A 57,671-nucleotide genomic window follows, 5' to 3' on the forward strand; every position below is an offset into this window, starting at 1 on the left:
GTTTTTCGCACGGGGTGTATCCCAGTAACCGTTTCCGCCCTTTGATTTGTATATGTAGTGTTGACGACTACAGCCTCATTTAGAATGGATGCGACGGATGCCACCCGCTTATTTTCATTCCTGGGGGTGACAAGGCCTCTGTCTTGTCATGCCTGTTTTTCGCATACATTTTGACCACGGGTCAACGCCCAGCCTATTGTGTTCGGTTTTCCGCATACATTCAGCCCGCATCCCATAGAAAAAGGTGCCCTGGAATTCCAGGGCACCTTTCTTTGCATTCATGGCAAGGCCGTCTAATTAGGGCGAGAACGCAAAAATACCGATGATTTCATCACCGGTACGAGAAGTTTATTTTACAGTACATATACAAAAAAACATACGTTTTCCTTGCGTTAACTATAAAATTAATATAGCACAGAAATGTCAACATAACAAGCATTTTTATGGAAAATGAAGAAAATAAATGATTCCCCCCCTGTCAGCCGGGCAGCAAGGATCAAGAAGGCCTCCGACGCGGCTGTCCCCCTCTCCTCCCCTAATGATATGATCTTCTGCGCGAAGGAGGCGACTGATATGCAAATCAGACTGAGAGATATCCGCAAAAGCTTCAAGGTGTACAAACGGCCCGAAGGAAAGTGGGGGCTACTGAGAGGAGCGTTTATGCGGAATGTTACCCGGGTGGACGCGCTCGGCGGCATCAGCTTTGATATTGAAGAGGGTGAACTGGTAGGTTATATTGGCCCGAACGGCGCCGGCAAATCCACCTCCGTCAAGATAATGAGCGGCATCCTGACACCCGACAGCGGAGAATGCACCATCTTGGGCAAGATTCCATGGAAGCACCGCGTAGAGCATGTATCCAAGATCGGCGTTGTGTTTGGCCAGCGCTCACAGTTATGGTGGGATGTTCCGGTGGCAGACTCTTTTGATGTACTAAAGGATATTTATGCGATCCCCCCAGGAGACTACCGCTTAAGACTATCCGAGTTATCGGCAACACTTGGTGTGGAAGCGCTCTTAAGGACCCCGGTGAGACAGCTTTCGCTCGGGCAGCGGATGCGCTGTGAGCTGGTAGCTGCGCTGCTGCACCGGCCGAAGCTTCTCTTTCTGGATGAGCCAACCATCGGACTCGATGCGGTATCCAAGCTGGCTTTGCGCAATTTTCTAAAGGAAGAGAACCGTAAGTACGGGATTACGATGCTGCTGACCACACACGATATGGACGATATTGAGGCATTATGCCAGCGGGTCATGGTGATCGGGCACGGACAACTGCTCTATGACGGGCAGCTATCAGGTCTGCAGCAGAAATATGCGCCGGAGGTCGTCATGAAAGTGAACACGGATGCGATGATTGCGGCTATGTACAATGACTTGGCTTTGGGTTAAGCCCATCAGCCCATCAGGAGGTGCACAATGAACTTTAGAAATACATGCCGGGCCTGCAGCTCCCTCTTCCGAATCCGCATGGCTGAAGGGCTCCAGTACCGGGTGTCCGCCATATCAGGCACGATGGTCAGTGTGTTCTGGGCGCTTATAGAATGTGTGCTGTTCACCGTGTTCTATACATACAGCGACAATGGCTCCTGGAACAATAACGGACTCAGCCTTCCTCAGGCCATATCCTATGTTTGGCTGGCCCAGGGTCTGTTTGTACTCCAGAGTATGAACATCGACAGCGAAATTATGGGAAAAATCAACAACGGCGACGTCGGTATTGAGCTGTGCCGGCCCATGAACCTGTACACCCACTGGTTTGTTAAAAGCTCGGCCGGCAAGCTCGGCACCAGTTGGATGAGGGGGCTGGCTACCATAATGGCCGGGCTCCTGATGCCTGCCGGATATGCCCTAGGTGGACCCGCCTCCCTGCCTGCACTATTCTATTTCCTGCTGTCGGTGGTTATGGCGTTTGTGCTGTGCTCGGCCTTCGCTATGTTTGTGACTGCGATCCGGCTGAATATCACTTGGGGGGATGGACCGACCTATATGCTTCTTCTGCTAAGCGGCATACTGTCCGGAACCTATCTTCCCCTGCGTCTCTGGCCTGATTTCATGCAGACCTTCCTGTACCTGCAGCCGTTTGGCGGATTCGCCGACATCCCTCTGCAGCTATATATAGGCAGCGTGGCTCCTGCTGCCGCATTGCCCGGCATCGGCTTACAGCTCCTCTGGAGCCTTATCTTTATCGCGGCGGGCCGGATGATCATGAAGCGCAGACTGCATAACATTATCGTCCAGGGAGGGTGAGAATAACGAATGCTTGCTGAAGGTAAAATTTATTGCAAATACTTGCGGATGCATCTGCTGTCCGGCATGGAATATAAGGGCTGGTGGCTGATGCTGATTCAGGTGCTCACCGTGGTAGTCACTGATCCCATCGCCACCGTCTTGTTGTTCTCCCGCTTTGGTAATGTGGGCGAATGGACCGTGGCCCATATCATTCTGGTCTACTCACTGGCGGTAGCCTCCTTCGGACTTGCCGAGAGTCTATGCCGCGGCTTTGATTATTTCCCTTGGCATCTGCTGCGCTCCGGCGATTTCGACCGGCTGCTGCTCCGTCCACGGTCCCTGTTCGTGCAGGTTGCCGCCTCCAGATTCCATCTGCACCGGCTGGTCCGGCCGTTTACAGGGATCTGTGCGGCGGGCTGGGCGCTGGGACAGCTCGGCGTTCCCCTGACGCCCGGAAGGCTCGGCATTCTGGCGATGGCGCTGGCCGGAGGCTGTCTGATGTACTGCGGAGTGTTCGTGCTAACCTCAGGGCTAGCTTTTTTCACTATCAAAGGGCTGGACTGGATCTTTCTGCTGACCAATGCCAGCTACCAGATTACCCGCTGCCCGGAGCCCTATATGCCGCGGATGCTAAAATCAGTGTTCAGCTTCGTGCTCCCCATGCTGTTCATCAGCTTCTATCCGGCCGCCACCGTCTGCGGCTGGGATTACCCCCGGTGGCTGGGCTTCCTCTCGCTCCCCTCCGGAGCTGCCTTCCTCGGAGTGTCTCTGCTGGTCTGGCGCATAGGCGTGAGGCATTACAAAAGCACGGGGAGCTGACAATGCAAAAAAAGCACCCCAAAGTTATCCGAGGCCACTGAAAACTAACTTTTCATAGACAAAGTAAAAAACGCATCAAAAAGACGACGCTATTCGGTTTCTCCGAATGGATGTCGTCTTTTTTACCTATTTCTTCAACTTTGGTTACTCCATGAGTTTCAATATTCGTTTTAAATATCTATGCTCGGCGTAGCCAAGAGCATGTTCCAGGCAGGCTTCAACCACGGCTACGGCGACGAGGACCTCTACGCTGTGGTCAAATCCTACGAAGACTGGATCGGCCGGAAGATCGGCGGCTCTGGGGATAAGGAATAGATGCTATACTAGATTGCATGATTGCCCAGGCACAGCCGGATTTATCGGCTGTGCCTTTGTGTTGCAGTAGCGCACTGGTGCAGGATTACAGAGTACCCTCAGCAGCCTCAGGCTGCTCTTCTTCTGGTAATCCGCTATCGGTTGCCGGGATTGAATTCTCTGCCTTCTCAGGCCATGTAATCGTTACTTTACGTCCGTCTATCCACCAGTCCCCGCCCGGAGCAGAAGCCCGCAGCCAGGTCCCATATCTTCCCGATATCGCCATAGTCTGCGGATCGATGAAGGTCACTTTCGGTGAGTAAGCATCCGGATATTGATAAGCCGGTATACGATTGCTCCAGCTGGCATTCGCCGAGATTTGCTCAATTACAGCGAGCTTTCCGGGAGATGGATGAATCCATCCCAGGCCCTCCGCTGCCTGAACCTGATACCAGTCACCCTTCCGGGCAATAACATGAAGCTTTTGCGGTAGAATACGTGCACCTCCAGCCGAAGCCCCTATATTCGCGTACAGTTCTGTTTCAGCCAGCAGATCCATGGATTCTTGAAGATATTGTGCCTTCTGCTTAGCCAGCCATAACGAATAGGATTGTCCGGCAGAATATAAGCCAACCGCTTTATTCTCGGACCAGATGCCATTGAACTGTTTCAAGGGAACGCTGCCTTCCCCCGCATAGCTTGCAATCTCAATGGTGAACCCCGGACGGCGGTACTCCTGGATGAACCAATCCTTATATCCGCCACCCGAAGGATTCTTCTCGGGAGCTACCAGAGAATAACCGGTCAGACCGGCAAGGGATCTGGCTATCGTCTTGTCCCGGTTCAGACTGCTATTAATCGTATTGAAATGCCAAAATATAATCTCCCCGGAGCTATGATAGGAAATAGTCACCTCCGGATCAATCCGCTCTGTGAAATTCATCATCATCTGCACTTCCGCAGCCTCTCCCGGCTTCTTCCCCTTATAATTCTGATACCACGGGTATGAGCTGGCATTCTTTATGCCCTTCCAGTTCGCCGGATATTGACGGTTTAGGTCAAGGCCTTGCATGTTCGCCTTCCAACGGTTGAAATTGCTGCTGTTTCCGTTATATTGACGCAGCATTTGAGCCACATCTGCTGACAGTCCTGCTGTACCCTGCTGGGACAGGGTAACTCCATCCGGATTGACCATCGGCACGAACCAGATGCTGACTTCATCCAGTAAACGGCGTACGTTATAACCGCCTATCGTCTCATTGTTATCATAGGCCTGGGCGTACGAATCTATCATTTTCATCAAAAGACTGCTGGTCATCCATTCTCTGGCATGGTGAGAACCGTTAAGGAACAGCGCCGATTCTCCCCGCCCCAGCTTCACTGCCCATAGCTGCCGCCCATAAGCAGTCACTCCCAACGATTCGGATGATACCAGATCAGGGTATCGCGTCACTAGACTCTCAATATCCCTTTGCATAACAGTATAGGAATAGACCTGATTTGGATTCACTATATTTGCCGATGCATAGGTCATTCCTGCAGGTACAAATAACAGCCCTAATAGTATTAAACAGCCGAACCATAACAACGTAAGCTTATGTATTTCCTTGCAAAAGCTTGACTTTCCCAACCTCTCATCTCCTCTATCATTCCTAGCAGAATGTGCCAGTTCCCCAAATGGATAGTGGAAGTATATGAGAATATACCTATTTCGTCAATAATAGATTAAATAGCTTCATCTTTTGTCGAATTGTGTATTTGTGCTCCCGCGTCTTAAGGAATGATGGTCTGTCTACAAAAAAATCCCCCGGCAGCCGAAGCTGCCAGGGGATTCCTGCGTTCCAATTCTTTATTTTATACAATCGGGTAAGAACAGCAATAATCAGTTAATACGAATACTTCCAGGGCAAATTTGGAGTTGCCGGGAACATGGAAGGTCTCCGCTCCGTCAATGTCCTTCCACACTTCAGTGCCGGGAAGCAGCACCTTGAGCTTGCCGGAGAGAATCTCCATCGTCTCAGGGCCCTCTGTGCCGAATTCGTATACGCCAGGCAGCATAATGCCGAGTGTCACCTTAGTGCCGTCTTCCAGAGTAACTGTACGGCTGGTCACTTTTCCGTCGTAATAAATATTGGCTGCTTTTTGAATTGTCGCGTTGGTGAACTGACTCATCTGCTTATTCTCCCCTTTGTTCAAATATAAGAATTTATAGGTTTCACACTATAAATTATCCTTCTATTTCTCGCTGAAACGGTACCGTCCTTTAGAAAGGACGGCAAAGCCGTTTCAACTTGTTAGATCCGTCTATTATAGCAGCGCTTTTACACGGCTGACTACATTTTCTACAGTGAAGCCATATTCTCTGATTACAGTGTCGCCAGGGGCGGAAGCGCCGAAGGTAGTGATTCCCAGAATGTCGCCCTGATCGCCTGTATAACGTTCCCAGCCGAAGGATTGCGCCATTTCGATGGCCAGGCGGGCCTTCACTTCAGGCAGGATAACGGAATCGCGGTATGCCTTATCCTGCTTCTCGAACAGATCCCAGCTCGGCAAGCTGATTACACGAACATCAATGCCTTCTTCGGCAAGCGCAGCCTGAGCCTTAACCGCCAGCTGTACTTCAGAGCCTGTAGCAATGATCTGTGCCTGCGGAGTGCCGTTCTTGGAATCAGATACCACATATCCGCCGCGTTTGATGTTATCGCGCACACCGTCTACGGTTCCAGCCAGGATCGGCAGGTTCTGACGGGTCAGTACCAGTGCTACCGGATTAGCGGTGTTCTCCATAGCGTATGCCCAAGCTGCTGAGGTTTCGTTGGCGTCAGCCGGACGAATGACCGTAAGACCTGGAATGATACGCAGGGAAGCAAGCTGTTCAATCGGCTCATGGGTAGGACCGTCTTCACCGACAGCAATACTGTCATGAGTAAGCACATAGGTTACCGGCAGCTTCATAATGGAAGCCAGACGGACAGCCGGACGCAGGTAATCTGTGAATACGAAGAACGTACCGCCGAATACCTTAAGACCGCTGTGCAGTGCAATACCATTCATAGCTGCGGCCATACCGAATTCACGTACGCCGAAGTAGATATTACGGCCGTCATAGGATTCGGAGGTGAACTGGGACAGACCGTTCAAGTGCGTCATGGTCGAGCTCTCCAGATCGGCAGAACCCCCAACCAACTGCGGGATACCGCCAGTCAGTCCGTTCAGTGCATTACCGGAAGCCACACGGGTAGATACAGCTTTGTCTTCTGCTTTGTAGAAGGGCAGATTAGCATCCCAGCCTGCAGGAAGCTCACCGTTCAGTGCAGTTTCGAGCTGTGCAGCAAGCTCAGGGTATGCTTTTTTGTAGGCTGCAAATTTATCGTCCCATGCCTTGTTGGCGGCGATTCCTTTGGCCTTCACTTCAGCAAAGCTGGCGCGGACTTCATCCGGTACATAGAAATCTTCTTCATATACCCATTTGTAGTACGCCTTCGTCAGCTTCGTTTCATCAGCACCCAGCGGGGAGCCATGAGTCCCGCCGTGGCCGCCTTTACCTTGCTTGTTCGGGCTGCCGTAGCCGATGACAGTCTTCACTTCGATCAGTGTCGGTTTGCTGCTGTCTGCCTGAGCCTCTTCAAGAGCCTTAGCCAGTGCAGGAAGATCGTTACCGTCTTCTACGCGCAGAACCTGCCAGCCGTAAGCTTCGAACCGCTTGGCAACATTCTCGGAGAATGCAAGGTTCAGCTTGCCGTCGAGGGAGATATCATTCGAATCGTACATTACAATCAGCTTGCCCAGCTTCAGGTGTCCGGCAAGTGAAGCAGACTCGGAAGAGATCCCTTCCATCAAATCGCCGTCGCCGCAGATGGCGTACGTATAATGGTCAATTACGTTATGTTCATCTTTATTGTAAGTGGCACCCAGCTGAGCTTCAGCCATTGCCATACCTACAGCCATACCGATACCTTGTCCAAGCGGACCGGTTGTCGCATCTACACCGGCAGTGTGGCCAACTTCCGGATGTCCCGGAGTTAAACTGCCCCATTGGCGGAACTGCTTCAATTCTTCCATAGGCAGATCATAGCCGCTTAGGTGCAGCAAACTGTAGAGGAGCATGGAGCCATGTCCGGCAGACAACACGAAACGGTCACGGTTGACCCAAGTCGGGTGGTCCGGGTTATGATTCATCGTCTTGGCGAACAATTGGTACCCCATAGGTGCGGAGCCCATCGGCATACCCGGATGTCCGGAGTTTGCCTTTTCAATGGCATCAATGGCAAGTGTACGGATTGTAGTGATGGCCAGGTTGTCCACCGTTGAGTTTTCTTCTTTATGAATGGCTTGATCTTTTGCTTGTTCAGTCATTACAATAATCCTCCTCGAATCAAGAATGTCATTTTGACTATTATTGTATCACGGAAGTGGAAGCATTTCCAATTGTTTTTGCTGTAGCTTATGTTTAGCGGCTTCTGCCGGGTCTATACACTCCTAAGCCAGATTTACGGCGCTCTTGAAGATGCACGACAGGAATGCAGAGACTTAGCCTTAAGTCTAGTTACTAATTAAGACTAAAGTTTGTTTTACAAAGCGGGTTTATACAGTAAGATGGAAGTACCTCAGCGGAATTTTATCCGAATTATCCATAATTTCCAGAAGGAAGGAAGTCGGAAGATGACTACAAACAGAGATATTTATATTGTGCTGACCGGAACAGGCACGGCCTTCAGCGGAATTATTAAATGGTTCACCAAAGCGGAGCTGAATCATGCCTCGATTGCTTTTGACAGTGAGCTCCGCGAGGTCTACAGCTTCGGCCGGAAAAAAGTGTACAACCCTTTTATCGCCGGACTGATCCATGAGAACTTCATCCATCCGTTCTATAACAGTGCAGACTGTGCCATCTACCAGCTTAGAGTCAGTGAAGAAGAATACAACACGATGTATAACCATGTCCAGGGTATGATGCAGAATCAGGAGCGTTATAAATATCACCTGCTCGGTCTGGTCGGTGTGCTGCTGAACATCCGGATTGACCGTGATAACGCCTATTTCTGTTCCCAGTTCGTCGCCTCTGTATTGGAGGAAACTACCGTTCATCCGGTAGCCAAGCCCTCCTGCTTCGTGACCCCGGAGGATTTCGCTTTATCTCTATGCGCTCACAAAATATTCAGCGGCAAACTCTCCTACTATATGCACCGGAGTCATTCTGCGGCCCTGCTAGGTTCCAGTCTACATAACCCCCAAGCTACTAATCCGCCAGATTTTGCAGTCCCAAGGCTGCTGCTGCATGAAGAACGGACCGAGGGAATCGTCTGAACGATCACCCTCCGCCCGCTTAATGCCTAGTAAAACATAAAATTATGGCAGAAGTATAAGGCACAAGGATTGCAACCCGCGTTATTTTACACGATGGCTCTGATAATATTCTGTCCAATCTCCGAGAATCGTTACCGCCACTGTATCCACCTTGGTCTGATACTCATTGGTTGCGGTGAAGGTAAAAGTAACCGGACCATCCGGCAGCTGTTCGAACGATGGGTCAGCCAGCTCACCTGTCCACATGGTCTTATCGCTCCCGGTCGGGCTCAGCGCAGCCGTGTATCCTCCGGTCATTGTGACTTGCACGGTATCCGGCAGTCCGGTAGCTGATCCCTGCAGCACGAATTTCTCGCCAGCCCAATAGACACTATACCCCCGCGGACTTTCAGGCGAGCCGCTCTGCTTAATATTGTATGCCTGACGGTTGCCATTCCACTCCTCCGTATGACGGACAGCCCCCTTAATGCTAAGCAGGTTAACCATCATGAATTTCTTAGGGGAGACCTTACTCCATTCAAAGCCGTCATAGGCTTCTACTTCCACACCATACCTCATGTTCTCCACGAGTCTGCCAGCCGGCACCTGCCACTGCTTGTTGCTGGAATACTGTTCTCCCGAGCCGATAATCTGACCACTCGTCAGATCAATGATGCGAACCTTGAAGCGTTGCTGCGAATCTCCGTCTTCATCTTGATAATCCCATTTAATAACTGGCGTAAGGGTGCTTACAATGGTTGGGCTGGTGTACACCGTACTCGCCGGGTAAGTGATGTTCACCACAGGGAGCCGGTTTACTACCGTAATATTTTGAATAAGCTCCCGGTACAGCCCCAATGAATCTGTGACAACCTGCCGCAGGGCGAAGGTTCCGTTAGAAGTGAACTGCTTGGTGAAATTGCTTTGTGTGTTAAAGAGCGCCTCTGTTCCACCTGCCGGCTTCAGGAAATACTGATGGCTTATGGCGTCCCCCTTCGGAATATCCGCGTCCGTTGCTGTGCTTTGGATGTTTAGAACATCCGTCCGGTAAATCGGTACCTTCGCCGCATCTTTTCCGGTATCCGTAATGAGGGTGAATCCCGGCTTAGGCGGATTGTCGATAATGAAGGCTTTTTCGTTGGAGATTTCAGACCACTTCCGTTTGGAGAATGTCCGTCCCTGAACGGTATAGAGCAGGAATCGGTCCAGCGATTGATCCGGCAATTGATACTGGCGTACTGAGCCCGAACTGTCGGCGTTCTCTACCGTTTTGGCTAGCAGCCCGTCCTTCGTAAAGAACTCCAGCCGGTAGCTCTCCTGCGGATCGTTCTCCGGGTCGGAGTAGGTCCACTTGATCAGCGGATCTCCTTCTTTTTCCGCATCGATAATCGTAGGGTTGTTAACCGTCCCTGCAGGATACGTAAGGGTCATGCCAGGAGCCATGTTTTCTTTAACCGTTACCTTAAGTGTAGCTATGTTCGACTTGTCTCCAATCTGGTCTACAGCCCAATGCTCCAGCGTATAGGTTCCTAGTTCATCAAAGGTAAGAAAGATACTCGGAGTCTGGAAAAGTGTGATCTTATGATCGCTTCCCGTTACCCGCCAGTAATACTTCAAGCTGCTCTGATCGGCTATATCTTCATCCACATCAGAGGAAGTGAAGGTATGGGTATCGTATTGATTGACCGCTGCCGGACCGTTGATTGCCGCTGTAGGAACATGGTTTTTGACGCTGAACATCTGGGTGGCATAGGAATACAGATATCCATCCGTTGCGTTCAGTCTCATTTCCCAGCCGTCAGAGATGGCTTTTTGAGCAGAAATCCCATAATCATTGAGTACGTCCTGCACCCTGAATACCTGATTCCGGTTGCTCCCCCGCCAGTAATAAGGATCATTGTTAAGCTTGGTATACCAGCCATACTGCAAATTATCTCCGTCTTCATCCGGATCGGGCGTCAAATTATTCAAGCTGATGACCGTATCCCGGTAGACCTCACTTGGCATCGTAAAGCTGGCCGCAGGCGGATGATTAATGACCTGCACGGTTTGGCTGTACACATTCGACCAGAGCCCGCGGTTATCGTGAACCTGCAGATTAAGCTGGTAAGAGCCCACGCCGAAGGCCGCGATGTTTGGGGGTACCGTTGCACCGCCCGAATGACTCCACACCTTCTGCCAGCCGTCTTTTATAACCGTCCAGGAATACAGATCAAGCGGATCATTATCCGGGTCAAAGGACTTATCAATAATAGTGGTTGCCTTGCGGTATGAGACATGGGTTGGACTCACTGTGAACAAGGCGACCGGCGGTAGGTTGGCTGCACTGCCCACACTCTGCTGCATCCAGTCACTCCAAACCCCGAGGCCGTTAGGACCATCGATGTCCCGGACACGCAGCCGGATCTCATGGGCTTTGCCCGATGGAAGCTGTGCAGGTGGCTGTCCCTCCGTCCACACTTCATCCCCGGCTTTACGCCATTGCCACTGCCAGGTCACCAGCCCCTTGGTAGGACTGGACATATGGTCCAGATCATAAGAGCTGTCTGTGAGATGCAGCGTGCCGCCTATCAGCTTCGCTGAGAATAAGGCAACCGGCTTCCGGTGGATCATGAACGTCATGCTGGATAAGTTGTCGCGGCTCCACATACGGTAATTGTCAAACCGGTCATCACCCTTCGGATTATCCTTCGCTTGAAAGGTAGCCGTGTAAGCGCCGCTGAAGGGAAATGACGGATACTTGCTTTCCCGCCACAATCCGCTGTCCCAGATCATCCCCATGGAGTTGTCAAAAATAGCAGGGTCCTGATCATACCGGTACCGCTCTGCAAATTTGCCGTCATTCTCATAATCGGTATAGGAGGTACTGATATCAATCGGACTATTAATAAGGAAGAAGGCTTTGTTCCTCAGCCGGTTGGTCACACTAAAGGAAGTTGAGGCTTCCGCCTTCAGGTTGAACGGATCGACGACCTTCACATTGACGTTGTACCACCCCGGCGGGATTCCCTCATTTAAGACATCGATGGGAATGGTGAAATTTTTCGCAGATCCTGTATTTGCTATGGTGATCTTCTTGTAGAACACGTTCGGGATCTCGGCTATGACATCGACGGTATCGTTATCCGGGTCTTGTATGTATCCTTCCAGGTTGTACGTGCTTAACCCGGTATCGTTGATCACCGTTTGGTTCGGTTGGGAGGTCAGGGTGAGATTCGGTTTTTTATTGATGTTTAAGGGGAATACCCGGTAATCCTTGATGCTATAACCTTTGTAATACTCATTATCCCAGTCGTTGAACGGGTTATGCTTGATAAAGTAAAATTCATGTACTTCCGTTTCAATACCAATAGCTGTTGGCTTCATCCCCCCAGAATTCTCTTTAAAGTACGGGGAAATGCCCGGATAACACTGATAATCATACCCTTGCTCAGATCTACAAGTGGATTCATAAGTTAAATCTGGAAATCTATTTAAGGTATACGACGGAGAAGTATCACCGTTGGCCCCCACTGGTCCTGTGGAATAACCTGAATTTACACTCGACCGAACCCAATCCTGATTATTATAAAAGATATGGAATTTCAACGAAACTTGATTCGCGTAGCCGTGAGGTTTTCCGTTATATGCGGTTGGCTCCAGCGCATTTCGTTGACTTGTCCATCTACCATTTAAATAATTAGGTGAAACATTCACTTCCACATCGCCTGTTACCTGATTCCATCTGACATTCGTAAATTCATAGGCAGGGATATCCAATTGCATAGCGATCCCCCCCCCACCATCACTTTGCGCCTCTAAATGCACGGCAGGAACCTCAACATCATTAAACTCGATCACTTCCCCAGCCGCTGCTGCCCGTTCCGTCATCATTCCCGTCAACGACAATGTGATGATTAGGATTAGGATCTTAATCCGCATAATCAATGATCTCATATTTCGTCACTCCTTCCCCTACCATGACCAGTCCACGACTGGAGCGCGGTTATAAACCTCAATCACTCGTTCCGCCAAGGGCTGTGCTGGCACACTACTGTAAGAGTCTTTTGATCTACGATCGGCTGCCGTTACAAATTCATCGATAGTTGGCTGGTCAAACTCTTCTGTTACAGTAAGCCGTACTTCATATCGTCCTACTTCATATAAAATCAAATTCAGAGTAGTGAAGTTGCCATCATTAAACGGGACCCATGGGTTATTGGAGAAATCTCCATCATTCTCAGCATCATAACGATATTCCCATTTTCGGTGGGCCAAAAAATCATAGTCTGGAGAAAAGGACATATCGGTTAAGGCTGCAACCGCCTGGTTCCCATTCGCTGGATCACGGTAGATCTTTCCCGGGGCAGAAAAATAAACGACCGGCGGCTCATCCGGAATAATGTCAAAGGTCATACTGGTGGAATCCCCAAAGCCCGCAGTGTTAGTTACGGTGAGAGTAGCCTTATACGTCCCAGGCTTCTTAAACAATACATCTTTGGAGTTCATCCCTGAGAGATTTCCCAAGTATTTAATATCTGCGGCAGTACCACCGGAAACAGGGGAAATCGCCCACTGCGTCTTGGTCTCATCAATAGGGTAGTGCTCCGGGCTTAGGCTCTTACTCAATAGTGTTACTTTCCTGTTTTCTTTTTTTGTCCCCCTGACAGCAATTTCCGCATGAGGAACTGGCTGAATGACGTTGATTTTCGCACTGGTTGATCCGGTCAGTCCTCCATTATCAGTTACGGTTAGGCGCACGGAATGCTGGCCGAGGGCGCTTAGTGGATACCAAGTCCAGCCGAAGGGTCCGCTAACCGGCTCCACAGCTCCAGGGGTATTGTACTTATAATCTACAATCGTTCCGTCTGGATCATATGAATCTTTACCATAGATCAAGGTTTCTTCCCCTGCCATGACCTCTTCAGACACATCAAGTACGGCTTTAGGCGGCTTGTTGCTATTGGCTGATGGAGGTGTTGTAGGGACAGGAGAATCTGAGATTTCTACGGTTGCCTTCATCGTTTTGGACAGTGATGAAACTGTGCCATTCCCGGTCACTACCGGTTTTGCGAACCGCACGGTAACGGTAAGGGTATACTCTTGCTTTACATTACTTCCCCTGCTCTTCGGGATGACAAAATTATCGAAGGTCTGTGTGCTATTCAGAACCTTACCGTAATCCTTCTTTGTCTTCACATCACTAGAGCCAGTCTCCTTCGCATAAAATATCCATTCCTCGATGTTAGATGAATTATTGTAAGCCAAAAGGTCTCCCTTGACTCTCAAGGATACCTCAGTGTCCTTCCCCTCAAACTTGGTTGGATTGGGGGAAGGCTTCATTACGCTCACGCTGCCGTCAAGTGTAGGTTCGGTAATGGGCGTGTAGCTGAAGGATACGCTGCCGCTGTAGCTGTAGGTTGGAACTTTGGCGTCGGCTCTATAGGAGTAGTAAACATTGACTTCGTACTTTCTTCCTTGAGCATGTCCCAAAAGAGGATGACTTGCATCTGCATCTTGATTTGTATATGACTGTTCTACTGTTTCCCCTAGTGAATTCACATAATATGGGATTGCATAATTTACTATTACTCTGCCATTTTTAAATTTTGGTCCACCCTCTTTAATATAAGTGGAGGAATTTTTTCCATAAAAAACTGGTGTAATAGTGTTTGATATAATATATTTCGCATCAATACTATTAGTTTTCGCTCCGTCGTACCATTTGATATACTGCATGTCCTGGGCAGGACCAGCCGAAACAACAACTCTTGGTGGCCGTGCCGATGGTGTGCCGTTGTCTTCTCCAGGCAAATCTTTAGTTTTCATACCATTTGTATTTTCATCGTACTCATTTATTTGCCAGCGCCGCCCGTCAGAGTATCGCCAGATAGAGTTACTTGGATTAGCTAAAAAGTACGCTTCATATGATGCCTGATAACCATTAAGGTTAGAGAGCGTCTTTGTATTTGCCACCCCATTAAGTTTAAGACTGATTTTCCCATTTTCAAGCTTTATACTTCCGTTCAAATTATTACTTCCTGTGTATTTCAAAGTACTTGTATTAATTGAAGCAGCAGTCACACCGCTAGGCAGATCCAACGTATAAGATTTAGCAGCGTTATCGTCACCAATTAGTCCTGTGTTTGCCGGGATTGCTATTGCTGCACTTTTCACTTCCGCTGCGCTCACAGTCTTAGGTTTAGAGAACGTAGTAGTAATCAAAACTAAAATCATCATATAGATTATTACTTTTTTTATTAGTCTCATTCAGAAGCCACATACTTTTCAACAAAATTTTTGCCATACAACATACGAATAGCAAAATAATCAAATTCACCAGCATAAACATATGCAAGATATGAAGTGATTTTCTCACCAGGTTTCAGGTTATAAGTCCATAGCGCTTCTTTACTATTCGTTTTAGATGCGTATTTTCGTGGCCATATCGTATCAGTGATTTGACCATCTTTGAACGTTAAGGGAATAAGTCTCTGGATATCGCTGCCGCCACCATGCATAGTTTTGTTTGTATTATTGGCTAAAGTAATTTTTGTCCAAATTAAATATTTAGGACTATCAATACTGCCTGTAGAATTCTGAAACCCATACATCTTCTGAAGCTTCTTCACCTCCGGAGACTTAAAATCATATATCATAATCTTATGAAGTGTATAACTCAATCCTTCCGATTCAAGAGTGACTGGCAGGTCCATTGCCTTCTTCAGTCCGAATTTAGCCAAGTTATCTGTCATTACTGGAGCCGCCGTAGCCTTCACCCCCGCAGCACTAACATCCCCCGCTAGAACAGCAGCCGGACCTGCCAACAAGGCCACTGCCAGAAAAGCTTTTACTGCTGTTTTCCCCGCTATTGTCTTGCTGATCTTCAACTTCGTCATAATTACCTCTCCCTAGTTTTCATATTTTCGCACTTTCACCAGCCGGATGCATTTATCGATTTATCCTATATTCCTGAACTGCCGGTACTGTGATAGCCTCTTGAACCTTGCTTCTAGAGATCAGCACCGGGTGCTGCGTTTGAATAACGGCGATGACCGAAGGACCTTGTATGTATTTGGTGATACCGTAAGTAGTGTCCTCATAGAGCAGCGGAAAAGTAGTGCCCGTTGATTCATCCACGATGTCGAACTTGACGATCTTCACTTGAGCCTGAAGCCGGCTCCCCGCTAAGGGGGATAAGCCGTCATCCAGTCCCAGATTACTCTGCAGGGTGTGGCGGAAGGTGGCATAGGCCTCAGCGGGATCAATGACCAGACGGCCGTGGGCCCTCGCTGCTTCGTTCAACTCCTGTGATGCGTCATGGACAGCCATATTATTGGCATCCTTAAGCATGCTGCGCACCTGGTCCCATTCCTGATTCTGAATCTGAAAAAACCAGGAATAAATAAAGATCAACAGGACAAAGGCCAGCTTAATAATATAATCCATAGGTTAGCTTCATCCCTTAATTAATCGAGATATTCACTCATGATCGAGCCATGCCCATAGTACTGTGTCGGCTGGGATATGCCGGAGAAATTGTAGGGGAACAGGTTCACCCGCGGCGCAGTCACATATACATCAATCCGCTGTTTGCGCTCAAGGATCACTTCTGTTCCGCTGGTTATTTTAATCGAGCCTTCTGGAAATCCTACAGCCTTCAGGTTCGAAATGACCTCAGCCTTCATGGAGGCAGTGACCATCCCTTCTGTCGCCGCCTTTTGCGTAATATACGAGGTATTGGCTTTGACCTGCAGATCGAGCAGATAATCGATGTACGTAAAAATCGGCTGCAGGATAATAAACAGCACCAGCCACATGAACAAGGCCCGGAGGACGGTTGCCTTCAAGCGCAGCGCCTCCTTTTAATACTTCTCGACAGCTTTGACATGGGTGATAATATCATCCTGGCTGCCGCCGATAATGCTTGTAGCCCCAGCGATAAAAATCCCGGCAATTACAAAGCCAATAGCCAGAAACAGCGCGATGGAAATCGAGTCCTTCTTCATCTCTGTTAAACCCAAGGACCAGGAATTGTGCACGTTACTGCCGCCTCCACAGAATCTGCGGGCTGAATCATACTAACGGCCGGGATATCAGGCTTGCTTTTAGCCGCTTTATCCACTACGTCCCGTACTACCGGAATCAATACAGCAATTACGATAGCCACACACAGGAACCCGATTGCGATAAACATACCCGTAGAAATAGCGTCTTTTTTCATTGTAAATATCTCCCTTTTGATTTTATATTTTAAATGGCTTCTTGAATATAACAAATTTTTCATTTGGTTCTTTTTTTGCTGTGAGCCTGCCCGAACTGGTCATTGGAACATCCCTACGCCGTTAAAATTCCCTTTGATCAGCATAATGTACTGCATCGCCAGCGACACAATCATCAGAAAGGTAGCGATTGATGGAACAACATTGATGATCGTGGAAATATCCCCGATAAAGGACCACTTCTTCAGATATTGGTCACTTGAGATTTTGGTGATAATTTTGCCTTGCTCCTGCAGATACTTCGCTGCTTCATGGTCATCATCCATCCCTTCTGTCGCAAGCAGAATCGAGCGGATATCGTTGATAAACATGTGGTTCTCGGGGAATTTGCTGCAAAACCATTCAATGGCCCGCTCCGTCCCCTCATCCACCGCCCGCTCCGAAAGCTCATACAGATCCTGGCGGATGTAACTGAAATGGTTGGCCGTCCCGGCGCAGAAGGCTCCAAATTCCACATACCCCCGCTTGCGCAGCCGATTGTTCTCATAAAGGCGGATGAAGGAGATCAGCTCCCCGTCTTTTTGAATCAGTGTCTTCTGATGCAGCCAGCTTAGTACCCAGCCAAATGGCAGCACCCGCTGCGGACTGGTAATTACGAGAATCAGCAGCGCAATCAGAGGATCGTATATGGACATTCGCTCTGAGCGTACGAAATCTCCCGTTGCCTGAACCAGCAGATAGAGAAAGGCCGCCGAATATCGGAATAATGTGATTTTGGCTGCGGATATAGAGAGTCCGCTCTGGTCCAGCAATTGCTGCAACCGCTCATTGTGCACACGTTCACCGAAGGCCTTCCACTGCTGGCCCAGACGGAGCACATACCGTTCCTGACGGCTGCTGCTACTGACAAAGACCAGTAAGGCAAGATACACAACACCTGTTACAGCTATCAAAAGTAGTAATCTATCCATCATTCATCACCTTAATGGTAGTCCAGTCTGGGTCTGGCTAGGATGGTACTGATCATGAACGAGATGAATAGGCCCGTAAGGATCACCATCATAAATGTAAGTCCAATCGTTGTCTCGAACTGCAATTTGAAATACACATCCGGCTTCAGCATGTACATGAACGTTCCCACCGAAGATACCAGCACAATCAGATTACCGTACAGTCCCAGGCTGATCGCATCCCTGCTGCTGGCCTTTACCGTCAGAATGGTCTCCCGTTGCAGCTCCATTGAGCGGTTAAGCGTCATGAGTGAGCTTTTGAGATAACGGGTGCCCTCCTTCTCGCAATAGAGCAGGTCCGATACGAATTCAACGGCAAACGTCGTGCCAATCGCTCCGGCAAAACGCCCGGCTTCCTCATTCAGCTCCCGTTCATTACTATAGCCAGCGAATGCTGTCCCCAGCAGCCTCAAAGGCGTCTTTAGCACATTCTCCACCGGCAGCAAGTCACTGGTCTTGGACAAAATGGAATCCGCAGACAAATGCGTGAATTTGGTGGCGATTTTGATCACATCAAGCAGATCGTAGCTTCCCCGCACCTTGCGCTGGGCATAGGTATATCTCATCCGCAGATAAGGAATACAAGCCGAGAGAATCGCCAGGAACAAGGGGAGCCGCCAGGCATTCTGCACAGGTGCGCCGTCATTTAACACCATGCCTTCCAGAAAAGGATTGCTGAAGCTCATCTGCCCCGGCAGCTCTTTAAGAGTCAGCAGACTCGATAGGAATACCCCGAGGAATAGCATCCCCGAACGGGTGACGAAGCGCAGCACACTACTACCCGGCTCATATCGCTTATGGGCAAAATACAGCAGATCATCCAGATGGCGGTACAGCCACATTTTCCTCTTTGCGCTGCTGACCCTTTTGCCGAACAAGCTCATCCGCATGTTCATACGCAGATCCAGCTTTTGCCCCCACTGCCATAGATGCCGCTCGATCAGCGGCTTGACCAGCAGCCAGAGTCCGCCTGCAACGAGCAGGTGAAGCACAAACTGGATGATATAGAACAGCAGCTCCACAGGCACTCCCTCCTCTCATTCGTTCAGAACGATTTTGGACTTCAGACTTTCCTTCAGCGGGTCAATCATCGGTTTCTGTGCAGCGAGATGTCCAAGCTCCTGCAGCAGCATCCGGGCCGCTCTGGCATTCTTCTTCTTCATCTTCACAATCAGCGCTTGGGTTAGCTTGTCATTATAGGTCCAGCCTGCCTGCTCTGGTTCCCAGCGCATCAGATCGTTGGCGAAGACTGAATTACTAGCCTCTTCATAAAAGACCTCGGAGATCCGCGTGAGCCGCTTCTTGCCATCCGGGACACTCTCCAGAATAAACACCAGCTCACAGGATTTCAGCGCTGAGATTAAATGCCCCTTCAGGCTGCCGCCGATCCGTGTAGATACAGCAAACGCCCCCTGATAGGGAATATCCTCTGAATCTACGGTATGAAAGGTGCCCGTAATGCCGTCATAGCCCTTCTCGCCGCTCCACAGATAGAATTCCCACTCGTTATAACGCATCTCCGTCATGTAGAGAATGTTCGGGTCATGCCGCAGCGACTCTACTCCGACCTCCATCAATTCTTCATTAGACGCCTGAATGGGAATGATCCGGTGGCCTTTGATCTGATAAGGTAAAATCGACTCCGGATGCTTCTCGATCATCACGACGCCCATGCAGGAAGAGGAGCCAAGCAGCTGCTCGCCGACAATCGTGTTGGCAAAAGTGGTTTTACCCGAGCCTACGGCCCCCGCGATAATTGTGTTGCGAAACGTCCCGGTAAGCGCACGAATCAGATCAATCGCTTCCGCAGGAATGCATTCTGTGCCGGCCTGATCATCCAGATCCAGAAATTCAACGACCTGCCGCCGCAGCGAGATGGTAGTGAAGCCCTCCCAGACCCGTGGCGAGACCCAGATGGCTAGACGGATGAACCGGCCGGGCCAGAGGGGATCATCCATTTTGAATTCAACGGAAGGATTATCCTTGTTCAGCTTCTTGCCCGGATCGCTTTTGAGGAGAGAACGCTTAAGCTGCTCCACCCGGTCGAGCGAAGGCATCTCATAGGGATACGCCACAAACCTCCCCTGATGGTTATAAAAAATCTGCCTCCCGATCATCTGCAGTCCTGTAGATTCGCTGTAGGCCCGGTCTGTGAACCAGCGGTAGGCGGGGCCGAAGCCCTTCCATTCATGAAACAGCGCTTCAGCGGCTGTGCGGTAAGCCTCCGGCACTTTTCCGGTAAACGGGGTCCGGCGCAGATATTTCTCAATCTCGTTCATGAAAAAGCTGACCGCCTGCGGATCACCAACCAGCGCCTTCGCATTCAGTTCGAAATACCCGTCATCCTCACGCTCCAGCCCGGCGTTCATTTCACTTTTCATGGTGTGCAGGAAGCTGTAGAAGTCTTCTTTGCCAGGTTTGCTGGTTCGCAGTACACTCTGCTTCAGTGAAAATAGCCGTCTGCTCTGCGTTCCGTCCGCGAGTCCAGACACCGCCCGTAAACTCTCATCCCGCTGCTCCTGCCGCCTGCCCTGTTCAGGGTCCAGCGGAGCCCATCCGGACAACACCCGCTTCTGTAGCAACGGCAAGCTTTCATCCTTGTTGTTCATCATTGGAATATCCCCTTCTTACGGGTTTCCTGGGCGAGGCCCAGTGATACAAGCAATGCGTGGACCTTATCGTCCACTTGCTGAAGCTCTTTTTTGCCCATCGGCAGGCTCTCTGGAAAAGATGGATAATACGGTAGCTCCAGCAGAAGCTCGCTGCCAAAACGCAGAGCCAGGCTCTTCGGTGACGTTAACTCCTCGACATTGCTGCGGTTGATAATCCACTGGAAGTCCTGCGGATGCAGGTCCATATGTCCGGCCAGCTCCATTAGAGGCTGCAGCCTGTGTTCATGCCGCGGGTGTGTAACGATCATGCGCAGCACCGACTTCTGCATCCCCACATACCACGCGGCGCTCTCGGGGATCGACCCGAAATCCGCAATTACCACATCAGCGCTTTCACTTGCTCTAGCCAGCAGGTATTCGATCTCCTCCTCCTGATAATCCTGGGCGCTTAGATAATCGAAGTTTCCGGGCAGATAGGCATAGCCCTCCTGCTTCACCAGCGTGCTGAAATCCTCATCATGCAGCATTTTACCGGTAATCCGCGGCCGCAGCCTGTCCAGACTAACCGCCGTCTTCCGGTCATAGCCCGGATCGTACAGGTCGAGACCCAGCATAATCACCCGCAGCCCTGAAGCGGCAATCCTCCTGGCGAACAGTTTGGCAATACTCGTGCAGCCAATACCTGGCCCCGAGCCGAAGAAGCCTACCACATTACCGCTCTCCTTATGCTCATCTTCGAGCATATAGCGCAGCTTATCGATGATTGCCGCTGAGGTTGAGCGCGGGGGCATGAAAAATATGCCCAGACTCTCACACTGCATATGTATAGCCTGGTAACCCCGCACCCCTTTTTGCAGATAGATGTACAAAATCGAAGAGTCCGGATACCTCCCTCTCAGCTCTCTTAATTCCACTGCCGGCACCTGCTCGCTAGTTACCATTAATAGATGCCCTCCGGCATGCTCAGGCTCTGGCAGCACACTTTGTGCTATAACGGTGAAGCCTGCCAGCTTAATCTCGTTGATGGTCAGCTGATCTATACCCAGACTGAATATTCTCAAGCTCATTCCTCCTCCCTTCTGTCCACTTTTCTACTCCACCCGAACAATCCATAGCTTCTTGCCCTGTTCGAGATAAGCTCCCAGTAGCTCACCATCGCTCTTCTTCAGCTTCAGCTCCGGGGCCGCCACCTTCCCGGTGGAAGTAAAGCGGTTATTGTTGTTGCCGTTCTCCGAGTCGAGTACATCGTTGTTATCTTCCGTACGGACATAGTTTACAGTCACTCCGCTTAAAAATACTTTGCGCGCAGGGATTTCTGGCGGAATCTCTGCTTCCAGCAGGGAAGAAGAGTCTGCGGCCTTTCCCCCTCCGGGAGTAGTTACAGGTGCAGCAGCAGCCGGACTGTATCCCCTGCTTTCTTTTGCGGGTGAGTCTCCTTCGACCAGATAGATATCTACCTTATCCCTGCTGCGGAGAGAACCGTTGATGGCATAGATGGCGTCTTTGGGAATCGGAAAAATCCCCTCGTCCTGCTGTGGCTCCAGCTCGCTTACATCCACCAGCGACTCGGTCAGAATGCTGCCATCCGTCAGATTGACATTCGTAATCTTCTGCTCCACCTGCTCCAGACTACGGACGACCCCTGCCGGGATGTCTTTGGTCTGTACGGAATCCAGGTAGAGATTCTCTTCTGTCAGCTCATGATTCTTCGGCAGGAAGCCCCCGCCATCCACCTTGATTTTGACAACGGTCTGTGACAGTACATAAGGCTTGAAGTACAGATCATAGCCGAGCAGTCCGCCGAAGCCGATGAGCAGGATGAGTCCAGCGAAGAAATAATTGCGTTTTAATAGACGTCCGCGCTTTGTTGACAAGCCCTTTACCCCCTTTGAATGTGATTTCTGCACATAGCAAAATACATCTTGGCGCTTATGTCCAAAATGCCGGCAAAATGCTTTTTTACCTTAGTGGTTGAGAAGTGTATTAGATTATCCTTGTGAGGTAGTGAAGCCTGAGGCTGCGGGAAGCTCCCGCTGAAGATGAATGCCGGTAAAAGCCAGGCCAGAACGATGTTCTATATCCCCTGCGTTACGCAGGGTTGCTGACTTTTACCGGAGTGGTTGTCACGTTGACTGCAAGACTCTGCTGATTAATTAAATACTACTGTTTTGTTGTGATGCACGAGAATTCTATCCTCAATATGCCATTTGACAGCACGGGCCAGAACCACCCGCTCAATGGTACGTCCAATGCGCTTCAGCTCATTCACATCATCGCTGTGGCTAACCCGCTGCACGTCCTGCTCGATAATTGGCCCGCCGTCCAGCTCCTCGGTCACGTAATGGGCAGTTGCCCCGATGATCTTGACTCCGCGCTGATAGGCCTGGGCGTAAGGCTTACCGCCGACGAAGGCGGGCAGGAATGAATGATGGATATTGATGATCCGGTGCCGGTAATGCTCGATGAATGAAGGGGAGATAATCTGCATGTACCGGGCCAGTATAATCACATCGATATCCTCACCGATAACCTCCAGTTGACGCGCTTCAGCTTCAGCCTTCGTCTCTGCGGTAACCGGAATATGATGGAACGGAATGCCGAAGGATTCGACATAAGCCTGCATATCGGTGTGGTTGCTAACCACAAGCGCGATATCTGCATCCAGGTCGCCCGCCTGCCACTGCCAGAGCAGCTCCACCAGACAATGGTCCTCCTTGGAGACAAAGATCGCCAGCCGCTTCTTATGGCTTACCTTGAAGATCTGCCAGTTCATCTTGAAGCGCTCGGCAACACCGCCGAAGATAGTACGTACCTCCTCCAGCCGCTCATCCAGCTTAGGCAGGTCAAATTCTACTCTCATGAAGAACATTCCACCGTCCGGGTCCATCGTATATTGGTCCGACTGCACGATGTTCGCCCCGTGTTGATACAAGAAATGTGATACCGCCGCTACAATCCCCGGTCCGTCAGGACAAGATATGAGCATACGTGCCCGGTCGGGATAAGGTCTGCCTGTTGAATGCTCTCTCTTCACATGTAATTCCATAGTTCTCCGTTCATCCTCTCATCTGCTTGCGTTATCTATGCGGGTCTATGCCTTCACGAGCAGCTGTTTGCCTGCAAGCCAGGCGATCAGCCGGTGATTAACGGCTTCCTCACTAAGCTGAGGGAACAATCCGGCAGCTATGACTTGATCATAGAGACGTTCCAGCGGTTCACGGGGGTCTGCTTTTTTGGCCTTGGCGTCATTCTTCAGCAGTTCCCACACATCCAGCACATAACGGCGGGAATCCAGCTCCTGCTTGGCAAAAAAGGTATGCAGCTCTTCCAGCTCCTGCAGGAATTCCGCACCGAAGCGCTCAGCGACATTACCGCGCAGCAGGGCGATTTCTACTTCATACATGGGACGGAGCTTCTTGGCATCCTTGCCGATCCAGGGTGTCTCCAGAATAAACGGCAGACCTGCGAGTGCTTCATGCCGGACTACATTGTTAATCGTCTCGAACCCCAGGTAGCCGGAGCCAATCGGTGTATGACGGTCTTTGCCCGCTCCGCGCGGGTTCTTGCTGTCATTAAGATGGATCACGCCGAGGCGCTCCAGGCCGATCGTATCATCGAATTTCTTCAGCACCCCATCCAGATCGTTCACGATATCGTATCCTGCATCATGAATATGACAGGTGTCAAGACAGATCGATAGCCGCTGATTAAATTCGACCTTATCTATAATAGAGGCGAGCTCCTCGAAGGTGCGGCCGATCTCTGTGCCTTTACCAGCCATCGTCTCCAGTGCGATATGCACATCAGTCTCATTCGTACCGCCCAGCACCTCATTCAGGCCGTCTGCAATACGCTGAATGCCATAATCAGCATCCTTATCAGTAAATGCACCCGGATGCAGGACAATATGCTTGACCTCAAGCGCATGGGTCCGGCGGATCTCCTCCTGCAGGAAATCTACTGCCAGCTGGTAGGTATTCTCCTTGTAGGAGCCCAGATTAATAATGTAAGGAGCATGAACCACAATCTCTCCGACACCATTCTCCCGCATCTTCTGCTTGCCTTCCTCGGGGAACATCGCCTCAATCGGCTTCCGGCGCGTATTTTGCGGCGCTCCCGTATATATCATAAACGAGGTAGATCCGTACTCATTTGCTTCATTGGCCGCGCTCAGGAGACCCTTGTCCGCGCAGGACACATGTGAACCTATTTTCAGCATGCCTATTTCCCTCTTTCCTTCACGAATTAACCCTTATTCTACCGTGATCGGAAGAATAAATCTAGGCAAGCCCCGGAAGCCCGCTTCCGCTTCGCAAACTTAAGGAAATGCGCTATACTCAAGAGGAGCAAAAGGAAAGTGACAATCATCATTGTCAAAGGCGGTGTATTCATGCATTTCCATTTACCCTCAAGCTTATTGTCTACGTCTCCAAGCAACTGGTTTATGAACTCCATCGCATTTTGGACCTTTTTACTGCTGGGCAGCATGTGCATCGGCGGCTATTTTATGTTCCGCAAATTTTTGAAGGTGCTGCCCAAGGCTGACGGCAAGTCTAAGCTGGACTGGCAGAACTACTGGGTGGAACGCAGCCGTCCGCTGTGGAGCGACGAGATGAAGTCTTTTCTGGACCAGCTTGTACAGCCGGTGCCCAGCCCGTTCCGCGACATTGCCAAGCACTCTATCGCTGCTGAGATCGGCAAGCTGGCTGTAGAGAGCCATGCAACGGAGGTTACCCGTGAGCACTGTATCCAAGGGTACATTATTGCCACGCCCCGGCGTGACAACAAGTTCCTGATCACCTTCCTGGAGAAGAACGGCATCGACTACGCGCCTTACAAGCATCTGGTCAAATAAAGCATATTAAGGAGCTAGCCCTATGAAATATATCATTTGCGGAGGCAGCGGATTCATCGGCAGCGAGCTTACCGAATATTGGCTGCACAGCGGACATCAGATCATCAGTGTCGGCCGCAAGAACCCCAGGAACAAGCTGGAACATCCGGGACTTAGCTATCTCACCTGGGACAGCCTGGCATCCAATCCTGAAGCTGCAGAAGGCGCAGATGCAATGATTAATCTTGCAGGAGCTTCGCTAAGTCAGCGCTGGACCCCTAAGGGGAAACAGGCGATTATGGAATCGCGTCTTGAAACCGTTGTCGCTGCAGGAAAGCTGCTGAATTCACTCCAGCATAAGCCAAGCGTGATCATCCAGTCCTCAGCAATCGCCATTTATGGTACATCCGTGCAGGATACCTATACCGAAGCTTCCGGGACCCGGGTTGTCGATTTTCCTTCCGAGGTGGTCAAGACCTGGGAGGAGGCTGCAGATGAAGCCTATGCCGGTATCCGGCTGATCAAGCTGCGCACTGGGGTAGTGCTTGGCAATGAGAGCGGTGCTTTCCCCAAAATGAAGCTGCCTTATTCGCTTGGCTTCGGCGGCAAAATCGGCACCGGTAAGCAGTGGATGTCCTGGATTCACCTTACAGACATTGTGCGCCTGATCGAATTCTGCATTCTTCAGCCTGAGATCGAGGGTCCCGTTAATGCCACAGCCCCACAGCCGGTCACTAATGAACAGTTCGGACGGATGATCGGCAAAGTCTACCATCGCCCGCATTGGTTCCCCCTTCCGGCGTTTCTGCTGAAAACCGCTGTAGGCGAGCTGTCAGAGATTCTGCTGGAAGGCCAGCGTGTGCTTCCTTCCAAAGCAATAAACCACGGCTTCACCTTCAACTATCCCACGTTACAGCCTGCACTGGAGCAACTGAAAAACCAGTAGGCTACTGCAAACGCACCATTCCATCTGCCCCATCTATCTCTGCTACGCTGTGCGAAAGGTGTAGGTACCCTTAACAATGGTGAACACGCTGCCTTCGGTCAGCGGATATTCTTTGTAGGGAACCATAGCTTCGCCTCCAAGCAGCGTTCCATTCCTGGAATCCAGATCCTTCAGAATGTAACTTCCTGAGGCTCTGGAGATTTCAGCATGGACCCGTGAAGCCCCTTCCGATTTCTCAATGTACTGAGCCACTTCAGAGGAGCGTCCAATAATGAAGCTGGGCCGGTTCAGCTCAATTCTCTCGGGAGCTCCCCCGTCATCCGGGTCACTTCTTTCCAGATAAGGCACTGTCCTTCCGGCCTGGGGAAGCCTGCTCTCTGTAGACTGAACGGGTTCCCGGGTCAGCAGCGCTGTAGCCATCGCCGCTTCCTTCTTCTGCGGACTACTGGCGGTCATTCCCGCCGGAGCCCGTTGTCTGCCAGCCGGTGCGGCTGTGAATCCGCTCTGCCCCGCATTTGCTTCCTGGTTCTGAGGAGTGTAGACCGGTACCGGAGAACGGTGCTGATCTACCGGATTCCTGCTGAAATCCCACTCCAGATCGCTTCTCAGCTTACGGTTCCGGGCTGTACTGTTATCATCCTCCGGCCTCTCCTCCAGAGCATCCCTCTCTTCCTCTGCTTCGCCCCAAGCCAGCCTTCCACTCCACACCAGCCAGCATGCAGCTGCAAGTATCAGAGTCACCGCAGCACAAACTGCCAGCCACAGTGCCCGGGGGGCATTCAGATAGAGAAACTTCCATAGTAAAGCATCACCCAATAATGCCCCCAGCAATATATAAGTCCTGTAAGAACTTTGCTTGTCCTCAGCCGGAACAGGTCTCATTGTTGTACCGTTTGCTGTCTGAGCCCCTGATAATCCATCCTGCCGCTTCAGCTGAGGCGTACTGCTCACCCAAGGCGTAGGATTAAGCATCGAACCGGAAGGCTGCGACTCCTTATCTCCATGTACATGGGAGAACGCTGCGGCCGCGGACCTCTCCCTTCCCGGTTCCTCGAGCCTGCGATCCGGAGGCTGCGCCCAGTCTATCCTCGTTCCTGACACGGCACCAGAAGTGCCTGTGCCAGCCATAGAACTTAGACGTGCAGGCTCCGTTTCTTCAACATGGCCCTTATGGGGTGTACCCTCCGTCAGCATTTCTGCGAGCAGCTCCTTCAGCCCAGCCGGACTAAAGACTTCTTCCCCGCAATATTGCAGCAGCCGTTGAAGCCCGTTACCCGATAACTCCCGGATGGCTCCCATGAAGACCATAATCAGCGATTTCAAGGCTTCTCCCGGCTTCGGTGCGGGATCTGTGAGTTCCAGCGGAATATAGGTCAGGAAGACCTTGCCGCTGCTGAGCGGACCTTCGATAAAGATAAAATCCTCATGGAGCGCATACTGCTCCGTACGCAGCATATACAGCTGCCCCTCCTCCATCCCGGCAGCGATCTGCAGCATCAGCCCGAAGAATTCCGTCATGCTCAGCTTCCCGCTTTTAAGCAGAGCTCCAAGCATTTTACGTCTTGCCACCGTGTATTCCAGTGTGACCTGCAGATCTATTTCTCTAAGCAGCAGCCGTAAATGATGTGGTATCCCGCTGGTCATCAGCATCCGGGCCTGCACCATATTCAGCTCTCCTGCGCTCAGCCCCCCGGATCTGCCCAGCAGCATCGTTATTCCATCCTGCTGGATGAAGTCACGTTCTAGTCCAAACAAGTCTCTTCACCTCCTAAGCTGTAATCGATAAGCTCCAAGTCAGAAATAAATATAAGCACAGATAAAGCCCGGGAATACGGCCAGCATAAAAGGAAACCGGAGCAGTTCTCCCTCCCGGCCCTTGGCCAGACTCATATTGCGAAGCAGCAGGAACCCGGCTGTTCTGCTAATCACGCTGCGCAGCCTGCGTCCTGTCTCCCTCCTGTAGAGAATGATGATCCAGCCTACGCCTGCCCCCAAGAGCACCGAATAGACCATGACCTGAAGCGAGAAAAGCACTCCTGTCCAAGCACCGATAGCCGCAAAGAGCTTCACATCACCAGCCCCCACCGCCCCGATAAAATACATAATCAGCAGGAGCAGGAAGCCTGCTCCGCTGCCGCAAAGTGAAAACAGCAATCCCTGCCAGCCATTGATAATCAACTGCAGGAGCAGTCCGCTAATCAGCGCAGGCAGTGTAATCCAGTTAGGAATTCTCATCCAGCGTATATCTGTGAATAATGCTGCTGTCAGGAACGGCAGGCAGCCCCATAACGCCCATTCCGTCATCCGTGCTCCTCTTTTCTCTATTCTTTTATTTTTTGACTACTGTAAAAGTCGCCTGAAGCGTAGATCCATCAGCCAGACTAACCACGAAGGGCCAGGTACCCGGCGTAGTATTCACGCCAATCTTCCATTCCCATTCGATGTACCCGTGCTCATCCGCCTGCTTCCAGCCCAGATACTTGGCAGTACTCTGGCCGCTCTTGTAAAAGATCGATAGATTGGCTGATGCCCCGGGAGGTACCTTCACCTTGATGATGCCCTGGTGATTCGCTACTCCCGGATTCGGCTTCTCCAGGATCATAATGGTCCCGGTCTCCTCAGCAGGCTCAGCCGGATTTCCTTCCCCGGAAGAATCGGTGTTTCCGACCCATAAGCGTTCAACTGCGCTGGCCTCCAGCACGATTTTTTCATTCAAGAACGGAATTCTCATTGGCAGCTCATAGCTGACTACCATACCGAAATACGGATGCGTCCCTTTTCTCAGATCGGGTACAGTGACATTGGATACATGAATCTTGCTATATTCAAGCAGGTCTGAGGACAGATACGGCCGCAGCATCGGCTTAAGCACCTGATCCAGCACGGCCTCGGATGCTCCCGCCTGCACCTTCTGCAGAGGCCCTTCTCCCTCCCGGACCACAGCCTTGACCCAGGATTCCATCGGCTGCGGAAGCTTCTCCACGTAGTCCTCACTCCACTCCGTTACCGACAGCCGTGGAATGCTCCAGATGCTGGAGGAGTCCGCATCATCTGAGTGCTCTCCCTCACCTGCTTCTTCGGTTTCAACTCCCCCGCCACCACCTTCCCCCTCCTGCTGCTGCATTGCCAGCGCTGCGGGATACATATGGGTTGAGATTATTTTGACAGTATCAGAAGCCGTACTCTGCAGCGCTGTCGAATACAAGGTCATTTGGATAATGAAGATGAGGAACAGGACAAATAACAGGAACACAGGCAGAATCAGTGCCGCCTCCACAACCATGCTGCCTTCATCCTTAGGGTTCAGCGATTTCCTCAGCCACCGCTTCATTCTACCGTCCCCCTTTAGTAAGAAAAGTCAGCCCCTGCTTGTCTGAAATACACTTTGCCCCGCACATCTCCTGGCAGTCCGGCACTGTAATTCACCAGCTTCACTACACCCGGCAGAAACCAAAGCTGCATGCCCATCGTGATTCGGGCAGAGGCATATGTATATTTCTCTACCGGATTGATACCGGTATTCAGGCGGATCAGCGCAAGCATCCGGGACAACTGTTCTTCCCCTCCCCCATGCAGCAGGAGGAACAGCCGAAGATAATCACGATAGCTGAGCTGTGCGGTCATGTATTTGGATAAGGGAATCTCCCCCTTGGTACAGAGCTGTATCATATCCTGGATAGCCTGCTCAATACCGTACAGCAGTGCGGCGGCCAGGACGACAAGCGGATTCCCCATACCGGCTTTCTCAATCAGGCCTTCCATCGTCCGCACAGCCAGCCGCAGAGCAAAGATCTCGCCATAAGCGGCGGCCACATTGCCTGCAGGATTATAGAATCCGTACAAAATATATTCCAGCTCTTGCGCCTGCGGCTTCAGTTGCTCTCCCAGCTGCTCACCGAACCCTTCAGCAGACCCGGAGGCCAGCGAGGTTAGCGCAGACAGATCGAAATGCCGGAAATACATCGCAGAGTACTCCGTCTGGTACAGCCGGTCTCTGGCTCCTGCCAGCACACTGCCCATAGCAGCATATATCCCATCCATATCTTTCATGGACGACTTGCCCGCAGCGTATTGATCACCAGTATTCACAGCAGCCCCCGGCTCCTGCTCCAGACCTTCGTTAAAGGCCACATTCTGCTGGTAGTATTGACGCAGACTACCGTACTGCTCCATCGCTTCATGTGCGCTGCTTCCCAGCGCGCGGATCTGATCCAGCAGCTTCATGGCATCGCCAAGCTTCTTCTTCGCCTGCCCTTCTATCTGCTTACGCTGGCTATCAGCAGTGCGGCGGCTCTCAATCTGTTCCGCTTCCTGCGTTATGACAGTACCGTGTTGCCCGTAACTGCTTATATAGCCGCGAACTGCCCGGGAAGCATTAAGAACACCTGCACTCATAAGAGAATAGTCGGCATACAACCCGGATGCTGTACTTAATGTAGCCGGCAAGCCGGAGACTGGCGGCTCCAAGGGAAGCGCAGTACCTCGCTGTATACCGATGTTATTGCCCATCCCGCTAAGCTCAGCCGGAGGAAGGATAAGTCCCTCCACCTGTGCTCTCAGCTTCTTCAGGGGCTCTGAGCTGAGCTCTCCGGCCGTGTCCGGAATGTCCCAGTTGCGGGCAGGATCATCCCCCGCAGCACTGGTATCCGCATCTGCCTGATCAATTACACTCTTCATCTGAAGGTTCAGCGCATTCACCTGCTCAAGTGCAGCCTCTGCTTCATCCAGCAGACGGCTGTTTTTCTCCTGGAAGTCAGCTAGCACTGCCGGTATCTTGCCTGTTATTTCACCAATCTGATACTGATACTGCGATAGCACTGCCGTGTACTTTGGCCATGTCTTGGGGGGACGGTAATAATCGTCATAATATTTATTGACATAATCCCCGTACATCGCCGGGATATCGGAGATTGCGGCCAAGGATGCAAGCGAACGCGCCGGAATACTGTCACCCGGAGGATTCATCAGAAGCTCCTGCAGGTTCTGTGCACTGTCAGCAGCTTCCTTGCGCTTCTTCAGCATAAGATCCAGCGCTTCCTCACGCTGATCATATAAGGGCTGCAAGTCACCCAGTATCTCTGTTGTCCGTGAAGCCTCCGTCATCGCCGCCGATAACGGCTTAAGCTTGCCTGCCAGCTCCAGGGCAAAATCAACCGGCGCTTTGTATTTCATCTCTTCTATAATCTGCCGCCGGAAGACCTCATAGGTGCCCAGCGGGCGGCTCCAGTCCAGCGAAGAGGAATCCACCATCACGGGCAGCAGGTTAAAAGCATCCCCCCGTCCGCTCTCGTACAGATTATCATTGAGCACCTTTGATAGCAGCTGATTACCGTCCCCGCCGCCGAAGGCGAACAAGCCGTAGTTCTCGCGCAGCTCAATGTCATATGCCGACATTACTGAGCGTATAGCGGCTCTCGCCAGACGTTCCTCCTGCACATTCACCGCCGCAATCCGTGCGTAATCGATCAGCACAGCATTAAAAAGAAATACAAACGCCAGCACCAAAATAAGAAAGACCGATACCGAACCCTCCGCTGAACGAAGACATCTGAATATATATCCGGCTGATCCTTTTCCCGCAGAACTGTTCATAGGATTACCTCCATATTCCAAGCTGCGGCTCCGGCGAAGCGGCTTGCTTAAGAACCTCCCGTGACTGAAAATACGCATTGGAACTTCCCCTTAACCTTTTTCTTGAACAACCCGGCCCAAGCTGCTACATCACCAGCCATCCTTAACGCAGCTTATCAAGCATGAGGGCTGCATGCTTTTTCTCCATGCCGCTGCCCTCCTTGCCGGCGGAGGAATGCTGTTTGAACTTCGACCCGTAGTAACGCATAAGATCTACTGTTCTTATGAATTCAACAGGCTCCGTAACGTAGGACCGGGCATACACCTCAGGCGCGGCTCTATCGGCCAGCAGATTGTCCAGAACAGGCAGATGTAGCGCCTTCTTCAGTTCCGTACTGATTCTGCGGCCAGTCAATCCGTAGACGTAGCTCATTTCTCCCTGTAATCCGGCAGGCACCATCTGTGATGACCGGCGCATCTTCACTACCGGCAGGGGCCCTCCTTCTTCAGCATTACCAGGCAGCGTAATGGCCGTACTGCCATTCTCTGCTCCTGAACCGAATAGCGAAGCCAACAGTCCATCCTCACCGATTCTCCAGTACAGCGGATCAACATTTCCGGTCTGGAATTCTCCGCTTACCGCCCGGTTACTATTCTCCCAGTTATAAGCAGCCCGCTCCGCAGTAGCTGAGGCAATCTGCAGCAGCATCGACTTCTGATAGCTGTACAGGGAGAAGAACAGCAGCACCATCGTAATCCCCATAAGCATCGGCAGCAGAAGTGAAGCCTCGATAGTGAAGCTCCCGTCATCCTCACGCAGCGGAATCACTCAAAGACTTCCTGACTCTTATCTCCGGCCGTGCCGATCAAATCCTTAACCACCTTCACAATCTCCTCACGGAATACCAGAACGACCGCAATCAGTACAGCGATGATCAGAATCATCTCCAGCGTCCCCAGCCCCTCCTCATCTTTCCAAAAGCTTTTTGCTCCTTCTGCCATCTGTGTTAACATACGCCTCTACCTCCTACATTTTTAACATCATAATCGCCGGTGTTCCCACCAGCACAATCACAATCAAGAAGATAACCACCATCGGAAAAACCAGCTTCGACGATGCCTGTTCGCCGCGTATGCGGCTGATCGCCTTCCGCTTCTCCCAGAGCATTCGTGACAGATCCCGCAGTGACAGAACAAAGTCGGCCCCGCCTCTGCGGTAATTAAGCAGCACTGTAGTTGTGAAGATGGAGACCTCCTGCACGGCACAGCGCTTGCTGAAGTTCTCGAACGCCTGCTGGAAGGAGTAACCGCCGTCCCATTCAGCCGTCATCTTCATTAATTCAGCGTAGAGCGGATGGGTGCTGTCCCCTTGACGGCTGTTCACACAGCGGACAATCGCCCGCTGAACTGTCTCACCCGCGCCTACCAGCAGAACAATACTGTTCAGCAGCTCAGGAAGCTCCAGCATAATATTCTGCTCCCGTACACGTACCTTTTTGTGCAGATCGCTAACCATCGCCACCGGGAGTGCAACTGCCAAGAGCCCCCCGAGGATTATTCCCGCCTGCTCTCCCGTAAGCATTGTCAGTGCACTTCCGCCTGCGGCAAGCAGCCAGCTGTAGCTAAGCATCTCCCCCATGAACAGCAGGGTCCGTTCTGCACTGTAGCGCATACCATGGATCCGCTGTAGCGAACGTTGTATTCTGAACATCACGGAAGGGAGATAACTGGAAATTCTGGCCCTCTCTACAAGTAACAATAGAGGCTCTCCCAGCCGCCGCAGCCGCAGGCCTTCCATGGGCAGCTCCCGCAGAGCAGCATAACGGCTGCCGCATCTCATCCTCAGAATGAGCCAGCCTGCTGCGAGCAGAAGCAGAATCGCACCGCAGATCAATGACATCCCTTCACTCACCCTCCTTTACAGAGGAATATCCATGATCTTATTAGTCCAGAGGTAACAGAGGAACAGTGCAATCAGCGCCAGTGTAGACACCGCTATTCCTGCACCAGTATACATTGGCTGCATATAGTCTCCGGCGCTCAGACTCATGAACATCACCATCATCAGCGGAGAGACCAGCAGCGCCTTCGCCTCAAATTTCTTCTGGGCTATACTGACTGCTATATCCTGCTGGATATCCAGCTTCTCACCGATGATCGAGGATGTGCGGCGTACGATCTCAACCAGATCACCGCCCGTACGCTTGCAGACCATGAACACATCTGCGAAGCGCTCCACATCCTCCATTCCTGCTCTTTTGCTGAATTCATACAGCGCATCTTCAATTGGCTCCCCGTTCTCCATCCGGGCACAGATGATATTCAGCTCGGAGATCATGTCACTTGCGCCCTCCGGGTCAAGCATCCTCAGATCCTGCACGGCCTCGCGGAAGGCATTCTCCACCGAACGTCCGGCCGAGAGCGACGAAGAGAGCGAGAACAGCATTTGCTTGAATTGCAGATTCAGCGCAGCCCGGCGGCGCTGCAGCAGATATTTGCGCAGCAGCCGCGGCCCATATGCGCTTCCGGGGACAAGCAGTGCCGCCAGGATCAGCCGGTGATAGAACAGGTAACCAATACCGAACAACACGGCTCCGGCACCCAGAATAACCAGCATTCTTTGCAGGGAGGTAAGCTCGTATACAGTATAATCCGGCAGCAGCACCTGCTCGCCCCCTGGAGATGTACTAAGCGGCAGTATGGGCGGTGTCCTCTTCATGAACCCCTTGCTTCGCCTTACAGGGGGATGCCGGTCTATCTTCTTCATGACATTCAAGGTACACTCGCCTCCTTCGCAAAGCTTCTACTCTCATACTGCTTGAGCGGATAATCATGGATTCCGGCCATCCGCAGCTTGTCTGCATGCAGAAGCGGGTTGCCGCTGACCTCAAGCTTCCCTTGCACCCTGCCATCCTGTTCGCCCGATTCCCGAAACTCATACAGAGGATTTAGGATGACTTCACCGCTGCGGATTCCAGCAACCTCACTGATCTCCATCACCCGGCGTGAACAGTCACGCAGCCGCGACAGATGCACGAATATATCGATCGCTGAGCTGATCTGCTGACGGACGACGGTTACCGGCAGATCAGCAGCGCTGAGCACCATAGTCTCCAGGCGGCTGAGCATGTCCAGTGCACTATTCGAATGCCCCGTTGACAACGACCCATCTAAGGCAATATGGTACTGACACTATTTCCTGATCGCTGCCATTTTATATTAGATGGACTCCTATCTAGGTTTTTGTGATACTGATAAGTTATCAACATACTGTGGACAAAATATAAAGCGAAGCCTTGCGAGCATATCTGCCAGCAAAGTTTCGCTTTTTCGTAGTAAATATTCCCTTATTCTGATAGACTACTTCCAGAACAACTCTGGGGGGATTTTATGAAGAAAAGAATTGCTTTATCAATGATTATGTCGGTTTTACTGATTTTGCTCCCTGTTATCGCCAATGCACATCCCGGAAGAACGGACTCAGACGGGGGACATTATTGCAGAACCAATTGTGCTAAATGGGGACTTAAAAACGGGGAGTACCATTATCACAATGGTGGTGGATCTAAGTCAGCACCGGCTGCCACTAAAAAACCAACCGTAAAGGCTACAACAAAACCAACTGCCAAGCCAACAAGCAAACCGGCTGCCACACCGGCACCGGCAGCAATCGTAATGCCCAAGAAACAAGCAGCCGGCACACTCCAGGTCTATTTCCTTGACGTTGGTCAAGGTGACTCTACTTTGATCCGGACGCCAAGTAACCAATACGTCCTTATTGATGGAGGCAACAACAGCCAGGGCGCCGATGTAGTCAAATATTTGAAAACTCTCGGTGTCACAACGTTAGACGCTATGGTCGCCACTCATCCCGATGCCGATCATATTGGCGGGCTGGATGATGTACTTAAGGCGCTGGATGTAAAATCCGTCTATGCCCCTAAGGTTTCGCATACAACACAGACCTATAAAGATTTCTTGACGGCTGTCAAAAATGAAGGACGGACGATCAAGGCAGTCGGCAAAGGGGTTAAAATCCCGCTCCAGGGCGTAGATGCTTCATTCCTCGCCCCGGTGAACACCTATGGTGACAACCTGAATGATTGGAGTGCTGTCCTAAAGGTCACGTTTAAAAGCAACTCCTTCCTCTTTACCGGGGATGCTGAAAAGGCCTCAGAGAGCGACATGCTTGCGGATGGTACGAGCTTACGGGCCGATGTATTAAAGGTCGGGCATCATGGCTCCAACAGCTCAACCAGTAAGCCATTTTTGGATGCAGTTAAGCCTAGCTATGCTGTGATCAGCGTAGGAAAGAATAATTACGGCCATCCTGATTCGGGGATTCTATCCCGGCTTAAGAATGCAAATGCCTCTGTTTTGCGTACCGATCAAAAGGGTACAATTACCGCAATAAGTGACGGTAATAAAATCACCTTCACGACAACCAAGGGGGCTGGGAAGTGAGAAAAGGAATCATAGATCGGTTTGAAGGTGAATATGCTGTCATAGAATTCGATAGAGAAACAGAGGATATGCTACGGTCAGAATTGCCTGCGGAGATTAAGCCTGGAGATACCCTGATTTTTGACGGGGATACAATCACTGTTGATGCAAAGGATACAGCTTCCCGTAAAAGAGAAATTGATGACTTAATGGATGAACTATTTGAAGAATAACATTATTGCCTGCCCCGGTGAAGGTCTCCGGGGCATTTTTTGTGAGGTCACCGAAAGCGCATAGTCGGTGTAAATCCAATCACAGTCTTATTCCATAGATACTCTATATAATACAAGTTTTCTCTATTTGATAATGTAAAAATTCATAAATGCAGTTTGTTGAATGCTGTCGAATAATGAGCAATAGTAATTTTTTTGTAATTTTATATCTTATATTGTAATATATATGATACAAAGGTTCTATTTATTTTAAATACAATTAATGACATAATCCTCCTTGAAACTACTAAACTTCTAGGAGGAATTATCTTGAAAAAGTCTATTTTTGCCAAAATGTCGATTATTATGCTCGGTTTTTTACTTTTCCTTTCACCTTTAGCAACGACTAGTTCCTATGCTGATGATCATGATCATAGTGGTGGTGGTAGCAGTTGGATGACTGGATTTACTTTAGCTGAACTTGCTAATTCAGCTTATGGAAATGATGGTTATACAGCAGGAACACTAGAAGAAAATTTAGTTTTGGAAGCTGCACGTATATTTTGCGGATCAGGATTTAGCCTATCGTATCAAACAAATGGCACCTACTATTTAAGTCAAAACAGACTAAAACGTGTTAGAGTATCAACTAAAGCCTCAGGGATTTATCAAGCGAATTTTGAAAAGTTCTCTCGTCCGGGATATAGTAATGCTGATAGAGATTCAAATTACCACGTTAACATTACGATGAGATCTTCAGGTGGATCGGGATGGTAAAACTGAAAGGAGTTTATTATGGCAGTGACACCAGAATTAAAGGATGTTCATCTTTTTGCTGAAGGAGAAGTGTCAGGAGATTTCTGCTTATCCTTAGTTTTGGACATTGGACCAACAGACGTAGCTGGTTCTGATCAATTCTATGCAACCGTTGGAACTGCACAAGGAATTGCGGACTTTCTTAAAACAAGACCATTTATAGTTTGCCGGGGATTTTTGGTGGTTCCTGAATTCAACTTAAAAATCATTAATAAATATATTCAGGACAACATTTCTAAATGTGCTAAGGAAGACTGGGAACAAACTGCATTGTCAATTAATAGATTTTTCCCTTGGGAATTTGATGGAATGAAAAATTACCAACAGTTTTCAGGGAGTTCGCAAAATTAAAAATCAAAATAACCCGTCAGGCATAAGCCCGGCGGGTTATTTTATGTATGCTCTAAATTCAAATCGATTTCTTCTAAACCACTTCCCGGCGATCTTAACCATGCCCGGATGATACCCTTCTACTATCCCACCATAATCATGGATTTTCCCTTCTGGATAATCATTGTATTGGTGCCAGACGGATACTGGCGTTTGTGACATGGCCGCAATCATGAAGTCTGTATCGCTCTCCAGGACTTTATATGTAGTACTAATGCAACCTCACTTCCTCTTCTTCCGATATTTCTTGATTAATAGGACCAAAACAAATATTAGCAACAACAGAACAAATACGGCGACCCACAGAATCACTGGATTCCCTACGGTAAAGTAAGTATCTCTATACTGATAAGTTTCATTATTCATGAGTATAGAATAAATCATACGAAATGTTATGTATATGTGGGTAAGGAAAATTTTCCTTATGTGATCAGGCGAAGGTATAATAATCAGAAAAGCTCCGGGGTGTAATAATGGATAAAAAGCTTAAACAAAGCATTAAGACTGCGGCAGTAAAACAGGAAATGATTGTAGTATGGCTCCTGGACGGGGAAAAGATAAAAGGCATTGCGGAGGCATCAGCAGATCCTGATCGAGTAAAGATCAATACGATTGAGGGGCCGGTCTGGGTGCCTTATGTGGATGTGGAGAGTATTTCACGGGTGATCAGGTTGCGGGTTGAAGGTGAAACGAATTAATGAACCGTCCTCGGTTGGGGACGGTTTTTTATGTATGTAACGATAAAGAAATTTTCCTGATACTAGAAAAACCCCACCATTATTGTGGGGTACAGCGTGGCTGTATTGTTAATTGAAATTGATAATTTTCTTTATCTCGATAATTATGTTGAATATTAGAAATATACACCCTTAGTAGCAATAAAAATAACACTATTTGCCCATTTATCTTATTGTATAAAGATGGTATTATTAGGGCATGGATATGGATGGGGGTTAGTGGCAACCTGATTAAATGGGTTCGGCGCTAACCTCTTTCATTTTGTCTTAGGAAATCATAAATCATTAACAACCTACGCATTGCTGTTGACGGCTTAACGATCCCCTCTCTTTTTATGGTCGATACCTTATTTTTGATATACTCATCAAGCTCCGTATAACTTACCCTCTTTGCGTTATATGATAAGATCTCCATTTCCTTGTCTTCTTTGTACTCTTTTGATTTTATGTTGTGTAGACTTTCAAATTCAATCTTATAGTACATAGGGACGGAGTTAATTATATTGTCGACAACATCAAATGATTCAATTCTTTGCTTAATGCGTTCTTTTTCACTTGGATTTAGCGGAGTACGATCAATGTTTTCGATTTTTGAAATAAGATCTAAAAAAGGAATACGTGAACTACGATTACAATTCGCAACAAACCTTAATGCAATATCAGTAGGAATTTCATCTCTTTCAAAAATATAATCGTCTAAATATGTTATCAGATCAGGCATTCTGAAAATATAAGTTGTGTCACCTAAGGCTACGACTAAGTTCCCATCACCTATTCTTGGTAATAATTCATCAATATCTTCAGGTGCAATAAGTATCGATTGCAGACTGCCTTTTCTTCCACTATCAATAATCAATTCTTTTATTAAATGTTGGAACTTTCTAACTTCCAGTGGTGAAACACCTTGATTTATCTCTAATAATTTACTATAGAATAAATCATAGTTATCCGTTTTAACCACTGTATACTCACAGTTAAGAGTTTTATCAAATACTCGATGTTCTACCAAATCCTGCTGTCCCTGCTCCCACTCAACTATTATAATCCTCGATGCCATACGAGTAATATCAGTTGGGTTTAAAGAAGACGAAAAATCTTTAATGATTTTCCTTATATTCATGTCAGTCAATGAGTATCCCAAAAAAATTATGGGAGAATGAATTAGCATAGATATAATTTTTGCGCTAATTAGTATAGAATTCTTTTCAAATCTCTCATAATCACTACTCGAAATAGTTATAGTGTCAGGTTCTTGACAGCAACCGTGTAATTTATAAAGTTCTGCCCAATCGAAAGTTTGTTCAAAGAAACCTTTTTGTCCAATGAATTTTTTAATTCCATTCCCATTTATCTTTTGAAATGAATCTTCAATAAAACAATCATAGTTTGTTGTTAAGATTACTTGCGCTTTATTCAATGCCTTTTGAAAGGTTTCAACTTCCTTCAACCTGTCGTCCTTTACTGAATATCTACTAAAAAAATCAGACACTGCTTTTTTGAATGGTGATAATTTCATTTGATATGCTTGCTTTTGTGTGAAACTATCAATTTCTATTCTACCTTTGTAAAATAATTCGTTAAACAAACGCTCGATCTCGGAACCTGAATGAATATTAGTATAATAATTTAGATCGTCTTCATCCATGCCAGGGTTTTCGGCATCAATACTCTCTCTAAGTTCATTTAAATAAGCATAAAACTCCCTGTCTTGTCCCAACTGATTCCAGAAATATTCAAGTAAATCTCCCCATCCTGGAAAACCTTCTAAATACCTTCTTGAGATACCCGAACCGATAAACATAATTGGGTACTCATTCTTCTCATTAAGTTCATCTAATACTGACATGAAGTCCCTCCATTTCGCAGTTCCTTTATAATTCAATTTTATGGCTAAATTATCCTTATGTAAACGATAAAAAAGCCCACCAGCCAAAGCCAGTGGGCAGATAGATAGATCTACTCCTTGTCTGTGTATTCCTTGCCAGCTTCCGGATTGATTTACGATCCCGGAACTACCATAATGCCTAGGACCGCATTAACGGCCGCCGTAACCTCGCTCCGGGGCCAACTGTAGCCCGAAGATCACCCCGACCGTCTGTGCACACAGCAGCACGGCTGCGGTCAAGGATACCCACATACCATAATTCCGCCATTTCTCTTCATTATTACTTTGCTCCCTTCTGGATTCCCGCTAAGCCCAGCCGGTACAGAATCGTAATAAGCCGCGCCTCGGTGTACGTGGCCTTGTCCGGCGTATCAATGACCGGCTTGCCGTTAAGAACTGAAGGTGTATTTGCAAAAGCCTTCAGCGCGTCCACGGACCACGCCGGCGGGTTGGTGTTGGTCAACTCCAGCAGTAAGGCACTCAACTCCTTGATCTCCCCTGCCTGCTGAATAGCCTGGTCCTTGAGCACGTCTTTGCTCTTAATCAACCCGGCCACGGTCGTCACAAGCTCCTTCACCTGTGATTCCAGTTCCGCAATTTTACTCATATCCTCTTGAACCTCCTCTTGTAGTCTATCGATGACAGCATAAGCCGCCTTAATTTTTGCTGCTGTCGGTTCTTTGCCTGCCCGGAGCTGTGCCGTGGTCAGTCCGAAAACCATTTGCAAGTGCGGGTAGTCCTTGAAGCTCGTCCAGTCTCCGCCCCATTCAAAGCCGATCGCCTTCGACTGCTGCACCACCTCCCGCCAATCCGGAGTGCCGTCCTGGTCCACGTCCCTTGTCATATCCCAGGAAACACTAGAACCATTAGGGAGCAGCAGCGCAAAATCCACCGCCAGCCCGTAATTATGATAACTCTCTCCGCCGCGCGCATTCGTCACAATGGCCCCAGGCCTTGTGCGGCCCTGCGCATACAGGGCGTCCTGCTCGGCTATCGTTCGCAGCCCCTGCGTAATCAGGATGGGCACCCCACAAGCATAACTGCGTACGATCAGCGCCTCCGCAGCAGACTTAACGACAGGATGCAGCCCAACCAGGCGGGCGGCAGACTTAGCTTTGACTTGCTCCATTGTTAGCCCCATCACTCCCCCGCCCCCTTGCACGTCTGCTTAACCAGTTGGTTACCATAAACCGCCACAGCACCACATAGGATGCCCTGCAGTACGCTATCCGGTGACAACCCCAGCATCAGACAAACCACAACAATAGCAATCAGCGTCACGATGTAAATAATAGTCCAATCCGGCACTCGAGGCGTCTGTTTAAGGATATATCCGATCACCCAGCAGACAACAAGCACCAGCAGCAACTCTGGCTTGATAAAGCTCGATACGGCGTTCCATTCCATTACACTTCACTCCTTTGTTTGTGGATCTCACTGATACGTAGATGGGCCTGCTTTGCCGATTCCTCCACCCGTGTCACTCGTTCGGACAGCACATCAGTACGCTGTCCCTGCACTCGAACATCTGCCCGAATATCATCCACACCACGCTTGATGTACTCGACGTCTGTACGCAATGCAGCACCACTGCCGGCCTCCTGGGCCACATCCTTTTTAAAAGCAGATGTCCGGGTTACCCACCCAAGTACTACTCCACTTACTGCTGCGACTATTGCTGTAACCGTTGTAAGCTCCACATAATTCCCCCCTATAAATAAGTAGCCCCCAGACCGTAAAACACAATCTGAGGGCAAAATAAAAACGCCTCATTGGGCGCTGCCTGCTCTATGCCAATAATCCGAAGGCGTAAACCTCTCGGTAACTCTCGGCTGTATTCGTGAAGCGCAAATACACGGAATCCGACGCCGTGGCCAGCTTGACCTGGCCGTCTACGACTGCGATCAGATTCGCAGCCGTGGCCCCGATCTCGACCGTGATACCTTCCTGGGCTTCCAGATACAGCCGGATCAGTCCAGCCGACTTGCCCAGCAACAGTTTAACCGTCCGGCACTGGCCGCCGGGATGGATGGCCAGCAGTCCGTCTCCCAGGTTCGCCGCATGGTCGGCCAGCTCTACCGCGAAGCTCTCCAGGGCGAATTCTTCGTCATAATAGACCAGGACCAAACCCTGGTAAGCCTTCTTAATGCCGGAGAGTTTTGCGGCCTGCAGTTCTTGGTACGTGAACAGGCTCGGCTGCTCCGCGAAGGTGACCTGGTACTGTTGGACGTTTGGAATCAGGACCGGTTCCAGGTCCTCCCACTCCGTAGCAATCTGGGTCGTGTTGCTTACTGGGGTCTTGCTGCCGTCGTCATTGACCAGGGTATATTCCTGGGTGACTTCTTCCCAGGCGGTGGCGATCCGGTCGGTAGTGACTTCGTTCACGGTTTCGCTGCCGTCTTCCTCCAGGATCGGCTTGCTGTAGTACAGTAACTGCCCTCCGTCGTTTGTCTTCTGCTTTTCCCCATTGACCCAGGGCTGCAGTTTAGTTATGGCGATCGGGAACGGCAGCGAAAGGCTATATTCCGCAGGACCGGCCGGGCGGTTAAGCCCGGTAACGGTGTGATCCTGGCGGCTGAATACTACGTTATCCATGTGTGGCAATCCTCCTTAGATTTTGACAAGTGGGCGACCAGGCAGCCGGAAGAATACATGGACTGTGCCGCCCCCGATACCTACGCTGGCCAGCTGTGACCGTTTCCGCAGCGCAACCCGTAGCACCAGTTCACCGTTATACTGTTGCAGGACCGGCCAGCCGGATAAAAATTCCGCTGCTTTAGCTGCCCAGGCAGGAATGCCATCGGTGTACTGGGCATCTACACGCCCCGTTACCAGGGCAGTATCTGCAGCGAAGAACCGCAGCTGGGGCGTGGCTCCTCCAGCACTATTGAAGGTCAACGTACCGATTAAGCTTTGCGGATCGACTTTGTAATTTAGATCATCCCCGGGACCCAGTAACCGGCTAATAGCATTCAAGTAATTATTTATGCCGCCATCCGTCCCAGCATTCGTACCCGCCGTGGTAATAAAGCCCTGGATACTGGTCAGGATGTTAGTAGCACCGGCCAGCGTAGCCGACGCCTGGCTGGCGAATTCCTGCGAAGGCAGGTAATCCCCGTAAATGACGATGCCGTTATCCTCGTCGTTACCCCAGAACAGGCTTTCTACTTCTCGGGTCGTTTTGCGGACATACAGTACGCCCGCCAGGCCGTTATCCCGGCGCGGGTTTTCCGGGACCAGGGTATCGTATCCTGTTTTTGCTGGGACGTTTAAGTCGATACTGAAATAGTCCACATACAGCACCGACGGTATTACGCCGTCCGAAGCATCCGCGCAGGCTAGGAAATGAATAAAGCCGTTACTGTCTATCTGGTTACCCGGGTTAGTATGGTATACCGGATTAGTGGAATCAGTAACATGAGTTACAACGGCAATGCTGGCAGCACTATTCCCTTTTGCTTCACCTGTACGCCAGGCGTCATTCGGTATTGCCCCAGAATTTGCTGGTGTCCAGAAGTAGAATAATGCGTGTGCGCCGCTCGGTCCAGTTCCGTATACACTAATGTTAGCCGTAACTTGCCGGAGATTCCCCGCCTTAAGCCAGGCTACCTTCTCGGCGGTTGTATACGCTCCTGGAATCTTTCCGTACTTGTCTTCATAAGCCCGGATAATATCACAGGATATTACCATTTGCGCCTGCTGCCCGCTTACGTTTGTTGTGACTACTTTCAGAGAAGCATCCGGGGATTTAATAGCATCGTAATCAGCTTGCGCTAATTCCGTACCCGGGGCCGACGGTGTGGCGAATGTACTACCTACAGCGCTGTAGGCTTTGTTCGGGTTAATTGTTGTGCTGCCTGTTACCTTCCCGGAAAAGTCGTCTGTAATGGCTACGTTACCCAGTTTTAACTTCTTCCCATTAACTTCACCGCTTAAGGTTGCCGCATATATTTGATATAGACTGCCCTGGCCTACCGGCATGTTAAGGCTGTATTCGATTACGATTTCCTGCGCTGCCAGGCCGCCCGGCAGGGTTCCCAGGGTTAATTCGGCTTCATTCGTACCCAGGTTCGCCCAGGTTCCGGTGACCGCTGTCGAAGTGCCTGCAATGATTGCGCGAACTACAGGGCTGGAAGTGCTGGCGGTAGTCTCATAAATGACAATCGGAACGGTAGACGTTACCGCACTAGCGCCTAATGCTGTAGCCAACGTAATAGTCTTATTCGTTGTGTCTACTGCGCTTACGGTTCGCGTTCCCCAACCGTCCTTAAGGTCTGTAATGACACTAACGATAATCGTGTCATTCACCGCGATCTTACTTACATCATCCAGGGTTAGCACCGTGGCGGTTGCATTGACATTTAACACACGGGCCAAGGCTGTATCAGCGTCAATAATGCCGCCCACAATTTCACCGGCTAAGCCCCGCACCTTGATTTTATCGCCCGCTTCCCAGGCTGCGGTATTTACGCCGGTTCCCTTGGTGACCGTGATCCCGCGTTCCTGCGTTTGGTTCTGCACCTTGGCCGACGCGTAGGTCTTTTGGGAAGTCTGGGCGTCGGAGTTGATCCGGCGCTGGAAGTTAAGCGCCGGGGTAATGTCCGCATAGCCCTGGATAAAGTCTGCGGGCAGTGTGGCGAAGGTCGCGCCCCGGTCGATATTACTTACAGCTACGTCTTCCAATGTGACAGCGGTAGTTCTTCCACCACCTACGCGGTCACCTAAACGGAATTGTGTTACTGTTACTTCATTGTTGTAATTAGCGGCGCTGGTCCCTCTTAATTTTCCGTCAATATAGAGCTTTAACGGTTGCCCCGATTTAAACGTGGCGCGTATGTGATGGCGGCCCGTAGGCCGGGTAACCTGTGCAGTATAGCCACCGGATAGCTCATTGCCTGCTGAATCCAAAATAGTAAACGTAACCGTGGTATTTGCTGAACGGCAGTACACCGCGAATTGGCTTCCTCCAGACGTACCCGCGCCCATAAAATAGTCTGATCCGCCTGTCAATAAATTAAAGTCGGTCCAGGCTTCAAAAGAACCCTCAGAATTCAGTGTGAGCGCAACTTCTGTACCCACGCTTATAGGTTTCTTATAAGCGCCGCCGGTGAACCCAGGAATAAAAGTACCGCCGGTTAGACCCGGATTCCCGCCTAACTCAGGCGTTGTACTACCGTCAAAGGAAGCATAGAAAACGTGATTAGCATCCATCGGTGTCTTGCGGACACCTACATAAGTCTTCCGCATGGCCGTCTTCCGTTCGACCTGGGAAGCCCCTCGCAGTACCTGGTCCATGCCGTCGATCAGCAGCTGCTCATATGCCGGTGATACCAGGTATGTCTTATGCCGCAGGTCCGTGATATCTCTTTCAGCTATGATATTTGAATATAGACTGTCTGGGCGATCCGACATAATTACACCGATACCGATACTGTCAACGGTTCCCGTTCCGGTGGACATAACCGTGACTTGGTTAGACCCGTTCTTTGAAATGATTTTATACCGGTAAGCTGATACCGCATAAGAAGCGTGGTAATATTCTTCACCTACAGCGACCAGCGCATAATCTGCTGCAGTCAGGGTTACATTCTTCGTTTTCCCCGTTTCTATATTAAAACCGGAAGCCGGGAAAGCAACTACCTTAACGTCCTTCGCGCCGTTAGGGTTATTAGCGCTGTAGCCCCCCGAATTTCTCCGGGCTATCTTCGCCAGAGGTATCGCATAGACATACCCATCGTAAGTTTTCAAAGTAGCTTTACTGATTGAAGACCCATCCCCCGCTATATAAAGTCCCGAATCTTGAGCTAGTGCTCCCGAAAGTTTCTTAGGTATACGAGAATCTGCATTCGTTGCTCTGGAAAAATGCTGATAATACGACAAGGCTGACCAAAGAATAGGAGCAGTTCCGCCGCCTTGCGGTGTAACCGCTGTTTGCTTGTTATACCCCTCATTGTAGGCCTGTGGTAAACCTTCTGTATTCACAGAAAAATCAACCCCGCTTACGACACGCAGCCGGCGTTTCCATTCCTGTGTATCTTGATCTTTCCACACTTCTGCGAAAAATAAATCGTCGCGGGAACCTTCTGTAGGTGCAGGATCTAAAACCTGGGTATTGTTCGTTGGGGCTGAAGGACTTACGCCCGTAAATTCATGTACTGCGCCCGCAATAAGAGCATGAAAATCAGTGTATCCAAACCGGTTAAAACTACCGTATTGAGCTGGCGCGGGTACACCAAACGAACCGCGACCATGCACCGCTGCTGTTACCGCGATCCCGTAGCCTATGGCAGGCGTATGATTAAGCACACCGCTGTAGGCTGTCGCTGCGCCTAGTTCTCCAGCAGTAAAGGCGGCCGCATCGGCTACGCCTTCCTCCAGGTGATTCATGTTCTGCGCATTCAGGGGTGTTCCCTGCTGCACTACGGCCCCGCTGCCGTCTACAATATGATCTTTCCAGGCGGTTTTCGTGTATGTCATTCCTTATCCCCCTATACTCTTGTGAGTGTGTACTTAAAAGTTATCAGTAGCCCGTTAAGCGCGGGCTTTACCACGCTGTCCGGCTGGTCGTCCCATACCGCGCCGTCTTTGTCGATCACCTGGAATTTAGTAATAGTTCCGGCGACCGTCTCGGCCAGGTAAAATTCCAGCGTGATTACGTCGCCGGTCAGCGTTAGCGAATAAATCGGCATTTGGGTAACTGTGCTGCCGATTGTATATGTGCCGTAAGCGATCATGCCCTGGAACCAGGCTTTTGTCTTATTATGGGCGCTCGTCGTTAATGCCATCATGTAACCTCCGTTCCTGTGTTAATTGTGCCGGTCAGCTTGAAGGCTGCCTGCTGTTTAGTGCTGTACGTTGCGGCGATCTGCTCCCCGCCGGAATAGGTGACTGCCTGGTTAACCGGGATAACGGTCACCGGTGCGGCCAGTCCTCCAGCGTACAGTGCGCCAGTGACTGGGAACGCTGCCTGCAGGACCCGTTCAAAGGCCTGCGCGATCCGTTCCCCTCCTGCATATACCGGCGACTTCGGAAGAATGACCACCTTCGGACCGTCGTATGGAACGCCGCAATAGAGCGTGTTGCTGGCGAAGGCCTGGAACGGGTAAGAGATAGCCGAATATTGCTCGGATATCTCTATTCCGCTGCTCCAATCTGGCGCCTTGAAACTCACTGCCATAGATCGAATATGAACAGGCCGAATGTATTCAAAATTTCGCTTTAAAGATTCCTGATCAACGGTCCCTTCTGTTGAAAACTGAAATTCAATACCTTTGCTTACGAAGTCTTCTTTAATCTCCAGCAGCTTTCCGTGCTGGTTTGCAAGATCGCGTAACACTGGGATCCGGAATGGGCTGTTTCCCCAACGCTTTTGGCGAATGGCTTCTCTTCGGAAGCTATCAGACCCATTCACTTTGCGTCTGAAATATATCCACTCCCATATCCATAAGGACCATGTCGCCCGCGGGAGAATGAATTGGTTACCGAGCTCGTCAATTTTCTGTTCCCGGAGCACCATTTCATCCTCCATGACAGAAAAGTGTCGCTCGGCCATATCTATCTCATACCAATAGGCCGGCAACATGCCACGGTACCGTTCAGGGATCACGATAAAACCACCTCAACTCGCGGAATGGAGGAAGGCGTCATCTCGACATCTTCCTCCATTCCGTTGAGAGTATAGTTTTCATAATCCTCTACTCCGGTCACAAGCAGCAGCGAGCCTACATAGTTGTAAGCCAATTTAGTTCGCTCGCTCGCGTATGCCTTTACCCGCTCCTGGATACCTTCAGCCATTTCATTTAGATCAGCGCCCTCGACTGTGAGAAGATGAGCTTTCACCACTACAACAAATACCGGTGCAGGATGTACCTCTAAATCATGACCTGCGATTCGCCGTTCCTCCCACATCCAGGACTTTACCGTCTCCGCGAATGTTTCAGTAATCGGTTGGCCAGTCAGATCCGTGAGATAAAGATCAATTGAATTTTCGTTCCTCTCTTTCTCCCTGGCTATAGCGGAACCTATCCCCTCCATCTCCTTTGCCCAAGTCTCATAATCCTTACGGCGTCCGCTGCCTACTTCTGTTGCAGCACGCTCCAGCATCCGGAGCCGCAACGTGTCATCGTCCTCCCCTTCTTTTCTGGTCACCCCAGCTGCCCAACCGTGGCCATCCAAATACTCCGAATCCGCCCAGATGGGAAATCCCTGAAGAAACCCGTATGTCCATAAAGCCTGCTGCTCCGCAATCTCAATAGCCAAAGGGTACCACAGGTCATAAAAGTATTCGCCTTCATCCATCGGCGGGGGAGGCAGGCCACGCTCCTGCGCCAAGGCAATGGCACGATTAACCCAGCGACGGTAGATGTCCTCTGGTGTCTCCTGAAGGATCGGCATATTCGGCAGAGTTGGCAAATCCGATAGTTTAATAGTCATGTGCTGATCGCCTCCTCCAGTTCAGCATTGCCGGCTAAGCCCGATAACGATATGTTCAGCAGCATCTCCTGCCCTGACCGATGCATCGACCTTACTTCGGCCCGCTGGATCTCCGCATGGGCCATCAGGGCCTCCTCCATGTCACGCTTGATTTCTACGTCCTCCCATCCGTACCACTCGGACCGTTCGACGCCGATTCCTTCCCCATACACCACATAGCGAAAACGCTCTGTATTAAGAATTTTCAGCGCTGTCTGCACCAAGTACTCTGGATACGTGCGGGTCTTTGTAGGATGACCAGCATCATCAAACACGGCGCGCCGATTGCGATAATCGATGACGTACGTCCACTTAGTCGCAGAGACGACGGATTCCGTCAACTCTATGCCATCGAGGTCTGTCAAATCCAGAACAGGAAACAAACTATCATCCGCCACTGCTGCCCACATCCTTTCCAAGAACGTAATAGCGCTGTCCGGTCAACCGGGAAACGATGAGCCGGTCACCTGCCTGTAGAGGGCTGGGAAGCAGCAGGACTCCCGTATATGTGGAAGCCTCCGGCTGCTTAACCTCAAATACCGCATCGATACGCCGCTCCTGAAGATACTCTGCAAAGACCAGCTTGTCCGCGGTATATGGCTCCGGGTCCTCATCTACCCGTATCCTTGGATCAGCTGGCCAATTGAGTAGAGTGGCTCGCTCCGTGTCCCGGGCATCGATGTGACTAGCTGTCTTCTCCTTCAGCAGCTTCAGCGCATCATTCAGCACGGTTACTCCCTCCTTTCCAGTTCCAGCTTCACAGTATACATTCCATTTTTAAAACTTGATTCGGCACTCTCTACAATCCATTTTGAGGTGTGATCCGTTTTGATCAGCACCATCCAACCGGCACGCAGGCCTGCAAGTGTATTGTCCTCATGCTTGACGGTAATCTTCTTAATCTGCTTCGCCTGCGACAGAGCCTTCAGGCGTTGCGTAGCAATCGTGGCTGGGTCCTCATCTTCCTCAACCTCAATAATTTCTTCCATCCGCCCCATAGCTTGCACGGCGCCGGCTGCTGTTTTGGTGACAGAGGAAGCCAGCTTATCATCCTTGTACTTTTGAGCAGTAACCACCGTATAGGTTTCCTCAATGCTGTAGCCCGCCGTGCTGGATTCCATCTGTTCGGGGATAAACACCGGTACCCGGCTATTTGTGCCTTCGCGGACCACCTGCAGGTAAAATCCCGAATCCGTCCGGACGACATCGATGTGATACCGGTAGCCGCTGCGCTCATATGCTTTTTGCAACACATCCAGGATGAGTTCTGAGTGTGAAATCGTTCCATACCGTTCGTCCAGTTTAAAACCAAAAGCGGGACAGCGGAAATCAATGCCAGTAGTCTTGATGTAGCGCTGTAGCTCCGCGCCAGCTTCCCCTTTAAGATAAGGACGGACACCTTTGTTTTTAGACAAATACCAGCCGATCTCCCGGGCATCGATTTCCCACTCCCGAGAAAATTCATTTTGCTCATATTTGATAATCGGTCCGTAGAAGAACTGGTTTTTGTGATGAAGCACTCCAACCCCTGATAACTGCTGTGAAAAACACATCAACAGACCGGCTATCTTAACGTCTGCAGCATCCCGCACCCGCACGGTCATACTACGAGCGATTTCATCCCTCGCTGAAGACCAGGCTAGCTCGACAATTGCATCCGTCAGTAAAATACGGTTGCTTTCCTTCCCATATAAAACTGCAAAATTGTCCATCTACACTCCTCACTTTTGAGTAGAGGTTTTATCCAAAATCCTTTCCTTTTGAGACAAGTAATCGAAATTACCTTTCGCATTGTCGGCAGCCGCCTTTGCTTCAGCCTTCTTCTGCTTATCACTCTTCTTGTTTTGGTTCTTTTTGTCCGTCTGTCCGGTAGTATTCGGGCGGCTCTTGGATGATTTGGTGATTATCACACCTGGTTTCAATAACTGCTGGGTATTAGAGTAAGAAACAATTTTGACCGGATCGAACTCCACGAAGGTGAAGGCGATATGCAAGTTTGCCTGGCCATCCTTATAGGTGGCCTCCATCGATTCAAACCACATGGTCTGCGAGAACAGTGACTCGAAGTTGATCACAACCGGCTTAGCCTTCCATTCCTCCATCAGCTTCCATGCCTGTTCTGGAGATTTGTAGGTGATGGTTTCCTTCCCCTTCTCCCACAGATCATTCCAGCGCCGCGGGAAGATGACAGAAAAAGAGACCCGCTTCAGCTTCGAAGTGAGTCTCTTACTGGTCTTCTCCTCCCCGGTAATCACCGTGAAGGAATCTATTTCGTTGCTGCTTGTGATCTGAATCTCCGCCGGGGTAATCGGGAAGGTGAATCGGTTTTTGTCTCGAATCATGGTCAACATGCTTATCCCCCGCTTTCCAGAGCTTTGTACAATTCCTCGCCGAAAATCTTCCGGAATAGCGCCCGCCCCTGCGAGCTGGTTAGCATCTTTGCAAATTCAGCAAAATTGGTGATTCCCTTGGCCAGTTCGCCAAAATCGATATTGATATTCTCTATTACAATGTTGCGAGTCGATGCGGGCGTCTGCGCCAGTGTCTTCGCCACCGGAACACCGCTGGACCTCATGCCTACCGCCCCACCGTTTGCATATGGCCTCACGCCTAGCAAGTTGCCGGCTTGCTCCCATAAAGCTCTGCCCCGTTGGCTCCGCTGCCTGGATAATGGGATGATCATTTCGGGACCAGCTTCACCGACAAGTCCCATGTGTGGGGAACTGATTAAGCCGCCATCAGCATATTTCTTCTTACGCTTCTTCCGACGGCGAAAAAATCCCGATATGCCGTCGAAAATCTTCGTGGCCAACTTTTCACCGCCGATCGTACCCACTAGGCCACCGATCGCCCCGCCGACAGCGGTACCGACTCCTGGCATAAGGAAGGTTCCGAGTAAAGCGCCAGTCGCCGCACCACCTGCCATACCGCCTCCAATACCGCCAACTACTTTGGCTAGTTGTCGTCCTTTCTTCCCTTTGCCCGCGAAAAGGACGTCCCAGGCGTCCATAGCATAACCAACCGGTCGGACTATTTTCCCGAGAAGTTTTGAACCTTTAGCAAATCTCCGCATCTTGGAAGCCTGTCTACGTAAGCGGTGACCCGTTGCGCGGATCTTATAGGAATCCGTGAGGCTGCTCGCTTTACTCATGGCCTTGGCATAGCGTCGCGCCCCCTGGCGCTTAACCTGATCAAGCGAACCATGAATGCCTTCCGCGTAACCGGCACCATATCCAATGTTATCGTTATTATCATCAATGAAGGTTTTGGCTTGAAGCGCATGAGTCCGCAGCGGTTGCGCACCAACGATTCCCCCGTTTGCATATGCCCGTACTCCAAGCATTGCCCCGGCCTTCTCCCATAGCTCCACCCCGCGCTGTCGGCGGCCTGCAGACAGCGGGATTATGGCTTCTGGCCCCGCTTCGCCCACCAACCCAAGATGAGGACGATTTATGACGCCGCCATTGGCGTATTTGGCACCGCCACTGGATGATGCAGGAGCGCCAAAAGATACCTTGGCTCCCGTACCGGTCAGAGTGGACAAGATACCCATTGCACCCATTGCTGTAGATTTCAGCTCTGGAAACTTGCTCTGCATCCCCTGGGAGATGCCTGTAATGATACCACTGCCCCAGCTCTGGCTCTGGCTGGTCACTGTTTGGATTGATTGGAGCTGCTGTTTGGTTTCATCTGCAGCAGTCTTCACAGATGTTCCAATTCCGAGTAAACCTACTCCGGCAGCGCTGGCTCCCGCGACAATACCATCTGTACTGGTTTTGGCAGTACTACCCATAAGCTTAGCTTGAACGGATGTCCCTTTAGCCGCCGATCCCACGGCAACGATATTGTTCTGGGCGGATGAGGATTCAGTGTTCTTCCATACACCGGAAAGCTCCGACTTCACCTTGTCCACACCCTGCAAGACTCCGCTCTTCTCTATCACTCCCTTGAAGGCAGGCAGCAGCCCGTTCTTTGCGACATCTGCACTGAACCGTCCGAACGTCGCCTTCAGCTTCTCCTCCTGCTGCGGAGTCATGCTCCCGAAAGTCACTTTCGCTTCAGGCGGTGCTTTGACAGCAGCAGTGGCGATCTCATCCTTCTTCTTATCTTTCCCTGTTATCCAATCACCGATAGCGTATATGCCATCGACAGCTTTCTTGGTCCACCCTGCATTGTCGGCCATAGAGCCAAGCTTTTCACCGACCCAGCCGCCGGCAGCAGCACCCGCAACGGTGCCAAGTGGACCAGCTAACGATCCAACTAAACCACCAAGAGAACCTCCAAACAAGCTTCCCGCCATTGACCCGCCAGTATTTGATAATCCGGATTTCAATCCATCAACTTTAGAAGCCTGATACAAGTCATATCCCGATAAACCGACTGAAGCAACGGTACCTGCAATTCCTGCAACCTTTAGAGCTTTTTTCCCACCCTTGAACAAATTTCTGATGCCGCCTCTGGCTGGCACGATATCCGGGATTGGATCAGGTACAGGAGGTAGTCGCCTGGAATTACGATAAGTGACTCGGCCGGTTCGCCTTTGCCCAACATCTGGTGTATCAATGTCTGGGGGAACCGGAGATCGTGTCTGACGCCGAGCTGAAACTGATCCATTTGGATTACGGTTGCCACGTGCAGCATTTCCACCTAGTCCCCCCGCACCAGCGCCAGACCTTCCACGGCGACCATTCCCTCTTCTGCCTCCCCGCCGGTTCCTCCTTCCACCGCCTTGTCCACCGCCTTGTCCACCAAGCCCGCCTTTCTCATTAAGATATACTACACTAGCATTAATGGTCATAGATGAAACGGTGTTGAGACCTCCCATGCTATCGCCGCTTCTTCCAAAGCGACCACGACGAGCGGTAAGACGGCGTCTTGTTGGTGCTCCTACCTCTTCAATAGTAGGGTCGCTGTCATTTGTTCTTTTTTTGCCAACCCATTCTCTAATTTTTCCATAGGTCCCTTTTGTGTTACTGTACCCTTTATAAATAAGTTGAGCTCCTTTGAAAAGAGCAAAAGCCTTAACCAATCCAACAATTCCACTATTGATTGTCTTGAAATTATCATTGTAGAAACTCGTTGCTTTGCCTACTACATCAACTATCTTCGAACCCAATTCCTGTATTTGATCTTTATTTTCCGTGATTAGGGTATTGAATTCTTGCAGTGCGGGAAGAACTGCCGTGGAGAGATTCGCTCCTAAATCTTGCATTTGCTGATCGATCTGAGCACGGGTCTGAATGATATCTTGCATGGGATTAGCAGCCTGCTGAGCATGCACCATTCTCTCTGTCGTTCCGGATATCCCGGTGGGCGACGGCTGAAAAGGTACTTGGAAGGTTTTCATCACAGCTAGCCCGTTGTCCTCTGCGGTAGCCGAGCCAAGTGAGACAAGTGAAGCCTTAAGTTGACTCTGCGTTTGACTGGCTAGGTCAGCTACTAAGGCCATCAGAGCACCCTTCGCCCGCTGCGCATCCCCTGAATTGATGTCACCAGTGAATGCCGCTGCTTGCTTCGCTGCATCATTCTTTCCAGCTCCACGAAGAGTGAAGTACTTCTCCATATCCCCAGCATCAAGAGCCTTCACGCCGAACGTCTCTTTTATAAAATCCGCCGGCTTATCAAAATTGAAGGCCCCCTCCTTAACGCTTTGGGTCAAGAAGTTGGCCATCTGTCCGGAGTTTGCACCGGTGTTTTTAAAATATCCGGAATACTCCCAAAATGTATCGAAGAGGTCCTGCTGCCGATCACCTACCTCCTTATAGGCATACATCATGCTGTCGGCTACGGAAGCATATGTTTCGCGGAAAGTATCTGAAGATTGTGCTAACGCACGATTAATCTCTTCAGAGCCGGCATCTGGCCGGATGTATTGAATCTTTGACGAAGCACTCAAAAATTCACTGGTTTGCGATTTATCACGAACAAGTGGAGCAAGATCGGCTAATTGCTTTGCCCCTTCCGTCTGTGACGGAATAATTCCCTGAGCATTTAAATCTTTGACAGTTTGAAGACCTCGATCGCGCGCAGCTGCGGGCAGTAAGGCCGCACTACGGGAAGCTTCGGAATAGTAATCCATGACATTCCCGAACAATGCATCCTTAATCCCACCACCAATGAGGATTGCTCCAGCCGTTGCCGCCAAAGTCGTTAGCTTACCTGAAATTCCATCAATCACGGGGCTTACTCCATCTTGGGCGCGGAGATGAACCCGGGAGTCTTCCATTCTGCGGATCTCATCATCTGCACGGGATGCCGAACGGCGTAAATCGTCGGCTCCAGAGCGAGCGCGTCGAAAGATGTCATCTACGTTCGCGCGTCCCAGCCGGCGCGCCTCGTCCGATGCGTTACCAATTCGTCCGCCTAAATCATCCGCTGCACTCCTGGAACGACGAAGGTCAGATACCAGGTTATCCCCCATCTGACCTGCAGCCCGGCGGAAGTCGAATAAATCATCAGTTGCCCCGCGGAGTGCATTTCGCATATTCCGGACAGCACCAGAAATAAGGTCCTTCGCTTCAAACGGGACCGTCACTTTTGTTGTCGCTGCTATGGTTGTTCACCACCTTGCATTTATAGATATAGGTCTTTTAAGCATTCGAAATATAAATCTACGAAGCAGGATATTTAAACAAATTCACGAATAACTGGGATGAGCATATTGTGAAGTTCGTTAAGGGATTTCATCAGAGATAACGCAAAACTTATTAATAAATTTAATACTGAAGGGAAGCATTATGAAAAAAGTAATGATAATATTATTTTTCTTGGTTCTTATTGGTTGTTCTCATAATGAAAGAAGTAAAGTTTCTACAAACAACTCAATAAATACAAACAAAAATGAAACAAAAGGGATAGAGACAACCGTTAAAATAAAGGCAGAATCAAGCGAAGCCCCTGGAACTAGCGATGAATCAGAAATTAATAATCAGATTAGCTCTGACGCAAATCCCAGCAACTCTAATATCACCTCAGAAAACCAGTCTATTTCGAGTGAAGACGAAGCAATAAAATTAGTGAGTTCCAAGTTAAATCAAGAGCAATTAAGGATTTCGTCTATAAATATAGTTGGAACTGATGATGAAGGGAATTACATAGTTAAACAATCTAGTAAAGCTACAACTGAAGTCATGGAGTGGTACCATGTGAATCTAGTTACTCAAGAGATTAGTTGCGAGATACTTGGAGACACCTGTCTTGATGACTACACTCCCCTGGTTGCAGATGATATAAACGAACTTTCCCTAGAACAGCAACAGGCTTTGGAACTTGCTAAATCATTTGCAGCCGATAATTTAGTTCAACACGGCTACGTCGATAAACTTACATATGTTGAGTTTTCTCAAATGGAAAATGAAAATTTTGTTTTTCAGATTTATAATCCAGGATCTGGGGGGACAGATACAATTGATTGGTTAACTGTGGATCTAGACCAAGGTTCTGTTGTTTCAAAATTTAACTTAGGCAAATAAAGATCTATATCATTTTCTTAGAACTCTCTTGGCTTCTTCTTCGGCGACCATGCCGGCCGCAAGACAGAAATAATACTGCCGCTGTTTATCTACCTCATACGGAAGGATCTCAGCTGGCAGCCGCTTCTGGTTTATCCAAAAGGATGCTATCCAGCTTGCTTCTCCGTCTTGCTTGATGAGTTTTTTGCTTCTTTCAACAACGCATCCTTTGTCTCCTGGAACTTGGTCACTGCTTTGCTCAACTCAGCATAATCAGCAGGGTTGTCCAGGATGCGCGGCGGCAGCTCATACTTATTGATGCAGTTGAAAGCCAGCAGCAAATCCTTGTTGTTCCAATCGAATTCGTGCTCCGTCGCCTTGACGATCATCACATCGATTTCGTTGAAGGATTCTTTCGGATCGCCGTTCTCTTCATAAGCCAGCTCATAGGCACGGCGTACCTCGATGGTAGTCAGGCGGCGTACTGACCATTCCTCTCCGTCTGCTGGTACAGTAATGGTATCATCGTTCCGACCTGTTTTGCCCTTGGAAAGATATTTTTCTAATTTATCACTCATGCAAAAAACCTCCAGTATTTTTGTATTAGAATGCAAAAAAGTCGCTGGCGCTTCCCTGCCAACGACTCCTTTACTATTTTCGTTTAAAGCTCTTGGCCCATTGGAAAGTCATTTCTTGAAAACTCACCTGTTTACGCCAAGTCTTGTGGGTGGTTTCCCACTCATTAACTGCCTGTTTGTACGGTGTGTAGAACCGCCAATCACTGATATCCCAAGAAGAAAAAATCTTTCTATAGGATTTTCCAAATGAAATGTCATGAGGATATCTTCGTACGGCCTTGCTTGCCTGCCGTTTGATCCAACGACTTGCCTGATCTTTACATACGGGTGTCTTCTTAATGCTTCTACTCAAATCAGCTCTAACCTCCTTCAGGGAAGCTAGAGTCCGTCCAGTAATTTCATTGATTCACCCCTTATTTTTCCATGATCAAATGATAAACCGATTAAATCACTGAAGCAACCATCTTTATGCCATATAAGCTGGGAACTGCTCTATGAAATCAAAGTCATTAGCAGTACCAGACAATGTAATGTCGATACCGTTGTTCTCATCAATCTTGGCAACGAGCAGATCCATTTCATCATGGATATGCACACCGCTGATCATCACCCGCTCCACATTCCCGCTTTGCATATCTTCGAGGGAACCGGTGATCCGGTCCAAGAACATAGTCTTGCCCGCCTTGAAGTCGGCCAGAAGGCGATAACGAAGGGCCGACTCCAGCTTCGACATAACCAGTTTGACCGTAATTTCATACCCCACAATCTGCTTTGTCTTGGACATCTTCCGCGCACGGATAATGTCCAGCGTCTCCGGCTTCAGGATAACTTCTACTTCTTTTATGGTCTGAATTGAATCCCCGTTATCATCCTGCACAGATAAAT

The 57,671-nt window shown here is 49.9% G+C and carries 56 protein-coding genes and 1 pseudogene (1 of these 57 running past the window's edge); 13 read left to right on the forward strand and 44 right to left on the reverse strand.

The annotated features are described in order from the left end of the window. Window positions 1–573 precede the first annotated feature (573 nt). The 4 genes from C162_RS19945 to C162_RS36040 all read left to right on the forward strand — a co-directional run bounded on the left by C162_RS19945 (window position 574) and on the right by C162_RS36040 (window position 3,363). Window positions 574–1,389 (forward strand): ABC transporter ATP-binding protein, encoded by an 816-nt coding sequence (locus tag C162_RS19945; protein WP_235218478.1) that lies wholly within the window; start codon window positions 574–576, stop codon window positions 1,387–1,389. A 27-nt stretch (window positions 1,390–1,416) separates the two neighbouring features. Beyond that, window positions 1,417–2,247 carry an ABC transporter permease gene (locus C162_RS19950; protein WP_036696915.1) on the forward strand — a complete coding sequence of 277 codons (831 nt, stop codon included), beginning with the start codon at window positions 1,417–1,419 and terminating at the stop codon, window positions 2,245–2,247. Window positions 2,248–2,256: 9 nt separating this feature from the next. Beyond that, the gene (locus tag C162_RS19955; RefSeq protein WP_036696916.1) at window positions 2,257–3,048 is read left to right on the forward strand and encodes an ABC transporter permease; all 792 of its coding nucleotides are present in this window, start codon (window positions 2,257–2,259) and stop codon (window positions 3,046–3,048) included. 180 nt (window positions 3,049–3,228) lie between these two features. After that, window positions 3,229–3,363, forward strand: a complete 135-nt coding sequence (locus tag C162_RS36040) for a hypothetical protein (RefSeq protein WP_442792457.1) — start codon at window positions 3,229–3,231, stop codon at window positions 3,361–3,363. Window positions 3,364–3,448: 85 nt separating this feature from the next. Here C162_RS36040 and C162_RS19960 read toward each other — a convergent pair whose 3' ends face one another. The 3 genes from C162_RS19960 to tkt form a co-directional block, all read right to left on the reverse strand. Next, window positions 3,449–4,876, reverse strand: coding sequence for a M14 family zinc carboxypeptidase (locus tag C162_RS19960; RefSeq protein ID WP_084648986.1), 1,428 nt, complete (start codon window positions 4,874–4,876; stop codon window positions 3,449–3,451). Window positions 4,877–5,196: 320 nt separating this feature from the next. Further along, window positions 5,197–5,514, reverse strand: a complete 318-nt coding sequence (ppnP, locus tag C162_RS19965; protein WP_036696917.1) for a pyrimidine/purine nucleoside phosphorylase — start codon at window positions 5,512–5,514, stop codon at window positions 5,197–5,199. Window positions 5,515–5,649: 135 nt separating this feature from the next. Continuing rightward, a complete protein-coding gene (gene tkt / locus C162_RS19970; RefSeq protein WP_036696921.1) occupies window positions 5,650–7,698 on the reverse strand; it encodes a transketolase in 2,049 nt (682 codons plus the stop codon). Window positions 7,699–8,004: 306 nt separating this feature from the next. Here tkt and C162_RS19975 point away from each other — a divergent pair, with 306 nt between their 5' ends. Then, the gene (locus tag C162_RS19975; protein ID WP_179090481.1) at window positions 8,005–8,649 is read left to right on the forward strand and encodes a hypothetical protein; all 645 of its coding nucleotides are present in this window, start codon (window positions 8,005–8,007) and stop codon (window positions 8,647–8,649) included. 81 nt (window positions 8,650–8,730) lie between these two features. Here the strand turns inward: C162_RS19975 and C162_RS19980 are convergent, their stop codons facing one another. The 14 genes from C162_RS19980 to C162_RS20040 form a co-directional block, all read right to left on the reverse strand. Continuing rightward, entirely contained in the window at window positions 8,731–11,994 is a 3,264-nt protein-coding gene (locus tag C162_RS19980; RefSeq protein WP_036696924.1) for a hypothetical protein, read from the reverse strand. Between the two features lie 588 nt (window positions 11,995–12,582). Next, window positions 12,583–14,877 (reverse strand): hypothetical protein, encoded by a 2,295-nt coding sequence (locus tag C162_RS19985; protein ID WP_036696925.1) that lies wholly within the window; start codon window positions 14,875–14,877, stop codon window positions 12,583–12,585. After that, on the reverse strand, window positions 14,874–15,506 hold the full coding sequence (locus C162_RS19990; RefSeq protein ID WP_036696928.1) for a hypothetical protein: 633 nt from the start codon (window positions 15,504–15,506) through the stop codon (window positions 14,874–14,876). Before C162_RS19990 ends, C162_RS19985 begins: the two co-directional genes overlap by 4 nt. Before the next feature lie 52 nt (window positions 15,507–15,558). Beyond that, a complete protein-coding gene (locus C162_RS19995) occupies window positions 15,559–16,056 on the reverse strand; it encodes a hypothetical protein (protein ID WP_036696930.1) in 498 nt (165 codons plus the stop codon). A 20-nt stretch (window positions 16,057–16,076) separates the two neighbouring features. Beyond that, window positions 16,077–16,457 carry a hypothetical protein gene (locus C162_RS20000; protein ID WP_036696931.1) on the reverse strand — a complete coding sequence of 127 codons (381 nt, stop codon included), beginning with the start codon at window positions 16,455–16,457 and terminating at the stop codon, window positions 16,077–16,079. Between the two features lie 15 nt (window positions 16,458–16,472). After that, window positions 16,473–16,616 carry a hypothetical protein gene (locus C162_RS36045; RefSeq protein ID WP_162174480.1) on the reverse strand — a complete coding sequence of 48 codons (144 nt, stop codon included), beginning with the start codon at window positions 16,614–16,616 and terminating at the stop codon, window positions 16,473–16,475. 5 nt (window positions 16,617–16,621) lie between these two features. Beyond that, entirely contained in the window at window positions 16,622–16,831 is a 210-nt protein-coding gene (locus C162_RS20005) for a hypothetical protein (protein ID WP_036696933.1), read from the reverse strand. Between the two features lie 99 nt (window positions 16,832–16,930). Then, on the reverse strand, window positions 16,931–17,800 hold the full coding sequence (locus C162_RS20010) for a hypothetical protein (protein ID WP_156949665.1): 870 nt from the start codon (window positions 17,798–17,800) through the stop codon (window positions 16,931–16,933). Between the two features lie 11 nt (window positions 17,801–17,811). Beyond that, window positions 17,812–18,861 carry a hypothetical protein gene (locus tag C162_RS20015; protein WP_036696936.1) on the reverse strand — a complete coding sequence of 350 codons (1,050 nt, stop codon included), beginning with the start codon at window positions 18,859–18,861 and terminating at the stop codon, window positions 17,812–17,814. A 15-nt stretch (window positions 18,862–18,876) separates the two neighbouring features. Continuing rightward, window positions 18,877–20,451 carry an ATPase, T2SS/T4P/T4SS family gene (locus tag C162_RS20020; RefSeq protein ID WP_036696937.1) on the reverse strand — a complete coding sequence of 525 codons (1,575 nt, stop codon included), beginning with the start codon at window positions 20,449–20,451 and terminating at the stop codon, window positions 18,877–18,879. Then, window positions 20,448–21,512 carry a hypothetical protein gene (locus C162_RS20025; RefSeq protein WP_036696938.1) on the reverse strand — a complete coding sequence of 355 codons (1,065 nt, stop codon included), beginning with the start codon at window positions 21,510–21,512 and terminating at the stop codon, window positions 20,448–20,450. The genes C162_RS20020 and C162_RS20025 overlap by 4 nt, the downstream gene beginning before the upstream one ends. A gap of 30 nt (window positions 21,513–21,542) precedes the next feature. Then, window positions 21,543–22,325 (reverse strand): SAF domain-containing protein, encoded by a 783-nt coding sequence (locus C162_RS20030; RefSeq protein WP_036696939.1) that lies wholly within the window; start codon window positions 22,323–22,325, stop codon window positions 21,543–21,545. A gap of 275 nt (window positions 22,326–22,600) precedes the next feature. Beyond that, window positions 22,601–23,497, reverse strand: coding sequence for a formyltetrahydrofolate deformylase (purU, locus tag C162_RS20035; RefSeq protein WP_036696941.1), 897 nt, complete (start codon window positions 23,495–23,497; stop codon window positions 22,601–22,603). Between the two features lie 45 nt (window positions 23,498–23,542). Beyond that, complete coding sequence (locus C162_RS20040) at window positions 23,543–24,670, reverse strand: deoxyribonuclease IV (RefSeq protein ID WP_036696942.1); 1,128 nt, start codon at window positions 24,668–24,670, stop codon at window positions 23,543–23,545. A gap of 171 nt (window positions 24,671–24,841) precedes the next feature. Here C162_RS20040 and C162_RS20045 point away from each other — a divergent pair, with 171 nt between their 5' ends. Next, complete coding sequence (locus C162_RS20045; RefSeq protein ID WP_036697093.1) at window positions 24,842–25,306, forward strand: DUF2621 family protein; 465 nt, start codon at window positions 24,842–24,844, stop codon at window positions 25,304–25,306. Window positions 25,307–25,328: 22 nt separating this feature from the next. Then, complete coding sequence (locus tag C162_RS20050; RefSeq protein WP_036696943.1) at window positions 25,329–26,231, forward strand: TIGR01777 family oxidoreductase; 903 nt, start codon at window positions 25,329–25,331, stop codon at window positions 26,229–26,231. 42 nt (window positions 26,232–26,273) lie between these two features. On the opposite strand, the gene C162_RS20055 is transcribed toward C162_RS20050, so the two are convergent. The 9 genes and pseudogenes from C162_RS20055 to C162_RS20095 all read right to left on the reverse strand — a co-directional run. Further along, window positions 26,274–27,986: a DUF6382 domain-containing protein gene (locus tag C162_RS20055; protein ID WP_036696944.1), complete on the reverse strand. Its 1,713-nt coding sequence runs from the start codon at window positions 27,984–27,986 to the stop codon at window positions 26,274–26,276. Between the two features lie 39 nt (window positions 27,987–28,025). Beyond that, complete coding sequence (locus C162_RS20060) at window positions 28,026–28,535, reverse strand: A24 family peptidase (protein ID WP_036696947.1); 510 nt, start codon at window positions 28,533–28,535, stop codon at window positions 28,026–28,028. A gap of 25 nt (window positions 28,536–28,560) precedes the next feature. Beyond that, the gene (locus C162_RS20065; protein WP_036696950.1) at window positions 28,561–29,562 is read right to left on the reverse strand and encodes a TadE/TadG family type IV pilus assembly protein; all 1,002 of its coding nucleotides are present in this window, start codon (window positions 29,560–29,562) and stop codon (window positions 28,561–28,563) included. A gap of 14 nt (window positions 29,563–29,576) precedes the next feature. Then, a complete protein-coding gene (locus tag C162_RS20070; RefSeq protein ID WP_051493760.1) occupies window positions 29,577–31,823 on the reverse strand; it encodes a hypothetical protein in 2,247 nt (748 codons plus the stop codon). Window positions 31,824–31,965: 142 nt separating this feature from the next. Beyond that, window positions 31,966–32,631 (reverse strand): TadE/TadG family type IV pilus assembly protein, encoded by a 666-nt coding sequence (locus tag C162_RS20075; protein WP_036696952.1) that lies wholly within the window; start codon window positions 32,629–32,631, stop codon window positions 31,966–31,968. Further along, the gene (locus tag C162_RS20080; protein WP_036696953.1) at window positions 32,628–32,816 is read right to left on the reverse strand and encodes a Flp1 family type IVb pilin; all 189 of its coding nucleotides are present in this window, start codon (window positions 32,814–32,816) and stop codon (window positions 32,628–32,630) included. The genes C162_RS20075 and C162_RS20080 overlap by 4 nt, the downstream gene beginning before the upstream one ends. A gap of 13 nt (window positions 32,817–32,829) precedes the next feature. Then, on the reverse strand, window positions 32,830–33,702 hold the full coding sequence (locus C162_RS20085) for a type II secretion system F family protein (protein ID WP_036696955.1): 873 nt from the start codon (window positions 33,700–33,702) through the stop codon (window positions 32,830–32,832). Window positions 33,703–33,720: 18 nt separating this feature from the next. Continuing rightward, window positions 33,721–34,521: a type II secretion system F family protein gene (locus C162_RS20090; RefSeq protein ID WP_051493774.1), complete on the reverse strand. Its 801-nt coding sequence runs from the start codon at window positions 34,519–34,521 to the stop codon at window positions 33,721–33,723. A 53-nt stretch (window positions 34,522–34,574) separates the two neighbouring features. After that, window positions 34,575–34,973: pseudogene (locus C162_RS20095) on the reverse strand (CpaF family protein); the annotation flags it as partial. 219 nt (window positions 34,974–35,192) lie between these two features. Here C162_RS20095 and C162_RS20100 point away from each other — a divergent pair. The 5 genes from C162_RS20100 to C162_RS20120 all read left to right on the forward strand — a co-directional run bounded on the left by C162_RS20100 (window position 35,193) and on the right by C162_RS20120 (window position 38,361). Beyond that, window positions 35,193–36,266, forward strand: a complete 1,074-nt coding sequence (locus C162_RS20100) for an MBL fold metallo-hydrolase (protein WP_036696960.1) — start codon at window positions 35,193–35,195, stop codon at window positions 36,264–36,266. After that, entirely contained in the window at window positions 36,263–36,478 is a 216-nt protein-coding gene (locus C162_RS20105) for a DUF3006 domain-containing protein (RefSeq protein ID WP_036696961.1), read from the forward strand. The genes C162_RS20100 and C162_RS20105 overlap by 4 nt, the downstream gene beginning before the upstream one ends. A 309-nt stretch (window positions 36,479–36,787) precedes the next feature. Then, a complete protein-coding gene (locus tag C162_RS36050; RefSeq protein WP_156949666.1) occupies window positions 36,788–37,234 on the forward strand; it encodes a hypothetical protein in 447 nt (148 codons plus the stop codon). Between the two features lie 18 nt (window positions 37,235–37,252). After that, the gene (locus C162_RS20110) at window positions 37,253–37,624 is read left to right on the forward strand and encodes an Imm8 family immunity protein (protein ID WP_036696962.1); all 372 of its coding nucleotides are present in this window, start codon (window positions 37,253–37,255) and stop codon (window positions 37,622–37,624) included. Between the two features lie 512 nt (window positions 37,625–38,136). After that, entirely contained in the window at window positions 38,137–38,361 is a 225-nt protein-coding gene (locus C162_RS20120) for a hypothetical protein (protein WP_036696966.1), read from the forward strand. A gap of 286 nt (window positions 38,362–38,647) precedes the next feature. Here C162_RS20120 and C162_RS20125 read toward each other — a convergent pair whose 3' ends face one another. The 15 genes from C162_RS20125 to C162_RS37360 all read right to left on the reverse strand — a co-directional run bounded on the left by C162_RS20125 (window position 38,648) and on the right by C162_RS37360 (window position 55,063). Next, entirely contained in the window at window positions 38,648–40,246 is a 1,599-nt protein-coding gene (locus tag C162_RS20125; protein ID WP_036696968.1) for an SIR2 family protein, read from the reverse strand. 319 nt (window positions 40,247–40,565) lie between these two features. Further along, window positions 40,566–41,426 (reverse strand): M15 family metallopeptidase, encoded by an 861-nt coding sequence (locus C162_RS20130; protein WP_036696970.1) that lies wholly within the window; start codon window positions 41,424–41,426, stop codon window positions 40,566–40,568. Next, complete coding sequence (locus tag C162_RS20135) at window positions 41,426–41,692, reverse strand: phage holin family protein (protein WP_036696973.1); 267 nt, start codon at window positions 41,690–41,692, stop codon at window positions 41,426–41,428. The genes C162_RS20130 and C162_RS20135 overlap by 1 nt, the downstream gene beginning before the upstream one ends. After that, the gene (locus C162_RS20140; protein WP_036696976.1) at window positions 41,692–41,985 is read right to left on the reverse strand and encodes a hypothetical protein; all 294 of its coding nucleotides are present in this window, start codon (window positions 41,983–41,985) and stop codon (window positions 41,692–41,694) included. Before C162_RS20140 ends, C162_RS20135 begins: the two co-directional genes overlap by 1 nt. 88 nt (window positions 41,986–42,073) lie before the next feature. Continuing rightward, window positions 42,074–42,880, reverse strand: coding sequence for a hypothetical protein (locus tag C162_RS20145; RefSeq protein ID WP_036696981.1), 807 nt, complete (start codon window positions 42,878–42,880; stop codon window positions 42,074–42,076). Window positions 42,881–42,895: 15 nt separating this feature from the next. Then, entirely contained in the window at window positions 42,896–46,762 is a 3,867-nt protein-coding gene (locus C162_RS34485) for a hypothetical protein (protein ID WP_051493761.1), read from the reverse strand. Between the two features lie 11 nt (window positions 46,763–46,773). Then, window positions 46,774–47,070, reverse strand: a complete 297-nt coding sequence (locus C162_RS20155; protein ID WP_036696984.1) for a hypothetical protein — start codon at window positions 47,068–47,070, stop codon at window positions 46,774–46,776. Next, window positions 47,070–47,462 (reverse strand): hypothetical protein, encoded by a 393-nt coding sequence (locus C162_RS36395; protein ID WP_162174481.1) that lies wholly within the window; start codon window positions 47,460–47,462, stop codon window positions 47,070–47,072. The genes C162_RS20155 and C162_RS36395 overlap by 1 nt, the downstream gene beginning before the upstream one ends. A gap of 425 nt (window positions 47,463–47,887) precedes the next feature. After that, window positions 47,888–48,718 (reverse strand): baseplate J/gp47 family protein, encoded by an 831-nt coding sequence (locus C162_RS20165; protein ID WP_036696985.1) that lies wholly within the window; start codon window positions 48,716–48,718, stop codon window positions 47,888–47,890. Next, a complete protein-coding gene (locus C162_RS20170) occupies window positions 48,715–49,155 on the reverse strand; it encodes a DUF2634 domain-containing protein (protein ID WP_235218479.1) in 441 nt (146 codons plus the stop codon). Before C162_RS20170 ends, C162_RS20165 begins: the two co-directional genes overlap by 4 nt. Then, complete coding sequence (locus tag C162_RS20175) at window positions 49,145–49,486, reverse strand: hypothetical protein (protein ID WP_036696988.1); 342 nt, start codon at window positions 49,484–49,486, stop codon at window positions 49,145–49,147. Before C162_RS20175 ends, C162_RS20170 begins: the two co-directional genes overlap by 11 nt. Window positions 49,487–49,488: 2 nt before the next feature. Next, window positions 49,489–50,469 carry an XkdQ/YqbQ family protein gene (locus C162_RS20180; RefSeq protein WP_036696989.1) on the reverse strand — a complete coding sequence of 327 codons (981 nt, stop codon included), beginning with the start codon at window positions 50,467–50,469 and terminating at the stop codon, window positions 49,489–49,491. A gap of 9 nt (window positions 50,470–50,478) precedes the next feature. Then, window positions 50,479–51,108, reverse strand: a complete 630-nt coding sequence (locus C162_RS20185) for a hypothetical protein (RefSeq protein ID WP_036696991.1) — start codon at window positions 51,106–51,108, stop codon at window positions 50,479–50,481. 2 nt (window positions 51,109–51,110) lie between these two features. Then, window positions 51,111–54,935 carry a hypothetical protein gene (locus C162_RS20190; protein WP_156949667.1) on the reverse strand — a complete coding sequence of 1,275 codons (3,825 nt, stop codon included), beginning with the start codon at window positions 54,933–54,935 and terminating at the stop codon, window positions 51,111–51,113. A gap of 5 nt (window positions 54,936–54,940) precedes the next feature. After that, window positions 54,941–55,063 (reverse strand): hypothetical protein, encoded by a 123-nt coding sequence (locus tag C162_RS37360; protein WP_268748812.1) that lies wholly within the window; start codon window positions 55,061–55,063, stop codon window positions 54,941–54,943. A gap of 431 nt (window positions 55,064–55,494) precedes the next feature. Here C162_RS37360 and C162_RS20195 point away from each other — a divergent pair, with 431 nt between their 5' ends. Continuing rightward, entirely contained in the window at window positions 55,495–56,229 is a 735-nt protein-coding gene (locus tag C162_RS20195) for a hypothetical protein (RefSeq protein WP_036696993.1), read from the forward strand. A gap of 146 nt (window positions 56,230–56,375) precedes the next feature. Here C162_RS20195 and C162_RS20200 read toward each other — a convergent pair whose 3' ends face one another. The 3 genes from C162_RS20200 to C162_RS20210 all read right to left on the reverse strand — a co-directional run. Next, window positions 56,376–56,786 carry a hypothetical protein gene (locus C162_RS20200; RefSeq protein WP_036696997.1) on the reverse strand — a complete coding sequence of 137 codons (411 nt, stop codon included), beginning with the start codon at window positions 56,784–56,786 and terminating at the stop codon, window positions 56,376–56,378. 73 nt (window positions 56,787–56,859) lie between these two features. Continuing rightward, window positions 56,860–57,138: a hypothetical protein gene (locus C162_RS20205; RefSeq protein WP_036697001.1), complete on the reverse strand. Its 279-nt coding sequence runs from the start codon at window positions 57,136–57,138 to the stop codon at window positions 56,860–56,862. A gap of 114 nt (window positions 57,139–57,252) precedes the next feature. Beyond that, on the reverse strand, window positions 57,253–57,671 hold the 3' portion of the coding sequence (locus C162_RS20210) for a phage tail tube protein (RefSeq protein ID WP_036697004.1). It continues 25 nt past the right edge of the window; only the last 419 of its 444 coding nucleotides appear in the window; its start codon lies off the right edge, out of view; its stop codon occupies window positions 57,253–57,255.

The sequence above is a fragment of the Paenibacillus sp. FSL R7-269 genome, from assembly GCF_000517865.1.
Taxonomy (GTDB): domain Bacteria; phylum Bacillota; class Bacilli; order Paenibacillales; family Paenibacillaceae; genus Paenibacillus_AQ.

What these genes read in the sequence shown, in the direction of transcription:
- C162_RS20135 (WP_036696973.1), bottom strand. Translation starts at nt 41,692, where the DNA reads ATGGAATGGAACGCCGTATCGAGCTTTATCAAGCCAGAGTTGCTGCTG.
- C162_RS20180 (WP_036696989.1), bottom strand. Translation starts at nt 50,469, where the DNA reads ATGGACAATTTTGCAGTTTTATATGGGAAGGAAAGCAACCGTATTTTA.
- C162_RS20120 (WP_036696966.1), top strand. Translation starts at nt 38,137, where the DNA reads ATGGATAAAAAGCTTAAACAAAGCATTAAGACTGCGGCAGTAAAACAG.
- C162_RS20145 (WP_036696981.1), bottom strand. Translation starts at nt 42,880, where the DNA reads ATGGATAACGTAGTATTCAGCCGCCAGGATCACACCGTTACCGGGCTT.
- C162_RS19980 (WP_036696924.1), bottom strand. Translation starts at nt 11,994, where the DNA reads ATGAAGCCAACAGCTATTGGTATTGAAACGGAAGTACATGAATTTTAC.
- ppnP (WP_036696917.1), bottom strand. Translation starts at nt 5,514, where the DNA reads ATGAGTCAGTTCACCAACGCGACAATTCAAAAAGCAGCCAATATTTAT.
- C162_RS19990 (WP_036696928.1), bottom strand. Translation starts at nt 15,506, where the DNA reads ATGACGAAGTTGAAGATCAGCAAGACAATAGCGGGGAAAACAGCAGTA.
- C162_RS19960 (WP_084648986.1), bottom strand. Translation starts at nt 4,876, where the DNA reads ATGACCTATGCATCGGCAAATATAGTGAATCCAAATCAGGTCTATTCC.
- C162_RS20005 (WP_036696933.1), bottom strand. Translation starts at nt 16,831, where the DNA reads ATGAAAAAAGACGCTATTTCTACGGGTATGTTTATCGCAATCGGGTTC.
- C162_RS19945 (WP_235218478.1), top strand. Translation starts at nt 574, where the DNA reads ATGCAAATCAGACTGAGAGATATCCGCAAAAGCTTCAAGGTGTACAAA.
- C162_RS20200 (WP_036696997.1), bottom strand. Translation starts at nt 56,786, where the DNA reads ATGAGTGATAAATTAGAAAAATATCTTTCCAAGGGCAAAACAGGTCGG.
- C162_RS20010 (WP_156949665.1), bottom strand. Translation starts at nt 17,800, where the DNA reads ATGGATAGATTACTACTTTTGATAGCTGTAACAGGTGTTGTGTATCTT.
- C162_RS20100 (WP_036696960.1), top strand. Translation starts at nt 35,193, where the DNA reads ATGAAGAAAAGAATTGCTTTATCAATGATTATGTCGGTTTTACTGATT.
- purU (WP_036696941.1), bottom strand. Translation starts at nt 23,497, where the DNA reads ATGGAATTACATGTGAAGAGAGAGCATTCAACAGGCAGACCTTATCCC.
- C162_RS20165 (WP_036696985.1), bottom strand. Translation starts at nt 48,718, where the DNA reads ATGACTATTAAACTATCGGATTTGCCAACTCTGCCGAATATGCCGATC.
- C162_RS20195 (WP_036696993.1), top strand. Translation starts at nt 55,495, where the DNA reads ATGAAAAAAGTAATGATAATATTATTTTTCTTGGTTCTTATTGGTTGT.
- C162_RS20130 (WP_036696970.1), bottom strand. Translation starts at nt 41,426, where the DNA reads ATGGGGCTAACAATGGAGCAAGTCAAAGCTAAGTCTGCCGCCCGCCTG.
- C162_RS20070 (WP_051493760.1), bottom strand. Translation starts at nt 31,823, where the DNA reads ATGAACAGTTCTGCGGGAAAAGGATCAGCCGGATATATATTCAGATGT.
- C162_RS20040 (WP_036696942.1), bottom strand. Translation starts at nt 24,670, where the DNA reads ATGCTGAAAATAGGTTCACATGTGTCCTGCGCGGACAAGGGTCTCCTG.
- C162_RS20050 (WP_036696943.1), top strand. Translation starts at nt 25,329, where the DNA reads ATGAAATATATCATTTGCGGAGGCAGCGGATTCATCGGCAGCGAGCTT.
- C162_RS20065 (WP_036696950.1), bottom strand. Translation starts at nt 29,562, where the DNA reads ATGAAGCGGTGGCTGAGGAAATCGCTGAACCCTAAGGATGAAGGCAGC.
- C162_RS20045 (WP_036697093.1), top strand. Translation starts at nt 24,842, where the DNA reads ATGCATTTCCATTTACCCTCAAGCTTATTGTCTACGTCTCCAAGCAAC.
- C162_RS36395 (WP_162174481.1), bottom strand. Translation starts at nt 47,462, where the DNA reads ATGGCAGTGAGTTTCAAGGCGCCAGATTGGAGCAGCGGAATAGAGATA.
- C162_RS37360 (WP_268748812.1), bottom strand. Translation starts at nt 55,063, where the DNA reads ATGACATCTTTCGACGCGCTCGCTCTGGAGCCGACGATTTACGCCGTT.
- C162_RS20125 (WP_036696968.1), bottom strand. Translation starts at nt 40,246, where the DNA reads ATGTCAGTATTAGATGAACTTAATGAGAAGAATGAGTACCCAATTATG.
- C162_RS34485 (WP_051493761.1), bottom strand. Translation starts at nt 46,762, where the DNA reads ATGACATACACGAAAACCGCCTGGAAAGATCATATTGTAGACGGCAGC.
- C162_RS36045 (WP_162174480.1), bottom strand. Translation starts at nt 16,616, where the DNA reads ATGAAGAAGGACTCGATTTCCATCGCGCTGTTTCTGGCTATTGGCTTT.
- C162_RS19995 (WP_036696930.1), bottom strand. Translation starts at nt 16,056, where the DNA reads ATGGATTATATTATTAAGCTGGCCTTTGTCCTGTTGATCTTTATTTAT.
- C162_RS20110 (WP_036696962.1), top strand. Translation starts at nt 37,253, where the DNA reads ATGGCAGTGACACCAGAATTAAAGGATGTTCATCTTTTTGCTGAAGGA.
- C162_RS20085 (WP_036696955.1), bottom strand. Translation starts at nt 33,702, where the DNA reads ATGTCATTGATCTGCGGTGCGATTCTGCTTCTGCTCGCAGCAGGCTGG.
- tkt (WP_036696921.1), bottom strand. Translation starts at nt 7,698, where the DNA reads ATGACTGAACAAGCAAAAGATCAAGCCATTCATAAAGAAGAAAACTCA.
- C162_RS20080 (WP_036696953.1), bottom strand. Translation starts at nt 32,816, where the DNA reads ATGTTAACACAGATGGCAGAAGGAGCAAAAAGCTTTTGGAAAGATGAG.
- C162_RS20090 (WP_051493774.1), bottom strand. Translation starts at nt 34,521, where the DNA reads ATGAAGAGGACACCGCCCATACTGCCGCTTAGTACATCTCCAGGGGGC.
- C162_RS20155 (WP_036696984.1), bottom strand. Translation starts at nt 47,070, where the DNA reads ATGGCATTAACGACGAGCGCCCATAATAAGACAAAAGCCTGGTTCCAG.
- C162_RS20185 (WP_036696991.1), bottom strand. Translation starts at nt 51,108, where the DNA reads ATGTTGACCATGATTCGAGACAAAAACCGATTCACCTTCCCGATTACC.
- C162_RS20020 (WP_036696937.1), bottom strand. Translation starts at nt 20,451, where the DNA reads ATGATGAACAACAAGGATGAAAGCTTGCCGTTGCTACAGAAGCGGGTG.
- C162_RS19985 (WP_036696925.1), bottom strand. Translation starts at nt 14,877, where the DNA reads ATGAGACTAATAAAAAAAGTAATAATCTATATGATGATTTTAGTTTTG.
- C162_RS19955 (WP_036696916.1), top strand. Translation starts at nt 2,257, where the DNA reads ATGCTTGCTGAAGGTAAAATTTATTGCAAATACTTGCGGATGCATCTG.
- C162_RS19950 (WP_036696915.1), top strand. Translation starts at nt 1,417, where the DNA reads ATGAACTTTAGAAATACATGCCGGGCCTGCAGCTCCCTCTTCCGAATC.
- C162_RS36040 (WP_442792457.1), top strand. Translation starts at nt 3,229, where the DNA reads ATGCTCGGCGTAGCCAAGAGCATGTTCCAGGCAGGCTTCAACCACGGC.
- C162_RS19975 (WP_179090481.1), top strand. Translation starts at nt 8,005, where the DNA reads ATGACTACAAACAGAGATATTTATATTGTGCTGACCGGAACAGGCACG.
- C162_RS20060 (WP_036696947.1), bottom strand. Translation starts at nt 28,535, where the DNA reads ATGACGGAATGGGCGTTATGGGGCTGCCTGCCGTTCCTGACAGCAGCA.